Annotated in this window: 50 protein-coding genes (1 of these 50 running past the window's edge); 21 read left to right on the forward strand and 29 right to left on the reverse strand. The window is 65.9% G+C overall.

Annotation, left to right across the window (positions count from 1 at the left end; all coding sequences use genetic code 11):
• Window positions 1–216, forward strand: a 216-nt coding sequence (locus tag NZL82_RS09965; RefSeq protein WP_261269611.1) for a hypothetical protein, incomplete at its 5' end; no start/stop codon positions are given.
• A gap of 37 nt (window positions 217–253) precedes the next feature.
• On the forward strand, window positions 254–721 hold the full coding sequence (locus NZL82_RS09970; protein WP_261269612.1) for a helix-turn-helix domain-containing protein: 468 nt from the start codon (window positions 254–256) through the stop codon (window positions 719–721).
• 16 nt (window positions 722–737) lie between these two features.
• Here the strand turns inward: NZL82_RS09970 and ribB are convergent, their stop codons facing one another.
• From ribB to NZL82_RS10020, 10 genes are all read right to left on the reverse strand, one after another.
• On the reverse strand, window positions 738–1,841 hold the full coding sequence (ribB, locus tag NZL82_RS09975) for a 3,4-dihydroxy-2-butanone-4-phosphate synthase (RefSeq protein WP_261269810.1): 1,104 nt from the start codon (window positions 1,839–1,841) through the stop codon (window positions 738–740).
• Window positions 1,838–2,776, reverse strand: coding sequence for a fumarylacetoacetate hydrolase family protein (locus tag NZL82_RS09980; RefSeq protein WP_261269613.1), 939 nt, complete (start codon window positions 2,774–2,776; stop codon window positions 1,838–1,840). Before NZL82_RS09980 ends, ribB begins: the two co-directional genes overlap by 4 nt.
• 5 nt (window positions 2,777–2,781) lie before the next feature.
• Entirely contained in the window at window positions 2,782–3,576 is a 795-nt protein-coding gene (locus NZL82_RS09985; RefSeq protein ID WP_261269614.1) for a cyclase family protein, read from the reverse strand.
• Window positions 3,573–4,730, reverse strand: coding sequence for a S9 family peptidase (locus tag NZL82_RS09990; RefSeq protein ID WP_261269615.1), 1,158 nt, complete (start codon window positions 4,728–4,730; stop codon window positions 3,573–3,575). Before NZL82_RS09990 ends, NZL82_RS09985 begins: the two co-directional genes overlap by 4 nt.
• Window positions 4,731–4,735: 5 nt before the next feature.
• Window positions 4,736–5,638 carry a VOC family protein gene (locus NZL82_RS09995; RefSeq protein ID WP_261269616.1) on the reverse strand — a complete coding sequence of 301 codons (903 nt, stop codon included), beginning with the start codon at window positions 5,636–5,638 and terminating at the stop codon, window positions 4,736–4,738.
• A gap of 63 nt (window positions 5,639–5,701) precedes the next feature.
• Complete coding sequence (locus NZL82_RS10000) at window positions 5,702–8,017, reverse strand: TonB-dependent receptor (RefSeq protein ID WP_261269617.1); 2,316 nt, start codon at window positions 8,015–8,017, stop codon at window positions 5,702–5,704.
• Window positions 8,018–8,143: 126 nt separating this feature from the next.
• A complete protein-coding gene (locus tag NZL82_RS10005) occupies window positions 8,144–8,596 on the reverse strand; it encodes a nuclear transport factor 2 family protein (RefSeq protein ID WP_261269618.1) in 453 nt (150 codons plus the stop codon).
• Window positions 8,593–10,941: a glycoside hydrolase family 3 protein gene (locus NZL82_RS10010; RefSeq protein ID WP_261269619.1), complete on the reverse strand. Its 2,349-nt coding sequence runs from the start codon at window positions 10,939–10,941 to the stop codon at window positions 8,593–8,595. Before NZL82_RS10010 ends, NZL82_RS10005 begins: the two co-directional genes overlap by 4 nt.
• Window positions 10,938–11,504, reverse strand: coding sequence for an NADPH-dependent FMN reductase (locus NZL82_RS10015; RefSeq protein ID WP_261269620.1), 567 nt, complete (start codon window positions 11,502–11,504; stop codon window positions 10,938–10,940). The genes NZL82_RS10010 and NZL82_RS10015 overlap by 4 nt, the downstream gene beginning before the upstream one ends.
• A gap of 4 nt (window positions 11,505–11,508) precedes the next feature.
• On the reverse strand, window positions 11,509–12,612 hold the full coding sequence (locus tag NZL82_RS10020; RefSeq protein WP_261269621.1) for an LLM class flavin-dependent oxidoreductase: 1,104 nt from the start codon (window positions 12,610–12,612) through the stop codon (window positions 11,509–11,511).
• Between the two features lie 129 nt (window positions 12,613–12,741).
• Here NZL82_RS10020 and NZL82_RS10025 point away from each other — a divergent pair, with 129 nt between their 5' ends.
• The 3 genes from NZL82_RS10025 to NZL82_RS10035 all read left to right on the forward strand — a co-directional run bounded on the left by NZL82_RS10025 (window position 12,742) and on the right by NZL82_RS10035 (window position 15,828).
• A complete protein-coding gene (locus NZL82_RS10025) occupies window positions 12,742–13,410 on the forward strand; it encodes a TetR/AcrR family transcriptional regulator (RefSeq protein ID WP_261269622.1) in 669 nt (222 codons plus the stop codon).
• A 91-nt stretch (window positions 13,411–13,501) separates the two neighbouring features.
• Window positions 13,502–14,131 carry a gluconate 2-dehydrogenase subunit 3 family protein gene (locus tag NZL82_RS10030; RefSeq protein ID WP_261269623.1) on the forward strand — a complete coding sequence of 210 codons (630 nt, stop codon included), beginning with the start codon at window positions 13,502–13,504 and terminating at the stop codon, window positions 14,129–14,131.
• Window positions 14,131–15,828, forward strand: coding sequence for a GMC oxidoreductase (locus NZL82_RS10035; RefSeq protein ID WP_261269624.1), 1,698 nt, complete (start codon window positions 14,131–14,133; stop codon window positions 15,826–15,828). Before NZL82_RS10030 ends, NZL82_RS10035 begins: the two co-directional genes overlap by 1 nt.
• Before the next feature lie 70 nt (window positions 15,829–15,898).
• On the opposite strand, the gene NZL82_RS10040 is transcribed toward NZL82_RS10035, so the two are convergent.
• From NZL82_RS10040 to NZL82_RS10050, 3 genes are read right to left on the reverse strand one after another with little or no spacing between them, the layout of a single operon-like run.
• Complete coding sequence (locus NZL82_RS10040; protein WP_261269625.1) at window positions 15,899–16,273, reverse strand: DUF6379 domain-containing protein; 375 nt, start codon at window positions 16,271–16,273, stop codon at window positions 15,899–15,901.
• Between the two features lie 12 nt (window positions 16,274–16,285).
• Window positions 16,286–17,290, reverse strand: coding sequence for a sugar phosphate isomerase/epimerase (locus NZL82_RS10045; RefSeq protein ID WP_261269626.1), 1,005 nt, complete (start codon window positions 17,288–17,290; stop codon window positions 16,286–16,288).
• A gap of 31 nt (window positions 17,291–17,321) precedes the next feature.
• The gene (locus NZL82_RS10050) at window positions 17,322–18,548 is read right to left on the reverse strand and encodes an MFS transporter (protein WP_261269627.1); all 1,227 of its coding nucleotides are present in this window, start codon (window positions 18,546–18,548) and stop codon (window positions 17,322–17,324) included.
• 113 nt (window positions 18,549–18,661) lie between these two features.
• Between NZL82_RS10050 and NZL82_RS10055 the strand changes: the two genes are divergently transcribed.
• Window positions 18,662–20,074, forward strand: a complete 1,413-nt coding sequence (locus tag NZL82_RS10055; protein WP_261269628.1) for an MFS transporter — start codon at window positions 18,662–18,664, stop codon at window positions 20,072–20,074.
• A gap of 22 nt (window positions 20,075–20,096) precedes the next feature.
• Here NZL82_RS10055 and NZL82_RS10060 read toward each other — a convergent pair whose 3' ends face one another.
• The 11 genes from NZL82_RS10060 to NZL82_RS10110 form a co-directional block, all read right to left on the reverse strand.
• Window positions 20,097–21,020, reverse strand: a complete 924-nt coding sequence (locus NZL82_RS10060) for a sugar phosphate isomerase/epimerase (RefSeq protein WP_261269629.1) — start codon at window positions 21,018–21,020, stop codon at window positions 20,097–20,099.
• Complete coding sequence (locus tag NZL82_RS10065; protein ID WP_261269630.1) at window positions 21,020–21,997, reverse strand: sugar phosphate isomerase/epimerase; 978 nt, start codon at window positions 21,995–21,997, stop codon at window positions 21,020–21,022. Before NZL82_RS10065 ends, NZL82_RS10060 begins: the two co-directional genes overlap by 1 nt.
• Window positions 21,998–22,053: 56 nt before the next feature.
• A complete protein-coding gene (locus tag NZL82_RS10070; protein ID WP_261269631.1) occupies window positions 22,054–23,355 on the reverse strand; it encodes an MFS transporter in 1,302 nt (433 codons plus the stop codon).
• Between the two features lie 40 nt (window positions 23,356–23,395).
• On the reverse strand, window positions 23,396–24,169 hold the full coding sequence (locus NZL82_RS10075) for a TIM barrel protein (RefSeq protein WP_261269632.1): 774 nt from the start codon (window positions 24,167–24,169) through the stop codon (window positions 23,396–23,398).
• Between the two features lie 530 nt (window positions 24,170–24,699).
• Window positions 24,700–25,017, reverse strand: a complete 318-nt coding sequence (locus NZL82_RS10080; protein WP_261269633.1) for a hypothetical protein — start codon at window positions 25,015–25,017, stop codon at window positions 24,700–24,702.
• Window positions 25,018–25,030: 13 nt separating this feature from the next.
• On the reverse strand, window positions 25,031–25,837 hold the full coding sequence (locus tag NZL82_RS10085; RefSeq protein WP_261269634.1) for an alpha/beta hydrolase: 807 nt from the start codon (window positions 25,835–25,837) through the stop codon (window positions 25,031–25,033).
• Between the two features lie 2 nt (window positions 25,838–25,839).
• On the reverse strand, window positions 25,840–28,002 hold the full coding sequence (locus tag NZL82_RS10090; RefSeq protein ID WP_261269635.1) for a TonB-dependent siderophore receptor: 2,163 nt from the start codon (window positions 28,000–28,002) through the stop codon (window positions 25,840–25,842).
• Window positions 28,003–28,280: 278 nt separating this feature from the next.
• Window positions 28,281–29,627, reverse strand: coding sequence for an alkaline phosphatase PhoX (locus NZL82_RS10095; RefSeq protein ID WP_314732883.1), 1,347 nt, complete (start codon window positions 29,625–29,627; stop codon window positions 28,281–28,283).
• On the reverse strand, window positions 29,620–30,069 hold the full coding sequence (locus tag NZL82_RS10100) for a transcriptional repressor (RefSeq protein ID WP_261269636.1): 450 nt from the start codon (window positions 30,067–30,069) through the stop codon (window positions 29,620–29,622). The genes NZL82_RS10095 and NZL82_RS10100 overlap by 8 nt, the downstream gene beginning before the upstream one ends.
• Complete coding sequence (locus NZL82_RS10105) at window positions 30,066–31,169, reverse strand: GTP-binding protein (protein ID WP_261269637.1); 1,104 nt, start codon at window positions 31,167–31,169, stop codon at window positions 30,066–30,068. Before NZL82_RS10105 ends, NZL82_RS10100 begins: the two co-directional genes overlap by 4 nt.
• The gene (locus NZL82_RS10110) at window positions 31,166–31,597 is read right to left on the reverse strand and encodes a MerC domain-containing protein (protein WP_261269638.1); all 432 of its coding nucleotides are present in this window, start codon (window positions 31,595–31,597) and stop codon (window positions 31,166–31,168) included. The genes NZL82_RS10105 and NZL82_RS10110 overlap by 4 nt, the downstream gene beginning before the upstream one ends.
• 54 nt (window positions 31,598–31,651) lie before the next feature.
• Between NZL82_RS10110 and NZL82_RS10115 the strand changes: the two genes are divergently transcribed.
• The 4 genes from NZL82_RS10115 to NZL82_RS10130 all read left to right on the forward strand — a co-directional run bounded on the left by NZL82_RS10115 (window position 31,652) and on the right by NZL82_RS10130 (window position 35,763).
• Window positions 31,652–32,884, forward strand: a complete 1,233-nt coding sequence (locus NZL82_RS10115) for a GTP-binding protein (protein WP_261269639.1) — start codon at window positions 31,652–31,654, stop codon at window positions 32,882–32,884.
• Between the two features lie 100 nt (window positions 32,885–32,984).
• The gene (locus tag NZL82_RS10120) at window positions 32,985–33,671 is read left to right on the forward strand and encodes a superoxide dismutase (protein WP_261269640.1); all 687 of its coding nucleotides are present in this window, start codon (window positions 32,985–32,987) and stop codon (window positions 33,669–33,671) included.
• An 84-nt stretch (window positions 33,672–33,755) separates the two neighbouring features.
• On the forward strand, window positions 33,756–35,078 hold the full coding sequence (gene hemN / locus NZL82_RS10125; RefSeq protein WP_261269641.1) for an oxygen-independent coproporphyrinogen III oxidase: 1,323 nt from the start codon (window positions 33,756–33,758) through the stop codon (window positions 35,076–35,078).
• On the forward strand, window positions 35,068–35,763 hold the full coding sequence (locus tag NZL82_RS10130) for a Crp/Fnr family transcriptional regulator (protein WP_261269642.1): 696 nt from the start codon (window positions 35,068–35,070) through the stop codon (window positions 35,761–35,763). The genes hemN and NZL82_RS10130 overlap by 11 nt, the downstream gene beginning before the upstream one ends.
• On the opposite strand, the gene NZL82_RS10135 is transcribed toward NZL82_RS10130, so the two are convergent.
• Both NZL82_RS10135 and cydD read right to left on the reverse strand, forming a co-directional pair.
• Complete coding sequence (locus tag NZL82_RS10135) at window positions 35,760–37,361, reverse strand: amino acid ABC transporter ATP-binding/permease protein (protein WP_261269643.1); 1,602 nt, start codon at window positions 37,359–37,361, stop codon at window positions 35,760–35,762. The genes NZL82_RS10130 and NZL82_RS10135 overlap by 4 nt on opposite strands.
• Window positions 37,358–38,989, reverse strand: a complete 1,632-nt coding sequence (cydD, locus tag NZL82_RS10140; protein ID WP_261269644.1) for a thiol reductant ABC exporter subunit CydD — start codon at window positions 38,987–38,989, stop codon at window positions 37,358–37,360. Before cydD ends, NZL82_RS10135 begins: the two co-directional genes overlap by 4 nt.
• A gap of 123 nt (window positions 38,990–39,112) precedes the next feature.
• Here cydD and NZL82_RS10145 point away from each other — a divergent pair, with 123 nt between their 5' ends.
• The 3 genes from NZL82_RS10145 to cydX are packed head-to-tail and all read left to right on the forward strand — an operon-like array spanning window position 39,113 to window position 41,978.
• On the forward strand, window positions 39,113–40,681 hold the full coding sequence (locus NZL82_RS10145; RefSeq protein WP_261269645.1) for a cytochrome ubiquinol oxidase subunit I: 1,569 nt from the start codon (window positions 39,113–39,115) through the stop codon (window positions 40,679–40,681).
• 16 nt (window positions 40,682–40,697) lie between these two features.
• On the forward strand, window positions 40,698–41,837 hold the full coding sequence (gene cydB / locus NZL82_RS10150; RefSeq protein WP_261269646.1) for a cytochrome d ubiquinol oxidase subunit II: 1,140 nt from the start codon (window positions 40,698–40,700) through the stop codon (window positions 41,835–41,837).
• A 12-nt stretch (window positions 41,838–41,849) separates the two neighbouring features.
• Window positions 41,850–41,978 (forward strand): cytochrome bd-I oxidase subunit CydX, encoded by a 129-nt coding sequence (cydX, locus tag NZL82_RS10155; protein ID WP_261269647.1) that lies wholly within the window; start codon window positions 41,850–41,852, stop codon window positions 41,976–41,978.
• Window positions 41,979–42,071: 93 nt separating this feature from the next.
• Here the strand turns inward: cydX and NZL82_RS10160 are convergent, their stop codons facing one another.
• Window positions 42,072–42,782 carry a Crp/Fnr family transcriptional regulator gene (locus NZL82_RS10160; protein WP_261269648.1) on the reverse strand — a complete coding sequence of 237 codons (711 nt, stop codon included), beginning with the start codon at window positions 42,780–42,782 and terminating at the stop codon, window positions 42,072–42,074.
• A 164-nt stretch (window positions 42,783–42,946) separates the two neighbouring features.
• Here NZL82_RS10160 and NZL82_RS10165 point away from each other — a divergent pair, with 164 nt between their 5' ends.
• From NZL82_RS10165 to NZL82_RS10190, 6 genes are all read left to right on the forward strand, one after another.
• Window positions 42,947–43,657, forward strand: a complete 711-nt coding sequence (locus NZL82_RS10165; protein ID WP_261269649.1) for an OmpW family protein — start codon at window positions 42,947–42,949, stop codon at window positions 43,655–43,657.
• Between the two features lie 541 nt (window positions 43,658–44,198).
• Entirely contained in the window at window positions 44,199–46,655 is a 2,457-nt protein-coding gene (locus tag NZL82_RS10170; RefSeq protein ID WP_261269650.1) for a TonB-dependent receptor, read from the forward strand.
• Between the two features lie 11 nt (window positions 46,656–46,666).
• Complete coding sequence (locus NZL82_RS10175; RefSeq protein ID WP_261269651.1) at window positions 46,667–48,070, forward strand: MFS transporter; 1,404 nt, start codon at window positions 46,667–46,669, stop codon at window positions 48,068–48,070.
• A 13-nt stretch (window positions 48,071–48,083) separates the two neighbouring features.
• On the forward strand, window positions 48,084–49,019 hold the full coding sequence (locus NZL82_RS10180; RefSeq protein ID WP_261269652.1) for a TauD/TfdA family dioxygenase: 936 nt from the start codon (window positions 48,084–48,086) through the stop codon (window positions 49,017–49,019).
• A gap of 168 nt (window positions 49,020–49,187) precedes the next feature.
• Window positions 49,188–50,912, forward strand: a complete 1,725-nt coding sequence (gene poxB, locus NZL82_RS10185) for a ubiquinone-dependent pyruvate dehydrogenase (protein ID WP_261269653.1) — start codon at window positions 49,188–49,190, stop codon at window positions 50,910–50,912.
• Between the two features lie 44 nt (window positions 50,913–50,956).
• Window positions 50,957–51,451 (forward strand): FUSC family protein, encoded by a 495-nt coding sequence (locus NZL82_RS10190; protein WP_261269654.1) that lies wholly within the window; start codon window positions 50,957–50,959, stop codon window positions 51,449–51,451.
• On the opposite strand, the gene NZL82_RS10195 is transcribed toward NZL82_RS10190, so the two are convergent.
• Both NZL82_RS10195 and NZL82_RS10200 read right to left on the reverse strand, forming a co-directional pair.
• Window positions 51,396–52,355 (reverse strand): FecR family protein, encoded by a 960-nt coding sequence (locus NZL82_RS10195; RefSeq protein WP_261269655.1) that lies wholly within the window; start codon window positions 52,353–52,355, stop codon window positions 51,396–51,398. The two genes, NZL82_RS10190 and NZL82_RS10195, sit on opposite strands and share 56 nt — an antisense overlap.
• Entirely contained in the window at window positions 52,352–52,897 is a 546-nt protein-coding gene (locus NZL82_RS10200) for an RNA polymerase sigma factor (protein ID WP_261269656.1), read from the reverse strand. Before NZL82_RS10200 ends, NZL82_RS10195 begins: the two co-directional genes overlap by 4 nt.
• Window positions 52,898–53,066: 169 nt before the next feature.
• Between NZL82_RS10200 and NZL82_RS10205 the strand changes: the two genes are divergently transcribed.
• Together NZL82_RS10205 and ggt are read left to right on the forward strand one after the other, a co-directional pair.
• The gene (locus NZL82_RS10205) at window positions 53,067–56,468 is read left to right on the forward strand and encodes a TonB-dependent receptor (RefSeq protein ID WP_261269657.1); all 3,402 of its coding nucleotides are present in this window, start codon (window positions 53,067–53,069) and stop codon (window positions 56,466–56,468) included.
• Window positions 56,468–57,671, forward strand: partial view of a gamma-glutamyltransferase gene (gene ggt, locus NZL82_RS10210; RefSeq protein WP_261269658.1) — the 5' portion only. It continues 533 nt past the right edge of the window; 1,204 of the gene's 1,737 nt are visible here — the first part of the coding sequence; it begins with the start codon at window positions 56,468–56,470; its stop codon lies beyond the right edge, outside the window. Before NZL82_RS10205 ends, ggt begins: the two co-directional genes overlap by 1 nt.

The raw sequence follows: 57,671 nt of genomic DNA on the forward strand, positions 1-57,671 counted from the left end.
GGGCATGGCCGCCCTTGCCACACCAATGATCGAGGAGGCACAGCCGCTACAGATTACACCCAAGGCCGCCTGAAAATGCAGCCCAGTGGCCACACCCGATTTTACACCACATTGACGGACGCGACCCTCGATGGCATCGAACCTCTGCTGCTTGCCCGGCTGGAGTGTGGACCGTGGATTGTGGAACCCAACGCAGACCGGATGCAGTTCCCCTAGCCGACCGGGCGGTCAGCAATGGTGGGAGCTGGCGAACATGACGACGATCCGCGCCGGGATTGCGACCATGATGCGGGAGCTGGGTTGGTCCGCACCGGGACATGGCGCGGCGATCGATGCCGCACTGCTGACAATCCTGGTCGAGACACTGCGCGCCTTGGACGCGATGCAGGGCGGCGCGCGGTCTGTGCCGCGCCATCCTCACAGCCTCGTTGCCCGCCTCCGCGCGCGGATCGACGAGCGTTTTCGGCTGCGCGAACCGGTCGCGGACTATGCCGACGCACTGGGGACCAGCGAAAGCCGCCTGCGTGTCGCCTGTGCCCGGATCGCGGCTCTACCGCCCACCGCGATGCTGGACCAGCGCGCCATGCTCGATGCCAAGCGGGCGCTCCTCTACACCAATTTGTCGGTAGCGGAGGTGGGCTATTCGATCGGCTTTTCCGACCCGGCCTATTTCACGCGCTTCTTTACCTGCCATGCGGGCGTATCGCCAAATGGGCAATAGCTGATCCGCGATGCGATCAGATCGCGCGCTCACCCGCCACGCGCAACCCATAGCCCTCCAGCCCGACCAGCGTGTGGCGGCTGTTGGTCAACAGGATCATCTCCTCGACGCCCAATTCATTCAGGATCATCGCGCCCACACCATAGTCGCGCAGCTCCTCCATATCGGGCACCGCTGCACCGGCACGGGCATGGATCGCCAGCGTCAGGCCATCGGGGCGCGGGCGGTTGATGACCACGACGATCCCGCGTCCCTCCTGGCCAATCGCTTCCATCGACCGGCGAAGCAGACCGCTGCGCGCACCCGCCTCACCGAACAGGTCGACAAAGGGCGACAGAGCATGCATCCGCACCAGCGTCGGCCGCGTCGGATCGACCTTCCCCTTGACCAGCGCGACCTGCTCGCTGCCGGTCGCGCGATTCCAAAAGGTCATGGCCCGCCATTGTCCGCCCCATTCGCTGTCGAACACCGTTTCCGCGCGCTTTTCGACCAGATGATCGTGACGGCGACGATAGGCGATCAGGTCTCGGATCGTCCCGATCTTCAATCCATGGAATTGCGCGAAGGTAACGAGCCGGTCGAGCCGCGCCATCGTCCCGTCCTCGTCCATGATCTCGCAGATCACGCCGGAGGGATTGAGCCCGGCGAGCCGCGCGACATCGACCGCCGCCTCGGTATGCCCGGCGCGGACCAACACGCCGCCGTCGCGCGCCACCAGCGGGAAGACGTGACCCGGGCTCACGATCGCGTCCGCGCCCTGGGCCGCGTCGATCGCAACCGCGATGGTGCGGGCGCGGTCGGCGGCGGAAATGCCGGTGGTCACGCCATCGCGTGCTTCGATCGAGATGGTAAAGGCTGTCTCGTGCCGCGTCCCGTTGGTGCGCGTCATCAGGTCCAGCCCGAGCTGTTCGACCCGTGCACGCGCCATCGCGAGGCAGATCAGACCGCGCCCATGCCGCGCCATGAAGTTGATGGCATCGGGGGTGGCCATCTGGGCAGGGACGACCAGATCGCCCTCATTCTCGCGATCCTCATCGTCGACCAGGATGAACATGCGCCCGTTACGCGCTTCGTCGATGATCTCCTCGGGGGTGGAAAGAAAGGCGTGGCCGCCGGTCATGCGCGGACCACGCACTGGTCGATGGAGCCGAACAGCGGCCCCGCCCGCATCGTCACCCGATCGCCGAAGGACAGGAAAGGCGTACGCGGCGTACCGCCCTCGATCATCTCAATCGCCCGGCGCTCGGACAGGCAAGTGGAGCCGACCCGCGCATGATCGACATTCGACACGGTGCCCGAACCGATGATCGTCCCCGCGGGCAGGTCGCGGGTCCGTGCGGCGTGTGCGATCAGTTCGTGGAAGCCATAGGCCATTTCGTCACCCACCGGATTTCCGAACCACGCACCGTTGATCTCGACCGTCAGCGGCAGGCAGACGCGACCGTCGCGCCAGTCATCGCCAAGTGCCTCGGGCGTGACCGCAAACGGCGCGACCGAACAGGCGGGCTTCGCCTGGACCCAGCCGAAGCCGGTCTTCATCTCGATCGGGGCGATCGCGCGCAACGACCAATCGTTGAGCAGGAGGACCAATCGGACATGGCCAAGCGCCGCCTCCGGTGTGCACCCCATCGGCACATCGCCCGTCACCACCGCGAACTCACCCTCGAAATCAATGCCGTCGGCCTCGCTGGGGAGCGGCACGTCCTGCGTCGCCGCGAGGAAGCGGTGCGACATGCCCTGATACATCAGCGGCTTGTCGGTCTCGATCGGCGGCAGGTTGAATGCCTTCTGCATCAACGCGCCGTGCGTCGGGAAGGCCGAGCCGTCGAGCCACTGCCAGGCGCGCGGTAACGGAGCCAGTAACGCGGTCCCGTCCAGCGCCTCCCCCTCCGCATCGACCCGCCCGGCCAGTGCGCGCAGAGCGGGTTCGACGCGCGTCCAATCGTCCAGCGCCGCCTGCATCGATAGGCCCGTATGCAGACAGTGGCGGCCGTCGGTCGAGACCACGACCAACGCTCCGTCCCGGCTGCCATCGTCTCGGGTCGCAAGCCGCATCGCGATCAATCCTCGAAGATGGCGACGGCGCGGCACCAGCCCGCCGAGCCGCCCTTCACCTTCACCGGCAGGCAGGAGACGGTGAAACCGGTGGACGGAAGCTCGGCCAGCCGGGTCAGCTTTTCCATGTGGCAATAGCCGATCTCTCGCCCGGCCTTGTGCCCTTCCCAGACCAGCGAATAATCACCGGTCTGGGCAACGCGCGCGGCGGTGTGGCTGAACGGCGCGTCCCAGCTCCAGGCGTCGGTGCCGGTCACGCGCACACCGCGCTCGGTCAGATACATGGTTGCTTCATAGCCCATGCCGCACCCGCGTCCGAGAAAATCGGGCTGGCCCAGCGCCGCGCCTGCGCCGGTGTTGACCAGCACGATGTCGAGCGGTCGTAGCTCGTGGCCGATCCGTGCCAGTTCCGCTTCGACCTCGGCCGCCGTCACGACATGGCCATCGGGCAGGTGTCGGAAATCGAGTTTCACGCCCGGCTGGACGCACCATTCCAGCGGAACCTCGTCGATGGTGAGCGCACGCCTGCCGCCATCCGCCAGCGCCTCGTCCATCGTGGGATGGTAATGCCAGGGCGCATCGAGATGCGTGCCGTTATGCGTGCTGAGCGTCAGCATCTCGGACGCGGCAAAGCCCTCGCCACCCGCCATCGCCTCGGCGGTGATGCCGGGGAAGAACATCGCGGCCTCCGCCACCGTCTCGCGGTGCGTCTGGCGGGTGATGCTGGGCCGCATGAAGGGTGGATCAGTGATGACCTCGGGGTCGATCGCGATCGACAGGTCGACGATGCGGCGCGTCATGCCGTGTGCCCTCCCAATGTCTCGGCGAACCAGTCGGAAATCAGGTCGCGGCCATAGGCCATGTTGTCAGCTCCGACATGCTCGACACCGCCTTCACGCGCCGTGAAGACGACCTTCTCGCGGCGGGGCGAATTCACCAGCTGATCGTAAAGGTCGTCGGCATATTGCACGCTGATCTGGCGGTCGTTTGCGCCGTGGGTGACGAGGAACGGCACCTTGATCCGATCCATATGGCCGTTGAGGTTCATCGCCTCCGACTTGGCGAGAAAATCTTCCTGATCCTTGGCGCCAAACGCCCAGTGGACATGCGCCCAGTAATGCGGAACGGGGTTTTCGCCCTCGCGCGCCATGCGCCTGTCCTGCACCTCGCGCCAATTGTGGTTCGCCCCCCACACCGCGCCGCTGGCGAAGCGGGGCTCATAGGCGACCGCGCGGGGGGCGAAGTGTCCGCCCAGCGAAATGCCGGTCATGCCGATCCGCTTGGGATCGACATCGGGCTGCCGTTCCAGCCAATCGACCGCCGCGCTGGCCCAGTTTTCGCTATGTGGGTCGACCGGGAGGTCCTGAAGCCGCAATGCCTCGCCGGAGCCTGGCTGGTCGAGGCACAGGGTCGAAATGCCGCGCCGCGCCAGTTCCTGCGGTAGCCGCGTCCAGTAGAGCAATTCCTTGCAGCTATCGAGACCGTTGCAGAACACGACCACGGGCTTGCGGCCGTCACCGGACGCGCGGGTATAGAGCGCGGGCATGGTACCGACCGTCAACGGGATTTCCACACGCTGCCGGTTGAGTTGACCCAACACCGTAGAACGATCGAAGGCATTGCGCGCCCGTGCAAAGGTTTCGCGGCGGCCCGGATGGCCATGGCCCTGCATTCGCTCGGCGGTGATGAGGTACAGGCTGGCCCGCTCCAGCTTGTTGGAGGCGGAGAAGCCCCGCCCCTTCGCCTCATCTTCGGCCGCAAGCGCGATCAGCTTGTCGCCCATCGCGGCCCAGGCCTTCATGAACATCGGCGTGCCGGCGTCCGCGCCGCTGGCCGCCGCGTCCTTGATCGGCTGGCACATGTCGATGATCTCGCCGAGCTGCGCGCCCGACTCCATCGCGATCGCGACCGACAGATTCCAGATATAGTTGGGAAAGGGTTCGTAGAGCGCCATCGGGCCTACACCAAGACCGGCTGGAACAGCCCGGCATCGGGCTTGGGATGCGGCATGGTCTGCGGACCGCCGACACCGATGCCCCATTGGTCCATCGTGCCGGGGCCGGGGACATGCACCTGATGCTCGTGGGTCTCGAAATCGACATGCTCCAGCTCGGAGGTATATTCGACCGCGAAACCGTTGGGCGTCGTGAAATAGCTGAAGGTATTGTTGCCCGCCGTATGGCGACCCGGCCCCCAGCGAATGTCCGTCCCCGCCTGCTTCAGGCGCCGGATGCCCGCCATCATGTCGTCGACTGTCAGCATGTCATAGGCGACATGATTGAGGCAGGGCGGCCCCGGCAGGATCGCGAGACGATGATGGGCCGAGTTGCAGCGCAGGAAGCACATGAAATCGCCCAGCCAATCCGATACGCGGAAGCCCAGCACGTCGGTGAAGAAGGCCACCATCGCCCGGTGATCGGGCGAGTGGAGCACGATATGGCTGATCTTCTGCGGAATGCCTTCCCAGCGGCTGAGCACACGTGGTGTGCGGCGCTCGACATCCGACGAAATCTCGAAGGGCAGACCGTCGGGCGAGAAGAAGCGGAAGCCATAGCCACCGCCCATCGTCGTCAGGTCGCGCGGGGCGAAGATGATCCGGCAACCCGCGTCCACGACCTTGTCATGCAACGCATCGACATCGGCGCGGGTGTCGGCGGCCAGCGCGATGACGTCGATACGGTTAGCATCATCCTGCCGCAGGCGAACGACATAGGCCTCGTCATGCCCTTCGGCGGCGAAGTGATACAGGCCGTCCTGCTCGCCCGCCTCCACCAGTTTCCAGTCGTCGCGATAAAAGGCGCGCTCGGCATCAAGGTCGGCGACGCCGTAGCCGACGTAACGGATCTCGGTCACTCTTGCCATGTCATGCTCCAGGGGTGAGGCATTCCCCGGCGGTGGCCACCCGCCCCGCCGGGGAAAGGGTCGTCAGAAGCGGAATGAGCCCTGCACGCCGTAGGTGCGCGGCTGGCCGAAATTCCAGTTGTAGATGTTGATGCCGCCGCCGGTGAACCCGGCATAGGTCTTCACCCGATTGTCCTCCAGATTGCGGACATAGCCCTGGATGCTGAACCGGTTGTTCGGCATGTTGAGTTCCAGGCTGAGATCGGTGGTGGTGAACGCGTCCACTTCGTCGCCCTTGTAGTTGAAGGCGGTGAGGAAGTAGCGCGACTTGAACCGGCTGAAGCCGTTGGCGACCAGCTTGTAGCCGTCACCCAGCTCGATCGTCTTGGTATAGTTGATACCGATCGTCCATTTCGGGGCCTGCGGGGCGACATTGCCCGCCAGATCCAGCGTCAGGCGCGCGACAGTGGACGCCGGGTTGGCCAGCGTGGGCGCCGGAATGCCAGCGAACTGCTGCAACCGTGCATCGATATAGTTGACGATCAGGCTGACCCGGTCGTTCGGCGACAGGCGAACGGCGGTGTCGGTTTCGATACCCCAGACCCGGCTCTTGCCCGCGTTGAAGGTGCGCGCGCCGACCGTGGTGTCGATATACACCTGAACCTGCTGGTCCTTATAGTCGTAATAGAAGGCGCTGGCGTTGAATTCGAGCTGGTTGCCCATGAAGCGGTTCTTCGAGCCGATCTCATAGGCGGTCAGATTTTCCGCATTGAACGACCCGACCAGATCAAAGCCGCCGCTTTTGTATCCGGTGCTGACCTTCGCGTAGAGCAGGTTGTCGCGGGCGGGCTTGTATTCGACACCCGCCGTCCAGGTGATCTTGTCTTCCTTATAGGTCGGATAGCGGATCAACGCCCCCGCCCCGCTGCCGTCGGCGGGCGGCCGTGCCATGGTCGGCGAGCGATAGAAGCCGTAATTGATGTACTTCGCGTCCTTCTTGTCATCCGTATAGCGAATGCCGCCGGTGAAGCTCAGCGTGTCGGGCACGACCCAATAGGTCGCCTGGGCAAAGGCCGACTTGGAGTCCGAGGTGACGTAGGGGCGATAGAAGAAATTGGCGAAGGCACTTGCCGTAGTCAAATAAAGACCACGCGCGATGATCTGGTTTTCGTGGAAATAGAAGCCACCGACCTGCCAGACAAACTGGCCCTGCGTACCGCCGTTCAGACGGACCTCATGGCTCTGCGTGCGCGTGTCGTAGCGGTCGTTATAGAAAGTGAACAGCTCCGGCAGATAGCCGTTTTGCGGGATGACGGCCTGGTTGTCGACATGCCGGTAACCGCCGATGTAGCTGAGCGTCGCACCGCCGAAATCATAGGAGATGCGACCGCGCACCGCATATTGCTGGCTCTTGAAGCTGCCCATCCGGCCGAGGGGGAAGTTGGCGGGATCGAAGCCCTGCGGCACGTCCACGAACGACGGGACCTGACGCTGGGCCAGCGTGGGATAGGTCGTGGGCGAGGCCACGGACGCAGGCAGTTCCGTTACCCCGGGGGTCGTCCCGCTGACGGGCAGCCCATATTGCATCGGCCCGGTCTGGTCGATGTCGACATATTCGCCCGCGAGATAGACCTCGAGCGCACCGGGAGCGAACAATATGCTGCCGCGAACCGCATCGACATTGGCATCGTCGCCGCGCCCCGCCGGGCCGTTGTTGACATAGCCGTCATGCTGATTGTGCAGCCCGGCCACGCGGATCGCCAGCTTGTCACCGATCGGCACATTGACCGCGCCCGTCGCGTAGATCGCGTTGTAATTGCCATAGCCCGCCGTCGCCGAGCCCTCGAAGCTCTGGAGCACCGGCTTGGCCGCGACGATGTTGAGCGCACCCGCCGTCGAGTTGCGACCGAACAGCGTCCCCTGCGGCCCGCGCAGGACTTCGATCCGTTCCAGGTCGAAGAAGTTGGCGTTCAGGCCGACCGGGCGATTGATATACTCGCCGTCGATCGAAACGGTCAGCGCCGGATCGGCGCTTTCCGAAATATCCTGGCTGGATACGCCCCGGATCGCGATCTTCGTGAAGACCGAGTCCGGAGTGATGCCCAGATCCGGGGCGAGACGCTGAAGCCCGCTGACGTCGGTCACCTGCGCCTTGGTCAGGTCTGCACCACCGATCGCGCGGATGGCGATCGGCGTATCCTGCAACCGGGTTTCGACCTTGGTCGCGGTGACGATGATGTCTTCGGAATTCATCGTATCGTAGGACGCCGCCGTCGTCGTCTTGTTGGCCGACGTCTGGGGCGTGGCACCCGCCGGATCGGCGACCTGGGCAAAGGCCGGGTTGGCCACCCACATGGCGGTGGTGGTGAGCGCCGTGGTTGCGACGCGACGGAACCTCATCATACGATCCCCTCTCCTTTGATCGGAGGCGTACCCGCCTCTCGTTTAGAACTAGAATGATTGTTCTGTTTATTGTTCAAGTCAAGCGCTGATATACAGCCCCGCCCGATTATTTTGCGCGGTCGTTCAGAACATCGGATGCGGATTGCGCGAGGTCGTCGGCATGGGCTGGATGACGTCCCAATGCTCGACGATCTTGCCGTCCTTCAGGCGATAGATGTCCGCGACCGCGCCGCCGGCGGAGGCCGGATCGGTGCGGCCATGGAGGTGAATGACCGCCATGTCGCCGTCGACGATGATCCGTTTCACATCGAACCGGGCGCCCGGCGTCGCGAATTTGGGGGCGAGCGCGGCGACCGCCGCCTCCCGTCCATCGGCCAGCCCCGGATTATGCTGGATATAGTCGGGCACCACGTAGCGCTCGAACGCCCCCGCCACATCGCGGCGGGTATAGAAGCGATCGGCGAAGTCGGTGATGATCGCGCGGTTGCGCTCGGTCAGCGTCGCGCCTGATCCGGCGATCGCAGCGGGAGCCAGGAACGGCGCCGTCAGGACAAATGCATGGAACAACGCCTTCATAACGTCACCTCAACGGTGAAGGGCAGATCGTCGCTTGCCCGACCGACGGCCAACACCGCACGATCGACCGCAACGCGCCAACCATGATCCCCCCAGATGCGGAACAGACGGGGCTCCGGAGTCACCCGAACGGTCGCGGTTTCTCCCGCCGCCAGCGTGACCTTGGCGAATCCGACCAGCGCGAATTCGGGGGCGTGACGATAGAGCTGCACGACGTCGCTTCCGGCGCGATCGCCGACATTGCGCAATCGGACCAGAACATCACCCCCGTCGGCGTCGACACCCAACCATTCGAACCGCGTATAACCCTGCCCTGCCCCAAAGGCGTAGAGCGGCGTCGTTCCCCGCGCTTTCAGACCCCGATAGCCGATCAGCACACCATCGTCATAAGCTAGGTCCCCCTGCCCGTCCGGCTGGAGGGACAAGGCGGGATAGTCCGCCTCCCGCCGTGCCAATGTGACTGGCAGACGGCCTCCCGGTTCCACATCGCCCGCCAGGACCGCCGCGAGCGCGGGGCCGAACCCCTCGCCGGGATACCAAGCGGATATCAGCGCGGATGCCTGGTCGCTCCACGTCGCATCGAAAGCATGGCCGATATTGGCGATGATCGCGGTGTTTGGGTTCGCGGCGCAGATCGCGTCGATCAGCGTGCGCTGCTCCGGCGCGATCGCCGTATCAGGCCGATCCTTGCTCTCGACGCTGGAGTCGGACGTTTCGCCGATCATCAGGATCACCGCATCGGCGCCGGTCGCGGCTTCGACCGCGCGCGCCAGCATCGCCTCCGCACTGTCCGGGCCGCGAATACCGTACCAGAGGCCATGCACGCGGGCGCCGTCATAGTGGAATTCGACCTCCACCAGCACGCGTTGCCCGGCGGTGAGCATCAGCTCGGCGCTGTCGGCATCGCCCCGCTTGAGCGATCCCATGACGTCGGAGGCCGCCATCCGCTCGGGCTGGTCGATCAGCGGCTGGCCATCGACTTTCAATCTGACCGCGCCGGTCGCGCCCACATAAAAGCGGTGGGCGCCATCCGCAGAGGCCGTAAACCAACCGCTGGCGCGGATCGCAGCCGAACGGTCGAACACCCCCTGATCATGGACGCCGACGAACCAGACGAGCGAGTTGGTATCGCGCACTTCCTGCCCCATGGGCTGGCCGGACAGATCGCCATCGGCGAAATATTCGACCGTCATGCCCGGCCCCTCGCCCCGCACCGGCGCGACCGGCATGGCGGGCAGCCGCGGTTGCGGGTCGACGCCGGGTTCGTAGACGATGTCCGCGGTCCCGGCATATCGCGCCATGATCGCCTCCAGGGGGCGAGCCGCATCGGGCGAGAGCGCGATCTTGGCAAAGGTACCGCCCTGGTAGCAGGGCGCGGCAGCATTCGGGCCGATCACCGCGATCCGGCGATGCCTGCCCGGCGTCATCGGCAACAAATCCCCCTCGTTGCGCAGCAGCACCATACCGGCCGCCGCCGCCTCGACCAGCAAGGCATCGGCATCCTCCTCGGGCGCCGATTTCGGACCGGACCAGCGGCGGGCCGCTCGGGCCACCCGCTCGGCAGCATCGGCCACCCGCTCGGCCGCGACCTCGCCCGCCTCGACCGCCGCGACGGCCTTGGCACCGACGAAGCGTGCTGGCCCCGGCATCTCGAGGTCGAGCCCGCCGTTCAGGCTGCCCGCCGTCGAATGCGTTCCGAACCAGTCGCTGATGAACGGGCCCTCGAAACCCCATTCGCGCTTCACGATGGTCGAGATATGGCCGTGCTCGGCGCACCAGTCGCCATTGACCCGGTTATAGGCGGTCAGCATCGCCCCCGCCCCGGCTGCCGCGCAAAGCTCGAAGGGCAGCAGATAGATTTCGCGCAGAGTCCGCTCGTCCACCACCGCGTTCATGCGGTCGCGGTCGGTCTCGCTGTCGTTGCAGACCAGATGCTTGACGCAGGCGCCGACGCCGGTCGACTGAAGCCCCCGCGTCCATGCTGCTCCGGCCAGGCCGGTCAGCAGCGGGTCTTCGGAAAAATACTCGAATGCCCGCCCGGCGAGCGGGCTGCGCGCCATGTTGACGTTGGGCGCCAGGACGAGGTCGACACCCATGCGGATCGCCTCGCCACCGACCAGCGCCGCGACCCGCGCGATCAGCGCGACATCGAAGCTGGCGCCGAGTGCCGTTGCGCAGGGCGACAGACGCGCGACGTCGCGTTCGTCGACCTTGCCGCTCGCGATGCCCATCGGCCCATCGCTCATGTGCAGCGACGGGATACCCGCCTCCGGGATCGCGACCGATCGCCACATGGCCGCTCCGGCGGTCAGGCTGGCCTGCTGCGCGAGCGTCAGCGCGCTCATGCGACCGGCTCCAGCCGGAAGGCCATGATCTGCCGCGCCTGGGTCGCGATCTGCCCCGCCACGCCATCATCGACGATCGCGCCGTCCGCGCCGAACGGCTTCTGCGCGATCGAGTTGATCGCGATCCCCGCCGGGGTCGGCCAGCCGCGCATGGCATGGACGATCCCGCGCAGCGCCGCCAGCGTGACGCCGCCCGCCTGCCATCCCGCCGCCGAGACGATCAGCCCCACCGGCATGCCATCGAAATAGACCCGCTCGTCCCCGCGCAGATCCTCGAGCAGGTCGATGGCGTTCTTCACGACGCCCGATACGCCGCCATGATAGCCGGGCGTCCCGATAACCAGACCATCCGCTTCGCGCAGCGCGGCGACGAAGGCCTCCTGTTCGGCGGTACGCTCGGGACGCTCCGGGTTGAAGTGCGGCAGTGCCGCCAGCGCCGGACCGTCGAACATGGTGGTCTTCGCCCGCATGCGCTCGCACTCGGCCAAAACCGAGCGGACCAGCATCTCGCTCGACGAACGGGGTCGGAAGGTGCCGCCGATCCCCACGATATGCCGTGCCATCGGCTCAGGCCTTCTTGAACGCGGGCATGACCTTTTCGGACAGCAGCCGCAGCGTCTGGTCGCCCAGCCGCAGCCGTTCGTCGGTCAATGGACCGGTCGTCGTTCCGCACAGGATGTTGCCGATGCCCAGTTCCTCATAGGGCTTGAGATGTTCGATCACCGTCTCGGGCGAGCCGTACAGGCACCAGGTGCCGATCCAGTCCTCGGTCAGCGCGTTGGGCGTACGGTCGGTCTTCTTGTTGGCGTCGTTCGATTCGGCGCGGGCATTGAATTCGGCCTCGCGTTCGATCGCGTCCTGATAGGCGCGCAGGATGGTCATCATCTCGTCGCGCGCCTGTTCGTCGCTGTCGGCCAGATGAACCAGCTGATAGGTATGGGTCGTCCAGTCCAGCGCACGGGCGATCTTCTCCGCACTGTGCCCGGCCTCGTCCAGCAAGGCGCGATAGATGCCGAAATATTTGGCGACGTGCTTCATCGGCTCGGTCCCGCCGATCTGCGGCGGGGTGAAGGCCGGGATGAAGGCGGGCCAGGCGTTCTCCGCGGCGCGGCGGGCGCTCGACTCCTTCATCGCCACCGGCATCAACCGGGCATGGCCCTCGCTATAGGGCGCCGGTGCGATCCGTTGCAGCACCCGGCCCTGGTGCGGGCCGTTGTCGATCTCGACCGCCGGATCGTCCATCGTCTTGGCCCAAAGCTGTTCGGCCAGGGCAAGGTTCTTTTCCGAAATGGCGCCCGCATCGCGGTAATCGACGCCGAAGCCGATCATCTCCTCGGGCGTGGTGCCCGAGCCGACACCGACCAGCAGCTTGCCGTCGGTCAGCTGGTCGAGAATGTTGATCCGCTCGACGAAGCGCACCGGGTGATGCAGCGGCACCGACGTCACCGAAAAGCCGAAATGCATGTGCGGGAATTTCGCCGCCAGATAGGATGCGAACATATAGCTGTCGCTGGCGATCGGCATATAGCCGTTGAAATGGTGATCCGGCATGAAAAGCGCGTCGAAACCGAGCGCGGCGGCCCGCTCGGCATGGCAGGTCAGACCGTGGATCAGCGCGCGATCCTCGTCAGGCGCCATGGACCGTGCGTTGAGAAATACCGAGAAACGCATCAAACCTCTCCCTTTTTATCATGCCCGCCGTGGTCCGGCGCGTTGCCGCATTGATGCGGTTCGTCTAAAATAAAATTAGAACTGCAATTCTGATATGACGGTCCCCCACGGGCTGTCAATGGGGTGTTGATGGATATCGAGACGATCTTGGCGAAGGCGCGCGCGCCACAGCAGGGCCGCAGCAAGGCGAGTTTCGAGCGGATGCTGGCCACCGCCGAGGAATTGATGACGCAGCGCGGTTCGGACGAATTCACGCTGAACGAGGTCGCCAAGCACGGCAAAGTGTCGATCGGTTCGATCTATTGCCGCTTCGACAGCAAGGACGACCTTGTCCATGTCGTGCAGCTGCGGGTGCTGGAACGGGTGGACGCCGACATGCTGGCCGTGATCGCCGATCTGGCTGCGCGCGGCGGCGGCCTGATCGACATGGTGCACGATCTGGTCGAATCGGTGGCCGAAGTGCTGCGACGCTATGCCGACCTGATGCGCCCGCTGATGCTCCGCGCGAGCGCCGATCCGGTGATCGCCGCCATCGGCAAGCGCAGCTATGGCCGCACCAGCGAGGCGGTGATCGCCACATTGCTCAGCAATCGCGACTCGATCCGCCATCCCGATCCCGAGCATGCCGCCGATGCGGGTTTCCGTATCCTCTACGCCTCGATCGCGCGCTATCTGGGCTTCGGCTCGTCGATCGACGCGGCGGGCGAAGGCGACTGGACCGAATTGAAGGCGGATCTGGCCGACATGCTCGCCGCCTATCTTTCGACCAGCCCCAAGGCGCGCCCCACCCGCGCTTAGCGCTTGCACCGTCTTCCAAATCGCCTTACTAGAATGACAGTTCTAATTATAGCCGCTGGCAAAAGCGGCGTAGGCGAGGATGAGGCACGGCATGGCCGATACGGGCTTGGCTCGGCGCGAGCTATTGGGAGGGGCGGCGCTGTTCGCGATGGCGGTGGGCGTTCCCGTCGCCGCCGTCCGCTGGACCGACACTGCAGAGGTCGTCACCGACCGGCAACGTGCGCTTCTGCGCGACGTCGCCCAGCGTGTCCTGCCCCGAACCACCACCCCCGGCGCGGGCGAGATCGGCGCGCATGACTTCGTCATTCTCGCGCTTGCCCATGGGCTGGACGGCACCCGCGCTCCGGCCGCCGGAGCGGCCCTGCCCGCGACGATCACCCGCCATCAACGCCGCAATGGGACGCTCGACTATCTCGACTGGCTGGAATGGCAGCTCGACGCCGCGACGCATGGCGATTACCTGGCCGTCCCCCCGGCCGGGCGGGAGGCAGCGGTCGCGGCGATCGACAAGGCCGCCTTTGCCGATGCTGGACCCGACGCGGTCGAATCGCCCTGGCGCAAGCTGAAGGGCCTGATCCTCACCGCCTATTACACCTCCGAGGTCGGCGGCTCACGCGAGTTGCAATATGAGCTCGTTCCCGGTCGGTGGGACGCCGACATCCCCTATATCCCCGGAAACCGCGCCTGGTCGAGCGACTGGACCGCAGTGGAGTTCAGCTGATGGCGCAACAACCCGTTTTCGACGCCATCGTGGTGGGCTCGGGCATTACCGGCGGTCTGGCGGCCAAGGAACTGACCGAAGCCGGGCTGAAGGTCCTGATGATCGAGCGTGGGCCGATGATCGAACATGGCAGCGGCTACACGCGCGAGACGCTGGCACCCTGGGATCTGGAATTTCGCGGGGTCGGCGACGCCGAACTCTATGGCAAGGACTATGCCGTCCAGCGCAAGAACCGGCACTTTACCGAGTTCACGCAGGACCATTTCGTCAACGACCGCGAGAACCCCTACACCACCGAAGGCGAAACCGAATTCAACTGGTGGCGCAGCTACCAGCTGGGCGGGCGGTCGCTGACCTGGGGACGGCAATGCTATCGCTGGTCGGATTATGATTTCGACGCCAATCGCCGCGACGGGCATGGCACCGACTGGCCGATCCGCTACGCCGATCTAGCACCCTGGTACGACAAGGTTGAGGAGTTTATCGGCGTCGCGGGCATGGCGGAGGGCCTGCCCCAGCTTCCCGATGGACGCTTTCAGCCGCCCATGGCGCTGAATGCCGTCGAGCAACACACGCGCGAGGTGATCGGCCGCCAATGGCCCGGCCGGCGCCTGACGATCGGACGCAACGCCAATCTTACCGAGGCCAAGCCCGACCAGGGGCGCGCGGCGTGTCAGTATCGCTCGATATGCGCACGCGGCTGTTCCTATGGCGCCTATTTCTCGACGCAGAGTTCGACGCTGCCCGCCGCGCAAAAGACCGGCAATCTGACGCTCGTCACCGACGCGGTGGTCGAGGCGATCGAGCAGGACCCGGCGACCGGCCGCGCCACCGGCGTGCGCTTCATCAACACCAAAGACGGCACGCGACAGCGCGCTCACGCCCGGATCGTGTTCCTGAACGCCGGGTCGTTCAACAGCGTCGGCGTGCTGCTTCGTTCGGCGAACGAAGCCAATCCCCACGGCCTTGCCAATTCCAGCGGCGTGCTAGGCACCCACATCATGGACCATGCCCAGACGGTCGCCGGGATCGCGGTCATGCCGGGGTTCGAGCAGCATACCTATTTCGGCAATCGCCCGACCGGTGTGGTCATCCCGCGCTTCCGCAACCTGGATACGATCGACGGCAAAGGGCATACGCGCGGCTTCTCCTATCAGGGCGGCGCATTCCGCGCAGCCTGGACGGGTGGCAAGCGCGCGCCCGGCGTGGGCAAAGACTATAAGGACAGCCTGCGTGAGCCCGGCATGTGGCGCATGGTGCTGGTCGCCTTTGCCGACTCCATGCCGCGTCCCAGCAACCGCATCACACTCGACCCGACCGTCAAGGACGCCGCGGGCCTCCCCGCCCTGCGCATCAACTTCTCACACGGGGCGCAGGAACATGCCGCACTCGCCGATGCCAAGGCGGAAGCCGCCGCGATGCTGACCGCCGCCGGGGGCCATGTCATCATGGGTATGGACACGCCCAATCCAGGGGGCTCGGCCATTCACGAGATGGGCGGCGCGCGCATGGGGCATGATCCCCGGACAAGCGTGCTCAACAAGTGGAGCCAGGCGCATGACGTGCCCAACCTGTTCGTCACCGATGGCGCGCAGATGTCGTCCTCGGCCTGCCAGAATCCGTCGCTGACCTATATGGCGCTGACCGCGCGGGCCTGCGCGAACGCCGTGTCGATGCTGAAGGAAGGCGCGATCTAAACGACACATAAGAAAAGGGGCGGCCTTCCGATCGGAAGGCCGCCCCTTTATTATTCACCGAAGCCGCCGATCAGCGCAGCATCAGCGTCTTGCTATCCTTGGTCGTCGGCACGAACGGCAGATAGGAGATGCGCATCGTCTCGGCCAGTTCGATCCGGTGCTCGCCCGGCGCCAGCCCCCCTGCCCGCTTCACGCCCACCAGCGCCTTCTCGCCGAAATTCCAGCGGTCGCTATATTCGGTTTCCATCTCGTCCAGCGTCCAAGTGCGCCCACGCAGCGACACGGTGATGTCCTCGCGCCGGACTGGTTCGCCATCGACGCTGACCGCCACATTCTCGATCATCGACAGGCCCAGGCCCCGATAATAGGGCAACCGCGCCTCAATGGTGAAACCGGTGTCGGTCGCCTTCAGGCTGTCTTCCACGATCATCTTGTTGTCGAACATCGGTCAAGTCCTTCAGGCGGCGATGGTGGTGTTGGCGGGCACGTCGATGAGTTGCTTCAGCATGTCCTGATGGCGGCGGACCTGTTCGACCGAGTCGACCTCATGCGCGTCCTCAATCCAGCGATTGCCCTCATATTCCGAGCAGATATAGCCGTCGTAATTCCCCTGCTTCAGGACTTGGACGATCTCGTCATAGGGGATGCTGGGTTCGACCAGATTCTCATCCATCTGGTAGAATTTGCCGTGCACATTGTGGATGCGGTGCATGTAATCGAGCATCCGCTTCGGCTCGAACGCGGCATTGTGGCGCAGCGTCTCGGCCATCGCGATCGCCGGGCCGACCCCGCCCATCTCGCGCACGTTCAGGATGACATATTCGCTGAGAACCCGGTCCTCATAGGCCTTGATGATATAGTCGGCGATGTTCTGGGGCACGCCGTTGCGGATGAAGCGCTCCTTCCACACCGGCGGAAACTGGAACAGGAACATGCCCATGTCGGGCAGGAAGCCCAGCGCATCGCTGCCCGACTTTTCAAAGGCTTCGGCATGGCGGACGATCCAGGGATGGTCGAAGTGCAGCGGGGCATGCACCTCGATCAGGATCTTGATCCCCTTTTCCTCGGCATAAGGCGCGGCGGCGACCAGCACCTCAGGTGCAATCGCCACCAGCGCGCGGACATATTTCACGCCGAGCCTTGCGGCGAATTCGATATCATTGCGCACGCTCGCAACCTGCTCGGCGAACGGCATTTCGCGGCCCTTGTAGCGTTTATAGTCGAGCATGAAGTCATGGCAGACCGGCACCGCGTCATATTTATTGATCAGGTGATGCCACTCGGCGATCTTCTCGTCCGCGACGCCAGCTTCGGGCCAGCCCCAGAAGGTCTGTTCGCCGATGACCTCGATCCCGTCGGCGCCGAAGCCGACAGTGGTGCGGATGCAGTCCTCCAGCGACATTTTGCCGAGGAAGGTTTCGTTCTGATAGCTGTAGAGGCTGACGCCCCGCTTGATCGTCATGTCATATCGTCCTGAATGGTAGGAATGGGGATCAGACAGCGGCGGCAATGGCCGGCGTACCGCCGCCACGACGGGCTGACGCGATAAGGAAGGCCGTGACCGCGCCGACGACCCCGGCGGCACCCATGATCAGGAATGCCGCCTGCATCGTCCCCGCCTGGGTTCGGAACATCGAGACCAGGAACGGGCTGGAGAACTGGCCGAAGAAGAAACACGCGGTCCACACGCCCATGCCGCGACCGCGATGCTCGAAGGGCAGCTTGGACTGCGCCCATGCGATTAGGGTCGGCACCGCCATGCCCGCACCGGTCTGCTGCACCACCAGGCCCGCAATCATCCAGCGCCAGTCCGGCGCCAGACCGATCGTCGCCAACCCACCGCCGATCAACGACAGGAAGATGCCGAGTTGCACCACCGGGCGTGCCCGACCCGTCACCCAAAAGATCGCAGAGCCCAGCATCACGAACAGGCTGGGAATGAAGGTCAGCTTGCTGAGGTCCTGCGACGACTGGATACCGACTTCGCGGAACGCCATGCCGCCATTGATGATGAAGACATAGTAGAGGGCAGAGGCGAACAGGGTCACGCCGCCGATCATGGCGACCGACGCCATCGGGAACGGCGTACGCGCGGGCGCCTGACCGATGCCCAGCATCTTGCGCGCCGTCGCATCGCTCTGCGGCTCGTAGAGAAACTTCACCGCCGCGATGAAGATCGGGAAGGCGACCAGATAGATCAGGAAGATGCCGTTCCAGCGCAGGCCGGTCAGGAAGCCCGAAGCCAAAATAACCCCGCTGGCCAGGAACGGCCCAGCCAGCCCCTGCATGGTCAGCCAGTTGCGCCGCCCCTTCTCGTCCCAATAATCCCCGATCAGCGTGTTGAGCGTGGTCAGGATCACCGCCTCCGACACGCCCAGCAACAGCCGCGAGGCGTAGATGCCGTTCAGACTGTCGAGGAAAAAGGGTGCCGCGCCGAACAGCGCGTAGAGCAGGGTCGCGGCCAGCATCAATTTGCGCCGTCCGAAGCGATCGACGAGAATTCCTGCGAACAGCGCGACCACAGCAATCGTCAGGCCTGGCGCCGATACCATGGCGGGCACCTTCCACGACGCGGACGGGTCGGCCGAGAAATGGTCGATGATGGACGGCACCGCCGGAAACAGCGACGCGATGGCCAGAATCGGCAAAAAGCCGGCGGTGATGACGGTGATACCCTGACCTATACCGGGTCGGCGTGCCTCGGGGTCTTCCGGCGTCATGACCATCGGCTTCTCTCCCAATCGATTCGCCGCTCTTACGGCTTAATTAGAACTTGCATTCTGATACGTGGTATCGCCATGACGTGCCACTCTGTCAAGCAAGGATCATCACGGTGGCGACACGCGCGGTTTCGGATCGGTTGAGCGAGCGACAAAGGACGCTGGCGTTCGCGACGGTGCTGCTCGCCTTCGTCATGGACGTGGCGGATTCGACGATCGTCAACACCGCACTGCCCGCAATCCAGCAGGGATTGGGGGCGTCGGACCGCGCGATGCAATGGGTCGTGTCGGGCTATTTCCTGACCTTCGCCGTGCTGCTGGTCGTGGGCGGTCGGTTGGGTGATCTGTTCGGCTATGCGCGGATGTTCGCAATCGGGGTGGCGGGTTTTTCCATCGCGTCGCTGGGGTGCGGACTGGCGCAGGATGCGACGACGCTTGCCGTCGCGCGGCTGTCGCAGGGAGCGGCCGCCGCGATCATGGCACCGCAGGGCGTGGCGCTGATCCAGCTTTTATATTCACCCAGCGAACGGATCGGCCGACTGGCCGCCTTTGGCGTGGTCGGCGGGCTGGCAGCGATCGGCGGCCCGGTGCTTGGCGGCTTGTTGATTGAGCTCAACCCGTTCGATCTGGGCTGGCGCAGTGTCTTCCTGATCAATCTGCCCTTCGGCGCACTGGCGCTGATTGCCGGGCTGACGTTGCTGCCACCGGGACGCTCGGGCCATGCGCTGCGTGTCGACGGGCCGGGATCGCTGTTGCTGTTCCTCGCGCTCGGCACGCTGCTGCTCCCCCTGATCGAGGGGCGGAGCGCCGGGTGGCCGTGGTGGACGGCGGCATTGGTCCTGACGAGTGCTGGCCTATGGTGGTGGTTCTGGCGTTATGAAGGCGCACGCCGGTCCCGACTGGGGTCGGCGCTGATCGAACCGTCGCTGTTCCATGACCGCAGTTTTCGGGTCGGACTGGCCTCAACGGGAGCCTTCGCGATCGCCTCGGGCGGCTTCCTGCTGACCTTCAGCCTGACGCTGCAACAGGGGCTGGGCTACAGCCCGGTCGATGTCGCGCTGCTCCACATACCCTTTGGCATGGGGGTCATGGCGGGCATCAGTCAGATCGGGCGCAAGGCCCTGCCCGTCCATGGACGTCGTGTGCCGATAACGGGAGCGATCCTGATGGCGCTCGCCTGTTCGGCGACCGGGGTCGCCGTGCACATCGCCCTTCCGAGCGTGGTCATCGGCGCGTTGCTGCTATTTGCGGGTGTCGGCATGGGGACACTCAGCGGTCCACTGGGGCCGATCACCCTGTCACGCGTCGATCGCAACCATGCGGGTGTCGCGGGAGCCATGCACAAGACGATGCAACAGATCGGCGGCGCCATGGGCACGGCCCTGATCGCCACCATCTATTTCTCGATGACGGGCGATCATCGGCCGCCCGTAACCGCCTTCCTGATCGCGACATTGGTGGTGGCGGCGGATCTGCTGGCCATCGCTTTGCTGCTGACCCGCCTGCCGGAGCGACTATTCGATTGAGGGGGGCAGTTGCGCCCTCCCCTCAGTCGTAGATGGGCCGCAATTCCTTATCGATGTGGTATCGTGTCAGGGCCATCGACGCGAGAAGGTCCGGCGACCCGTCATATTCGACCGACATCCAGCCCTTGAACTGATATTTCTTCAACAGGTGATACAGGCCCTTCAGGTCCAACTCACCCAGGCCGGGCTCCCAGAACCAGCGTGTGCCGTCATCGGTGATCTCCGGGTCCTGAGCATAGCGGACTTCATCGGGCTGGCGGACCGAGGCCGTATCCTTCAGGTGGAAGGTGCTGATCCGGTCGTGATAATCCTCGTAGAAGGTCAGCAGATCCTCGCCCATGATCGCGACCTGCGCCGTGTCGATGCAATAGTGAACCAGCTCAGGATCGGTGCTTTCGATGAACTCGCGGTGGTTCGGCAGATTGATCGCGCAGAAGAACTCGTTGTGAAGACCGATCTTGACGCCGTGGTCGGTCGCATAGCGCCCGATCTCGTTGATCGTCCGGGCACATTGCTGAACCTGTTCGCGCGACAGCGGACCCGACCCGTAATAGTTGTTGGTCGGACAGGTGTTCATATAGGTGCCGCCGAACTTCACGATCGTGTCCACGGCCTCCCGTCCCGAGCGCACCGCTTCCTCGAAATGATCGGCGGCATGCGAGGCATGGGCGCCGTGGAACATCCCGATCACATCGACGCCGCGATCCTTCGCGAACGCGGTGAATGCCTCGGGCGAGCCGAACAGGGGCAGGATGTCGGCGAGGTCCCAGGGCGCGATCTCGATACCGTCAAAGCCGAGCGCCGACTGGTATTTCAGGATCGTGTCCCAGTCGGAATAATAGGCGGAGTTCGTATTGTTCTCGTAATAGAAATCGCGGAAGTTCTCGATCTGCCGATAGGGGATCGCCTTCCAATGGCTCATATTGGCGTAGCGGATATTGGGCATCACAGGGCACTCCGTCCGGCCTGGTTCGGCAGTTGGTTGAGGAAGGCACGAGTGCGCAGAAGAGCGCGGAACGGATCGCGTGTCTGGCGGGCGCTGCAGACGACCGGTCCGTCATAGCCCAGATCATCCAGTAGCTGGACGATACGCGACAGATCGACCGATCCGGTTCCGGGATCGCGGAACACCTGTGTGGCCCGCCCGGCCGGGAATTCGGGGTTCGGGCTCTTCCATGTCTCGTCCGTATCGAGGAAATCGGTATCGGTGAGGTGCACGCAGCCGATCCGGCCGATATGCGCGCTGATGAACGCGGCGGGCGAAACGCCCGCGATCGTCAAGGTCGCGGTATCGACGTCGAGCGTGACGCTTTCGGGCAGGGCGTCGAGCAGCGGAAGGATGCGCTCGCCCCGGAAAAGGCTCCAATATTCGTTACGCAGCACCAGGGTGACGCCCACCTCCTGCGCCTTGGCGGCAAGGCCCTGAAGCAGTTCGGTCACGCGCGCGACGATGTCATCCATCTTCGCGTCCAGATCGGGGTGATAATGCGCCATCCGCCCGTAAAAGGCGGACGGGCTGATCGCAAAATAATCGGCACCGAGGTCGGCGGCATGGGAAAGCGCCTCGCCCGCGAAATGGCCGCTGGCCCCGAAGAAGAAGCCCATATTGTCATTGCGCATGAACAGATTGGGATCGAAGGTAACGCCGACGACCCGGTCGATGCCGCTTTGGCGCAACACGTCCCGGTAATTGGCGGCGCTTTGATATTTTGTGTTGATGCAATAGCGGTTCATCGGAACGCCGCTGCGGCCGCCAAATTGCCAGACCGGCTCATAGGGGATCTCGATCGCGCGAAACCCGCTCGCACTGATCAGCGGATACAGCTCCTCCCAGAAATATTTGCCTTCATACCGGTTTCGGTTGGGTTCCTGATAATGGCGATTGATCAGATCCAGGCTTATGCCGATCGTATCTTTGTTCATGTCGGTTTCCATCGTTTTCACGGATGCGTCGCCGCGCGACACCCGGATTGGTATGACTAACGCTTGGCCGGTCCCGTCCGGGGCCAGCAGAGAACGACGAGCGTCTGGACGGCGAGCACCGCCACCGCGCCGCCGCTATAGGTCCAGCGGATGGCCTCCCGCGCGGCGTCGCTGACATGGCCGGGGGCATAGTCGAATGCGCCCAGCACATAGGCGAAGCCAGCCGTGCCCAGCGCCATGCCGAGCTTCGTCGAAAGACTGATGCCTGCGGATAACAGCCCCTCGCGACGGGCGCCGAACTTCGCCTCGTGGTAATTTACGGTTTCCGCGATCATCGCATAGGTCGAGGTGATCGTGATCGAGGTCGCCAGGCAGCCCGCGACGTAGAAGCCCAGAAATACCGGCACATTGTCCTGAACGAAGGGCAACGCTCCGAACAGCACTGCCGCGATGGCGAGCGCGCCGGCCGTGCCGTTCCGCAGGCCGGTGCGCGTCAGGATCGCGGGCGCGAAGAAGGCGGACAGGAGCAGCATACCCGCGACGGCGGGCAGCATGACCGAGATCATCCATGGCCGCTTCATGACGTCGATGGCGAAATAGGCGGTGGCGGCCATCATCATGCCGAAGCGCGCGAAATAGAGCAGGCAATGGAAGAAGACGACCAGCCAGGCACGGTTGCGCAACATCTCGCCGACCGCGGAAAGAATGGCGAAGCCCGGCGGGGCATCATCCTCGTACCGCTCCTTGCAGTTGCGGAAGAGCGCCAGCGTGCAGATCAGCCCGACGATCGCGAACAGCACGGCAACGAGCGTGAACCCTCGCTGCTGGTTTCCTCCGCCCAGCAAACCGACCAATGGCATGACCGCCGCCGTTCCCAGCACGACGCCGGTCGCGGTGCCGATCGAACGCAGGCCCGACAGCCGCAGCCGCTCCTTGCCGTCCAGCGTCATCATCGGCATCAACGCGGTATAGGGGATCGCCTGAAGCGACATGACGATACCCAGCGCCTTGAAGGTGACGAAGGCGTAGACGAGTTGCGCGCCCTGGCTCCATGCAGGCATCGAGAAGACGGCAACGGTCAACAGCGCATAGGGAATGGCCGTGCACAGGAAATAGACGCGGGTACGCCCCCAGCGGGTGCGGGTCTTATCGACCCCGATGCCGACCAGCACATCGACCACGGCGTCCAATATCCGCGCGACCAGAAATACCGTGCCGACCGACGCCGCGGGCAAGCCCACGACATTGGTGTAATAGAACAGCAGGAAACCGCTGGCCATATTATAGGCCAGACTGGTTCCCATGTCGCCAAAGCCGTAACTCAGGCGCTCGACAAAGCCCAATTCGCTTTTTTGCATGACGATGACCCGTTCAGGACTGGGAAGCAGCGGATGCGGGTCAGTCGGCCAGCGCTTCTTGCGAAACGGCCAGCGATTGCACCATGGGCAGCGTCGGAAAATATTCGAGACCGATGGCGCCGGTATAGCCAAGATCACGCAAGGTCTGCGTGACCTCCTTCCAGTCGACAGCGCCGGTCCCCGGCTCGTTGCGGTCGGGCATATCGGCGACCTGCACATGGGCGACCAGATCAATACGCCCGGTGAGTACCGTGCGCATGTCCTCACCCATCACGGCACTGTGCCAGACATCGTACAGGAGACGCAGGTTCGGGCTGCCCACCGCCTCGACCAGGTCGAGGCCGAGCGTGGTGCTGACCAGATACATGGTCGCGAAAAGCCGGGTGTTGAGCGGCTCGAGCAGGAGCATGACGCCCGCCTCCTCCGCCGCATCGGCCGCGGCGCGCAAGGCGGCCACGGCATTGTCGAAATGCTCTTGCTCGCTCATGCCCTCCACCCGGAAACCCGAGGCGACGATCAGGGCGGGCTTGCCGAGCTTGGCGGTGGCGGCGATGGTTTCGCGAACGGCGGTGACCATCTCCTCACGCTCAGCGGGATCGACGATCGAGCGGCGCGGATCGACGCACAGGCTGGTCAGCCGCATTCCCGTGTCCGAGAGCGCCACCGCGAGCGCGTCGATGGGCTTGTCACGCCAAAGGTGAAATTCGGCCAATTCCAACCCGGCCGCCTTGGCCGCGCGAAGACGCGCATCCAGCGCTCCAGCTTCGGCGAACTGCCATTCAATGCATGACGATAGCGAATAGACCGCAGACATAGGACCCTCTCCCATTCTACGGCCCCGTGGTGCGTTTGCACTCGTATGCCTGGCGAGTGAATCCCCGCTATTTTGTTTCCCGATTAGTCCCTCATTTGCCCAGCCAATGCAAGCCGAATGCGGCTCATTCAAAGGAAATCCAGCGAATAAGCCTCAGGCCGCCCATTATGGCTCCCTGCGCAGGCCCTCCTGGCTGCTCGCAACGACACTCGACCCAACTTTCTGGTCAAATCGCGGCTTAGGTGTTCAGTCCTGTCATTTGCTGGATCGGATTGACGATGAACAGTTTCGTCCTGACGTCCAAATTTTACGATATCTTCGTAAGTTGTAAGGACGCCCAGCGGCTTGACGCTGAAATAAAAATGCAGGCGACGAAGGAGGCGGCGAGATAATCCATAGCTGATCGTGCGGCCATTTAAGTGGAAGCGTTTGACGGTCAGTATTGCACGACCCACCGTGACACGCTTTGAAAAACATTACGGCGACACGCCAGGCTATGGGTGGCGGGAGGGTTGAATCTCGACGCCGCATCACTGTCGAGACGCGCAGCCGCGCTGGGCCTCGATGGATCGTTTGGGGCCCGGCATCTCGCTGTGCATCCCGATGGGCGCAGGCCTTCCTGAAAAGCCTTTATCGAGGCGGTGCACTGGCTCGACCTGGACCAGGCAGACATCGCCCGGATGCTTCAAGGTGCGCGTGACGCATTCGCCCATGCCCGGATGCTGGCCGATGTCGCCTTCTCCTGATCCCGCGCTCAACGGCATTGCCCCGGCGAGCCGCCAAGGGATGCGCCAACCAGGGGCGATGGCATAGAGGCGCGATGCTACGCCGATCGCGGCAAACACCACGCGCCATCGGAGATCATCGTTCCGGCTCCCCAAAGGCGAAGCGGATCGCCGGGGCCATGGCCGCCAGCATCGTCGTTCCGTGCGACTGCCCCGGCAGCGGGAGGAAACGTGCCCGGCCGACCCCTCCGCCGCGATCAAGCGACCGGGCCAGTTCGGCGGGGGATGCAGCGGCAGCCTCCCCTTCCGCGATCAGGATGCGGGGTCCGTCCGTCGCCGTGGCGGCTTCGCGTGCGATCAGCCCATCGCCGAACCAGAGCGACGGACTGACCGCGACCACCGTATCGAACATCGCCGGGCGGGTCAGGGCGGCATGCAAGCCGACCAGACCGCCGAAGCTGTGGCCGAGCAGTGTCTCCCGAGACAGATCAACCCGCCAGCGCTGGCGGACGAGCGGCTGAACCTGACGTTCGATGAGGTCGAGAAAGGCCTCCGCTCCACCGGTCGCGAGTCCGCTGGCGGGCGTGGTCGCGGGGATCGTCCAGCCGGGCGTCGCGGGCGTATAGTCGCGGACGCGGCGCTCCAGCGGCCCGGCCGCGATCCCGACGACGATGCCATCCGAAACGCCGCTCCGTGCACCTGCCCGCGCCAGCCGGCGCGCGGTGAGCGCCGCGATCGCAAAATTATCCTCACCGTCCAGCACGTAGAGCACAGGATAGCCGCCGGGCGGCGGAGGCGCCTCCGGCCAGGCGATGAAGATGCGATACGCCTCTCCGCTTTTGGCGTGGACGACCCGCTCGACGCTGTGCGACAGCGTATAGGGCGTCTCCGCCGCCACCGGCGCGGCGGGTCCGGCCAGTGCGAGCAAGAGGGTTGCCAGCATGCTCACCACCGGTATTGCAGCCGGAGATTCAGCGTCCGCCCCGACCCGTAATAACAGGCGGAAGGCGACGAACACAGCGCGACATAGCGATGATTGGTCAGGTTGCGCGCATTGACCGACAGGATGATGCCGCTGGCAAAGGCCTTGCGCAGGAACAGATCGTACAGGGTATAGCTGGGCACACGATAGGCATTGGCCGTGTCGCCATAGGAAACGCCGACATAGCGTACGCCGCCGCCAAGCCCGACCCCGCCCAGCGGCCCGCCCTCGGCAAAGCGATAGTCGGCAAATAGCGACCCCATCCAATCAGGCACCTGCGCCAGCCGATTGCCCTGTTGCCCGGCCGCGCCACGCGTGATCTCGCTATCCATATAGGTGCCGGTCGCGATCATGCTGAGCCCGCCGACCAGCGTCGCCTTGCCTTCCAATTCGACTCCCCGAATGCGGCCCTGTCCGGTCTGGACCTGGCAGGTTCCGCCCGCGCAGACATGGCTTTCGTCCGGGTCGGGACTGGCGAGATTGTTCTGGGTCAACTGATACGCCGCCGCGGTCAGCAGCGCGTTGCTGCCACGCGGCTGGAACTTGACGCCCGCCTCATATTGCTCGCCGGTCGTCGGCTTGAACGGCGTGCCGTCAAAATACTGGCCGGTCGTCGGCTGGAACGAGGTGGAATAGCTGGCATAGGGCGCAAGGCCGCTCGGCGAGACCCAGGTCGCGCCCGCCCGCCACGTCATCTTGTCGGCCTTGGTCAGCGTCACCGGATCGGTGCTGCCGGTCGCCAGCTCGTTGACCTGATGGTTCTTCGCCCAGTCATAGCGCGCGCCCAGCGTGACATGAAGCTGGCCGAGCGTGATCTGATCCTGGCCATAGGCGCCGACCTGCTCCACCCGCGCGTTCAGATAGACCTGCGGCTTCAGCGTCTGGAAGATCCGCCCCACGCCTTGCGACACGGGATTGAAGATGTCGGGCATCGGTGGAACGTCCGTCGACAGATCGCGCCGGTGCCGCCATTCGGTATCGAGCAGATCGAGGCCGACCAGTACCCGGTGCGCCAGGGGACCCGTGTCGATACGGCCTTCGATCTTGGTATCAAGGCCATAGCCATCCGAATGGCCGACGCCTTGCACCGCGCGCCGGTTGATCGTCTGACCATTGGCCAGTGTGCCGCCACGCAGTACGGTTCCCTGAAACAGCGTCTCGACATGGGTGTAGCGACCATTCTGCCGCAGTTCGAGCCGATCGGAAAAGGCATGGCGCATTTCGTATCCGACCAGATACTGGTCGCGATCGAAGGTGTTGAACTGGGGTTCGCCGAGAAAGGCGTCGAGCCGGATATGGCGCCCCCCCGCCCCCGGCTGCCGCGATCCGACATCGGGCAGGAACTGGAAGGTCGATCCGCCCTCGTCACGCTGATATTGCGCCATAAGCGTGATGCTGGTCGCCGCGTCGGGTGCCCAGCTCAGGCTGGGGGCGATATAATAACGCCCGGTCTTGATCGCATCGATCTGTGCATCGCCATAGCGCGCCAGGCCGACGAGCCGCGCGCTGATCGTGCCGTCGCGTGTGAGTGGCCCGGATATGTCGGCCGCGCCCTGATATTGCCATTTGCCGAGATCGGTGAACCCGGCCCCCTGCACCATGATCTCGCCGCGCGGACGCGCGGTCGGGCGCTTCGTGACCAGATTGACGATACCGCCCGGCGCCACCTGCCCGAACAGCACCGCCGAAGGGCCCTTCAGGACCTCGATCTGCTGAAGCGCGAACGGGTCGAACGCGGTCCGCGTCCATTGCCCGCCGGACGGTAGGCGAATGCCGTCGAGGAACAGATTGTCACTGAAGCTGCCGGCCGCGAAGCCGCGTACCGAAAAGCTGTCGGCACGGCTGTCGATACCGTCCTGCTCGGCCTGGACGCCCGCGGTGTAAGCCAGCGCCTCGGTGACGCTATGGACCGCACGGACGTCGAGTTCCTCGCGGGTGATGACCGAGATGGATTGCGGCACCTCGATCAAACGCGTCGAGGTTTTGGTTCCCGACGTCGCCTGAGTCTGTCCGGTAGCCGTCACGACGATCTCGCTGTTGCGCAGTGCGTCGCCGGTTTTTTCCTGCGCCACCGCCGGCGATGCCGCCGAAGACAGCAGCAACCCGACACCCCAATAAATCTTCATAGGTCTCCCGCCCCTGGTATCCGCTGCCCTTGAGGCCCGTCGCGGACAATGCGGGATCGCCCTTAGCTACGATAGATAATGCGAGTCAATCGCATTTGGTAAGGGATTAAGATGCTTGTGGAATTCTCGGGAGGTAAATCGCTTCGGGATGGGGCCCAGCGCCGTATCTGCATCGGGGCCCCAGCTATCCTCCACGGATCGGCAATGCCGTCAGCCGTTACGTTCCTCGGCAGCGACAGCGATGGACCAAGGCACGCCCCCGAAAAGCGGCGAAAAGCTCAAGCCAGCACGCTTGCGGGCATGGTAATCGCTAGGGTCCGTGCCGGGCTGTAAAGGTTGACGTAGAGGGTGCGGCCATCGGGTGAGAAACAGGCCCCCGCCAACTCGGTCTGTGCGTGCAGAAAGCCCAATATATAGGTCTGCCCCGCGGGCGTGACGCCGATGAGCCGGTTGGTGACGGTCTCGGTATATTGGTCCTCGCACATGATCAGATGGCCGTTCGGCGCGACCGTCAGATTGTCTCCGAAGTCGAGCATCGGCTTGCCGGTCGACTCGACGAAGATCTGGACCATGCCGCCCGTCGCCTGATGCCCTTCGTCGCGGGCGGGGCGATAGCGCATGATCTGGCCCAGCCCGGCCGCCCCGCCCGACGTACAGCAGAAATAGAGTTCGCCACGGCCCATATGGATGCCCTCGCCACGGGCGAACAACAATGCTCCAGCGGCCGCGCCGCGCGCGCGCAGATCGTCCTGCGGGCTGTCGACATGGTCGAGATCGATCCAGCGGGTCGGCAGCCATTCGCCCGGCGCCACGCCGATACCCGTCCAGTTCCGGCTGTCGCGCCGCGCCGGATCGCGCGCCGCAAGCGCCTGGAGCCGTCCGCCCGCCACCAGCCGGCCGGGGCGGGCGGGCAGAAACCGATAGAGCAGGCTGTCGTCGCGATCCTCGGTCAGATAGACGATGCCGGTGCGCGGATCGACCGCCGCCGCCTCGTGGTTGAAACGACCCATGGCGCGCAACGGCACCGGATCGACGCGCCCGCGCGCCGCCGCCGGCACCTCGAAGACCCAGCCATGATCCTGCGAGACGCCACCGCCCGCACGGGTCACATCCTCTTCGCAGGTCAGCCAGCTTCCCCATGGCGTCGTTCCACCAGCACAATTGCGGATCGTTCCCGCCAGGCTCAGATGCTGTGACAGGACCCGTCCGCTGGCATCGTCGATGACCAGCGTGGTCGTACCACCCGGCAGGGCGAGCCCATCGGGGTGGCGGTCGAACGCCGCTCCCAAGGCACCGGCACGCGCACCCTTTGCGGCATCCTCGGGCAAAAGCTCGTGGTTGCGGACCAGGGCATGGCGTTTGCCGGGCAGCGGGATGCAGCCCATGCCGTCGGCGTGATCGGGTACGACCAGCCCATCGTCCATCCTGTCACCCAGCGCCGAGACGATGCGGTAGGAAAAGCCGCTTGGCAGGTCGAGCAGTCCGGCGGGATCGGGCAGCAGCGGGCCGTATCCGACCCGGCCCGTGTCGGGGACGGCGGCATTCGCGATACGGGCAAGGCCCGCAAAGGCGGTGGCGGTCAGGCCGAGCGTGGCGGAGCGGCGGGTCGGGGTGAGATCAAGCATGACCATATCCTGTCGCAGCCATGTTTCGCGCGGATGACGCAGAGGCATGGCCGGCGCAGGCATCGCACAAGCCGGCGGCTTCGAGCGGTGCGGCGGCCAGTACGAAACCGCGCTGCACCGCTTGCGCTTGGATGGACCGCATCGCGCCATGCTCGATCAATTGCACATGGTGGCAAGACAGGCAGACGAAGCACAGATCGATCGGCCGCGAACACACGACATAGGCGCGCAGCATCTCGACCCGCAGCACGCGCCGCTGGCGGACCAGTCGCGCGAGCGTGCGATAAACCTGCGCCGGGACGATCGGATTGACCCGCTCGCTGGCCCGCGCGGCAATGTCATAGGCGCTGAGCGGTCGGCCCCCTTCCGCCAATATGCCATGGACCAGCGCCTCGATCTCGCCACAACGCCGCCGGGGCGCGACCTTGCCGTCATGGGTCATACGCGGTCGCTCGCCGCGACGCTCTCCACCAGCCCCTGCAACTGCACCTCGTTCAGCCCCAGCGTCATCAGGGCAAGGGTTCCGCGAAGCTCCTCCGGGTCGATCCCCCGCGTGATGAACACCATGCGCGTGCGTCGGTCGTCGGATGGCCATCGTTCCAGCTCGACCGGCGGGTGGAATATGTGCTGCACGCCGTGCACCACCACCGGCGCATCGAACCCCGCCAGGTTGACGATTCCCTTCACGCGCAGCAGGTCCGCGCCCTTGAACATGGTGAGCAGCCCCAGCCAGCGGTCGAAGGCGACCGGGTCGAGCGGCGTGTCGAAGGTCAGACAGGTGGCGCGGATGCCGTCGTCATGGCGATTGACGTCGTGGTGATGATGGTCGTGATGGTGGTGGTGGTGCCCGTCCTGATAGGCTTCGTCGGCCAGCCAGCGGCGGACATCCTCGCTCTTGGCGGCGGGATCGTACAGCCCCACGCCGAACAATAGAGCGGCGTCGACGATGCCGTTGGTGACGGGGATGACCGGTGCGGCGGGGTTGAGCGTGGCCAGGCGATCGCGCAGCCTGTCCTGCGCGCCCATCCCGACCAGATCGGTCTTGGTCAGCAAGAGCCGATCGGCAACCGCGGCCTGCTTCACCGCCTCGGCCTGGCTGTCCAGCGTCGCCATCCCAGTCGCCGCATCGACCGTCGCGATGACCGCGTCGAGCCGATAGAGCGATGCCAGCCGGGGGTCGGTCATCAGCGTGTGCAGGATCGGTGCCGGATCGGCCAGCCCCGTCGTCTCGATCACCACCCGGTCGAACCATGGCTGACCACTGCGTGCGAAGCGCCATGGTGCGTCCCGCAAGGTGCGCGCCAGATCGCCCCTGATCGTGCAGCACAGGCAGCCGCCGATCATTTCGACGACCATATCCTCGTTCGACCGCGCGACGAGATCATGATCCAGCCCGACCGCGCCGAACTCGTTGATGACGACCAGCGCCCGCGCCATGTCCGCCGAACGGACCAGATGATTGAGGACCGTCGTCTTGCCGCTGCCGAGAAAGCCGGTCAGTACCGAGACCGGAATGCGCGCGTCCGCCACCACGCCGCTCACGCCCGGTCCTCCGCCGGGCAGGCGGCGGGTGCGCCCTTCCCATGTGACATGGCTCGCCAATTCCCGACATGCGCCACCGCGAGCAGCACTGCGCCCAGGCTGCTGACCCCGCGCTCGGTCGTCTCGACCGAGACGGCAAAGGCTCCGATACCGAGCAGCGCCAGCCCGACGACCGCGAGGCGCAGGGGCCAGCGGCTGTCATGCCGCCGCCGCCCCAGCGCCATCGCCAGCATGCTGGTCGGCAGCGCCAGCGCGAAGGCGACGGCATGGAAGCTTTCGGGCACCGTCAGCATCGTCGCCAGCACCGGCAGCGCGACCAGCAGGACCGGCAGCAACAGGCAGTGGATCAGGCACAGCACCGACGCGGTCACCGCGAAACCGTCGAGCCAATATTGCCGACCAAAAGCGATCTTGAAGACACTGGACACCGAATAGCTCTTTCCATTAAGTTATGTTGTAACGTATCACATGGGAATATCGTCATGGCAACCCTTCCGTCTCAGGATCGTCTCCCCGTCACGGTGCTGTCGGGTTTTCTCGGCGCGGGAAAGACGACGCTGCTCAACCATATCCTGGCCAATCGCGAGGGGCGCCGCGTCGCCGTGATCGTCAACGATATGTCGGAAGTGAATATCGACGCCGATCTGGTGCGTGGCGGCGAGGCGGCACTATCGCGATCGGAAGAGGCGCTGGTCGAGATGACCAATGGCTGCATCTGCTGCACGCTGCGCGACGACCTGCTGGCGGAGGTGCGCGCGCTCGCCGAGGCGGGGCGGTTCGACTATCTGGTGATCGAGTCGACCGGCATTTCCGAACCGCTGCCCGTCGCCACCACCTTCTCCTTCCGCGACGAGGAGGGCGTGTCGCTGGGCGATGTGGCGCTGCTCGACACGATGGTGACGGTGGTCGATGCCATCAACCTGCTGGCCGATTATTCCAGCCAGGATTTCCTCGCCGATCGCGGCGAGACGATGGGTGAGGAGGACACGCGCAGTCTGGTCGGCCTGCTGGTCGAACAGATCGAGTTCGCCGATGTGGTGGTGATCAACAAGGCGTCGTCGGTGTCGCCCGAACAGTTCGCGACCGTCAGGAAGCTGGTCGCCAGCCTCAACGCCGATGCCGTCATCGTGCCCGCCGACCATGGCCGGGTCGATCTGGACCTCGTTCTCGCCACCGGCCTGTTCGACGAGGAGAAAGCGTCGCGCCACCCGCTCTGGGCCAAGGAGCTTTACGGCTATGAGCACCACCAGCCCGAGACGGAGGAATATGGCATAGAGAGCTTCGTCTATCGCGCCCGGCAGCCCTTCGATCCGGCGAAGTTCCGCGCCTTCCTGACCGATGGCGGCCTGGATCACATAGTGCGCGCCAAGGGGCATTTCTGGCTGGCGACGCGGCCAGACTGGGTCGGCGAACTGGCGGTGGCGGGCAGCCAGACGATGAGCTCCCGCCTCGGCCGCTGGTGGGCGTCGATCCCGAAGAACCAGTGGCCGGATGACGGCCGGTTCGAGGAATTCGTCGCCAGCCACTGGGACCCCATCTGGGGCGATCGGCGACAGGAACTGGTGTTCATCGGCATCGGCATGGACGAGGCACGCATCCGGCAGCGGCTCGACGCCTGCCTCCTCGCCGCCCCCGCCTTCACGCCGAACCTGTGGGCGACGCTGCACGACCCCTTCCCCGCATGGGGCACGCCGCAGTTGCAGGCCGCCGAATGACAGGCGCCGCGATCAGCGGACGGCTTCGCCGCGTTCGTGGATAACGGCGACTTGTGCCGGACCGCACATCACACCAGCCCCTCTGAACCGGAGAGCAACGATGACATACTGGATTGCCTGTCTCGCCGCGCTTGCGACGCCCGCCACCGCGCAGGAACAGAAGGCCACGACGCCGTTCGTCCTTGCGCCGCTTCCCTATCCGGCCACCGCGCTTGAGCCGGTGATCGACGCCGAAACGATGACGCTGCACCATGACCGGCATCATCAGGCCTATATCGATTCGCTCAACAAGGCGATCGCCGCCGATCCGGCACTGGCGGGGCGGTCGCTGGAGCAGTTGCTCGCCGTCGCCGGGGCGGAACCGGCGGCGGTGCGCAACAATGCGGGCGGCCATTGGAACCACAGCTTCTTCTGGAAGACGATGGCGCGTCCGGGCACCGGCGGCCAGCCTTCGCCCGAACTCGCGCGGGCGATCGATGCCGCCTTCGGGTCAATGGACGCGATGAAGGCGGCGTTTAAAACGGCAGGCACGGGGCGCTTCGGCTCGGGCTGGGTCTGGCTGATCCTGGGACCGGACAGCAGGCTCGCCATCGCCTCGACACCCAATCAGGACAATCCGCTGATGGACGTGGCCGAAACCCACGGCACGCCGCTGCTCGGCAACGATGTGTGGGAACATGCCTATTATCTGAAGCATCGCAACCGCCGCGCCGACTATCTGGATGCATGGTGGCAGGTCGTGGACTGGAAGACGGTATCGGAGCGCTTCGCCGCCGCACGGCGCTAGCGCATCCCGCAGCCCGACCCCCTGCCATCGCCGGTTTGACAGCGGTCAAAGGCATCGACCCGGCCGCGGGGCACAAGGTCGGGCATGTGGCCCTATCATCCCGAACTGCTCGCGCGGCCCGTACCGCGCTACACCAGCTATCCCACCGCCGCCGAATTCCGGGATGCGGTGGGCCATGGCGACATGGCCGCCGCGCTGGACGAAGTGGAGGGCGATACGTCGATCTCGCTCTACCTGCACATCCCCTATTGCCGGGCGATCTGCTGGTATTGCGGATGCAACACCGGGGCGGCGAACCGAACCGCACGACTCGACGCCTATCTGGCGCGGTTGCATGAGGAGATCGATCTGGTCGCCGCGCGGCTGGGCGGACGGGGGCGGATCGGGCGGATCGCCTTTGGCGGGGGCAGCCCCAATGCGATTCCGCCCGCCGCCTTTGCCGCGCTGGTCGCGCATCTTCGTGCCGCATTCGCCTCCGAGCGGATGACCCTGTCGCTGGAAATCGATCCCCGCGGGTTCGACTCCGACTGGGCGGCGGTCGTCGCGGATGCCGGCGTCACGCGCGCCAGCCTGGGCGTGCAGACCTTCGATCCCGCGCTTCAGGCCGCGATCGGCCGGGTTCAGCCGCATGACGAGATTATCCGGACAGTCGGCCTGCTGCGCGCCGCCGGGGTTGGCTCGATCAATTTCGACCTGATGTACGGCCTGCCCGGTCAGGACGAAGCGGCGTTGGCGGCGACGCTGGAGCAGAGCATCGCGCTCGCCCCGGAACGGCTGGCGGTTTTCGGCTATGCGCATGTCCCGCACCTCATCCCGCGCCAGCGACGGATCGATGCACGCGCGCTGCCCGGTGCGGCGGAGCGCTTCGCACAGGCGGCGCTGGCGCATGAGCGGCTGACCTCGGCGGGCTATCGCGCGGTCGGCTTCGACCATTTCGCGCTTGCCGACGACACCCTGGCCCGCTCCGCCGACAGCGGAACGCTGCGCCGCAATTTCCAGGGCTTCACCGAGGATCAGGCCGAGACCCTGATCGGGCTGGGCGCCAGCGCGATCAGCGAGTTTCCCGATCGCCTGCTGCAAAATGCCAAGAATGCCGGGGAGTGGCATCAGGCGATCGGCGCGGGTCGCTTCGCCACCGCCCGAGGAGTGGCGCGCGACCCGGTGGAGCAACGACGCGCCAGGGCGATCGCGGCGGTGCTGTGCCACGGCCGCGCCGAACTCGCCGATCTGCCCGAACGGGAGGCGATCCGCCTGCGCCTCCACCGCTTCGAGCAAGCCGGACTGATCGACTGGCAGGGAACGCGCCTGCGGCTGAACGGCGATGCCCTGCCCTATGCGCGCAGTATAGCCGCCGCCTTCGACGCATGGCGAACGGAGGACGATATGCGCTTCAGCCATGCCGTCTGACCCGCCGCCGCGCTGTGCGGCCTGTGCCGCCCATGGCGTGGCCCTGTGCGGGGCACTGGATCGTCGGCAGATCGTGGCGCTGAATCATATCGGTCGTCGCCGTCGGCTGGCCGCCGGGCAGGCGCTGGGCTGGGCGGGCGACCCCGCCGCCACTTGCGCCAATCTCGTCTCCGGCGTGCTCAAGGTGTTGCGCGGCGAACCGGACGGGCGTGTGCAGATCGTCGGCCTGCTCTATCCCGGCGACTTTGCCGGCATCCTCTTTGCCGAACGATCGCCCGACACGATCGTGGCGCTGAACGATGCCGATCTGTGCGTCTATCCGCGCGGGGCCCTGGAGGCGTTGCTGATCGACCAGCCCGCCATTGGACGGCTCCTGCTGAGACGCTCATGGGCGAAACTTACCGAAGCGCGCCGGTGGATGGCCATTCTGGCTTGCGGCCGGGCGGAAGCGCGCGTGGCCGCGCTGCTGATCGACATGGCGCAGCGGTGCGAGGCGGATGCGCAAGGCCTGTTCCGATCGCCGCTGTCGCGCGGCGCGATGGCCGAGGCGCTGGGCCTGGCGATCGAGACGGTGAGCCGCCACATGACCGAATTTGACCAACAGGGGCTGATCGCCACATCCGGGCCGCATCGGCTACGCCTGATCGACCCGGTACGCCTCGCCGCCATTGCGGGATGCTCCTAGGCGGCGGACCGGCGCTGCGTGCTTTCCGCCGACCATTGCCACTCGCACAGCGCGGTCAGCACCGGGCGGTGGCTGACCAGGATCATCCCCTGCCCGGTCCGCGCGAGCCGTGCGTCGAGACGGCGCGCGACCTGGGCGGCGACCTCCGCATCCAGCCCTTCGCCAGGCTCGTCGAGCAGCAGCCAGGGCGCATCCGCCAGAAAGACACGCGCCAGTGACAGACGCCGCCTCTCGCCACCCGACAGGCGCGTGCCATCGTCGCCCAGCCAGCTATCGAGCCCGTACGGCAAAGCCCGCACCACGCCGTCGATCGCCGCATCCTCCAGCGCCTGCCACATCCGATCCTCGTCCGCATCGGGATCGGCAAGCAGCAGGTTCTCGCGAACCGTACCGGTGAGGAGCGCGGCATCCTGCGGCGCCCAGGCGAAGGTCGCGCGCAGCGTCTCGGGCGCGAGGGTCGCCCCATCCCGTCCGTCGACCGTGATCCGCCCGGGCTCCAGCGGACGAAGCCCCAGCATCCCCTCGATCAGCGTCGTCTTGCCGCATCCCGAACGTCCCGTCAGCGCGATGCGCGTACCGGGTGCGAAGCGGTCGCCATCGATGGTCAGCACCGCGTCACCCGGCAAAGCGCCGACCGGCCGCTCCGCCTCCACCGCGCTGAATATCCCATCGAGCCGCGCCTCCGCCTCGCGCAGCCGTCCGCCTTCGGTCAGCGATCGCAGTAGCGGCGCGATCGCATCGACCGTCATTGCCGCCGCCAGCGCCGCGAGTGACGCGGTCGGCGCGCCCGCCCCCGCCGACAGCGCCAGCGCCGATGCGGCCGCGACGGCGATGCCGATAGCGTGCAGCGCCTCGAACCGCGCCGCGACCCCGGCCTGCCGGACCTGCGCCTCGGCCAGCCGGTCGCCCGCCGCCGCGATCCGGGTCGCCGCCCAATCCTCCAGCGCGAAGCAGCGCAGCTCCGCTGCCGCACCGCCGAGCATGGCGACCTCTTCGCGCAAGACGCCGGCGGCGCGCTGCACCGCCCGCCCCCGCTCCTCGAACTGACGCGCCCAGTACCGCCCCACCAGCAGCGCGCCCGCCACGCACGCCAGCGTCGAGACCATCGCGGGCCAGCCTCCCAGCGAGGTCAGCGCCGCACCGGATAGCAGAGCGGCGGCGACACCCCAGGGCCCCGACAGCCGCACGAACCGCCATTCCACCGCATCGACATCGCCGATCAGTCGCGCGGTCGCCTCGCCCCGGCCAAGCGCCAACGCCATGGCGGGCGGCGCAGCGGTGACGGCGCGGTAGAGCGCCGGGCGCAGCCGCGCCAGCGCGCCGAAGGCTGCGCCATGCCCCGCCAGCCGCTCACCATAACGCGCGCCCGTCCGCACGATCGCCAGCAAACGGATCGCGGCGGAGGGCAGCATATAGTTGAACGCCTGCGCCGCGACGATCCCCGCCCCACCCGCCAGCGCCGCCGCGGTCAGGAACCAGCCCGACAGCGCGAGAAGCAGCACCGACGCGGCGGCGACCAGGGCGGCGCATGCCCCAGCCTGTCGCAAGCGGCGGCGTTCGTTGCGACGTTCGGCGGCGATCAGGCTATGAAGGGTCATGCGGCAGGTCCCAGGCGGACGACCCGCGTCGCGATGGCAGCGAGCGCGGTGCTATGGGTGGCGATCAGCGTCGTACGCCCATGGGCGGCACACGCGATGGTCGCGATCAGATCGGCTTCGGCCGCCGCGTCGAGATGCGCGGTCGGCTCGTCGAGCAGCAGGAACGGCGCGGGGCGGAGCAAGGCGCGGGCCAACGCGATGCGCCGCCGCTCGCCGCCGGACAGGCCGCTGCCCCGCGCGTCGAGCGGCGCGTCCAGTCCGCCCGGCCGACGCGCCAGCATCGGGCCAAGCCCCGCCGCCGCGACCGCCCTGTGGATCGCCATTTCGTCGGCCTGTGGATGCGCCAGCACCAGATTTTCGCGGATCGTGCCCGCGATCAGCAGGGGATGCTGCCCCGCCCAGCTCGCCTGTCCGGCCAGAGAGACAAAGGCCTTACCGCCCGCCTCGATCGTCCCAACCGACAAGGGCGCGAGCCCCAGCAGCAGATGCAGGACGCTGGTCTTGCCGCTGCCCGATGGGCCCAGCAGCACCACCGTCTCGCCTGCATCGATATGCAATGACAGATGCGACACGGCGGGTGCGTCGCTGCCCGGATAATGGATCGTCACGTCGCGCAAGGCGAGCGGGGCCATCACCGCTCCCGCCGTCGCGACAACCGGATCGGGCAGCGGGATCAGCGCATCGGCCGCCGTCTCCGCCGCCTGCTTGTCATGATAGGCGGCAGCGAGCCGACGCATCGGCGCATAGAATTCGGGTGCCAGCGCCAGCACAAAGAATGCACTGCCCAGGGTCAGCGTCTCCGGCGCAGCAAAGGGCAGCAGGCCGAGCAGCGAAAAGCCGCAATAGACCGCGACCAGCGCGACCGACAGCGCCGCGAAAAACTCCAGCGCGGCGGAGGACAGAAAGGCCACGCGCAGCACCCGCATGGTGCGCTCCGCAAGTTCCTGCGCGGCCGCGCCGATGGCGTCGGTCTCGCGGGTTTCGGCGCGAAAGGCGAGCACCACCGGCAGGGCGCGCACGCGGTCGGCGAACCGCGCCGACAGGCGATGCAGCGCGACGAACTGGCGGCGCGATTCCTCCGCCGCCGCGCCGCCCGCCAGGATCATCGTCGCGAGGAAGGGCAACAGGGTTGCGGCAAGGATGAGCGCCGCGACCCAACTGGCGCAGGCGGTCGCGGCGATCACCAGTATCGGTGCGGCGGCGGCGGCCTTTCGCGCGGGCAGGAAGCGCGCGACATAGCCGTCCAGCGCCTCGACCGCATCCACGGCGCGCGTCGCCAGCATCCCGCTGTCCAAAGCTTCCCCGGCCGTCCGGTGCAGCACGGCGTCGACGACGCGCCGCCGTTGCGCCCGCTTGACGCCCCCCGCCCGCACCGCCCCCTGCCGCATGGCCATGGTGGCGAACGCGCCGCGCAACCCGCCGCCCGCGACCGCCAGCAATAGCCAGGGCAGCAGCATCGCCTGTGTCGAGACTGCCGTCACCCCGCCCGCGATCCCCACCGCAAAGCCGATCGCCGCGCCCGTATCGAGCAGCAACAGGCCCGCTGCACCGTCACGGCGTCCGGCCGCTTGCTTCAGCCATCGGGTGCGCGCCTTGGCCGCGATGGGATCATGAGTGACCGTCGTCATGCCGGGACCGTCGCAGCGACGGCCGCCACCGTCTTTGACCGCCGTCAATGTCGGAACCCGGACCGACGCCTAGCGACTCGCGCGACAAGGGGCCGGGGATGGCTCCTTTTATGGAGGAGTCACATGGACCCCGGAGTCATCGACCTGTCACGGCTGCAATTCGCGGCCACCGCCCTGTATCATTTCCTGTTCGTGCCGTTGACGCTCGGCCTGTCGATGATGCTGGTCATCATGGAATCGGTCTATGTCATGACCAATCGCCCGGAATGGCGGGTCACGACGCGGTTCTGGGGCAAGATCTTCGGCATCAACTTCGTGCTGGGCGTCGCCACCGGCCTGACCATGGAATTCCAGTTCGGCACCAACTGGTCCTATTTCTCGCACTATGTCGGCGACATCTTCGGCGCGCCACTGGCGATCGAAGGACTGATGGCCTTCTTTCTGGAGGCCACGTTCGTCGGGCTGATGTTCTTCGGCTGGGACCGCTTGTCGAAGCTGGGCCATCTGATCGTCACCTTCATGGTCGCGCTCGGCACCAACCTGTCGGCACTGTGGATCCTGATCGCCAATGGCTGGATGCAGAATCCGGTCGGCGCGACCTTCAACCCCGATACGATGCGGATGGAAGTCGCGGATTTCGGCGCGGTGCTGTTCAACCCGGTCGCCCAGGCCAAGTTCGTCCATACGGTCAGCGCGGGCTATGTCTGCGCCTCGGTCGTGGTGCTGGGCGTGTCGGCCTTCTGGCTGCTCAAGGGCCGCTTCCTGCCCGTCGCGCGCCGGTCGATGACGGTAGCGGCGGCGTTCGGCCTCGCCTCCTCGCTGTCGGTCGTCGTGCTGGGCGACGAGAGCGGCTATGCACTGACCGACAACCAGAAGATGAAGCTCGCCGCGATCGAGGCGGTCTGGCATACCGAGCCCGGCCCCTCCGGCCTGACCCTGTTCGGCTATCCCGACACGGTGGCACGCGAGACGCGCTACAAGGTCGAGATTCCGTGGCTACTCGGTTTGATCGCGACGCGCAGCCTGGACGGCACGGTGACGGGCATGTCCGAACTGGTGCTGAAAGCGCAGGAGCGCATCGCCTCGGGCGTGATCGCCTATGACGCGGTGCAACGGCTGAAGGCCGACCCGCAGGACATGGTCCAGCGGGCACGGTTCGAGGCGCACAAGCGCGACCTGGGCTATGCCTTGCTGCTCAAGCGGCAAATGGCCGATCCGCGCAGCGCGACGCCGAAGCAGATCGAGGCGGCGGCCTGGGACACGGTGCCCGATGTCGGCCTGCTCTTCTGGAGCTTCCGCATCATGGCGGCGATCGGCTTCGCAATGATCGGGTTGTTCGCGACCGCCTTCATCCTGTGTTCGCTTCGGATGCATATGGATGCGCGCTGGTTCCTGAAGCTGGCGGTGGCGGCAATCCCGCTGCCCTGGGTCGCGATCGAGCTGGGATGGCTCGTCGCCGAACTGGGGCGACAGCCTTGGGCGATCGAGGGCGTGCTTCCGACCTTCCTGGCGACCAGTTCGCTGTCGCGCGGGGCACTCTGGACGACGCTTGCGGGTTTCACCCTGCTCTATGGCATGCTGGCGGTGATCGAGGTGCGCTTGATCCTCGCCGCCATCGCCCATGGCCCCGAGGAACGCGACGACCAGCCGGCACTGGGGGCGATCCCCGCCGCCATTCCCGTCACCGCCTGAAGAAAGGGACTGGGACATGTTCGATTATGAAATGTTACGCCTCATCTGGTGGGCGCTGCTCGGCGTGCTGCTGATCGGTTTCGCGCTGACCGACGGGTTCGATCTTGGCGTTGCCGCCCTCCTGCCCTTCGTCGCGAGGGACGATACCGAGCGGCGAATGGTCATCAACTCGGTCGGGCCGACCTGGGAGGGCAACCAGGTGTGGTTCATCCTAGGGGGCGGCGCGATCTTCGCCGCCTGGCCCTTCGTCTATGCGGTCAGCTTTTCGGGCTTTTATCTGGCGATGTTCCTCGTTCTGGCCGCGCTGATCCTGCGGCCGGTGGGGTTCAAATACCGTTCGAAAAAGCCCGACCCGGCATGGCGCGCTCGTTGGGACTGGGCGCTGTTCGTCGGCGGTCTGGTGCCCGCGCTGGTATTCGGCGTCGCGGTCGGCAATGTGCTGCTGGGTGCGCCCTTCCGTCTCGATGGCGATCTGCGCGCCTTCTACGACGGCACGCTAATCGGCCTGTTCACCCCCTTCGCGCTGCTGTGCGGCCTGTTGTCGGTGGCGATGCTGGTGTTGCACGGCGCGGCATGGCTGTCGATCAAGGTCGAGCATGGGCCGGTGCACGACCGGGCGCGAACCTTCGGAACGGTGGCGGCGATCGCGGCGATCCTGCTCTTCGCGGCCGGGTTCGCCTTCGTCGCCTGGGGCGATATCGGGTACCGGGTCATCGGCGCGGTCGATCCGCAGGGGCCGTCCAACCCGCTGCGCATGACGGCGGAACCAGCGGGCGGCGCATGGCTGACCAACTATACAACCTATCCCTGGATGATGGTGCTGCCCCTGATCGGCTTTGCCGGTGCGGTGCTGGCGCTGATCGGCATCCGTGGCGGGCGTGAGGCGCTGGCCTTCGCCGGCTCCTCGCTGGCGGCGACGGGGATCATCGCCACGGTGGGCTGTTCGATGTTTCCCTTCATCCTGCCATCCAGCATCGATGCCCATAGCAGCCTGACGGTGTGGAACGCATCCTCCACGCACAAGACGCTGGGCATCATGCTGATCGTCACCATCGTCTTCCTGCCGATCGTGCTCGCCTACACCGCCTGGGCATACCGGGTGATGTTCGGGCGCGTGACCAGCGACGCGGTGCGCACCAGTCCCGATTTCTACTGAAAGGCTCCTGCCATGTGGTATTTTTCCTGGGTCCTCGGCCTCGGCCTCGCGCTCGGCTTCGGTGTGCTGAACGGCATGTGGCATGAATTCCACCTGCCGCAGGAGGAGGACCTGCCGCCGACGCGCGGACCGATGGAATAGATAGATATATCGGGGTCATGGCATCGCTTCCGGGCGCGGCCATGATCCTACCCCCTATATTGTCCTGCCGACGTACGGGGCCGGTGCGAAAGCTCAGGCCGCCTCGGCCCGCGCGGCCAGCGATGCGCCATCCATGATCGTGATCGCGCGACCGCCTGGCAAAGCGATGACACCCGCCTCCTTCAATCGGGTCAATTGGCGGCTGACCGTTTCGATCGTCATGCCCAAAACATCGGCGATTTGACCGCGCGTCAGGGGAAGGTCGAAGCGGACCGGCGTGTCGGGACATGCGTTGCACGCCTTCTCCCCCAGGCGGCCCGCGACATCGACGAGAAAACCGGCCAGCTTCTCGCTCGCCGACTGCCGCGCCAGCACCAGCATCCGCCCGCGCGCCTCGTTCAACGACGCGAAGGTGCGCTGGAGAAGCAGATGCTCCATGCGCGGATGCTCTTCCAGGACATTCTGGAACGCCGCGCGGGGAAACACGCACAGTTCGGCGTCGCTCAACGCCACGGTCGTGAAATCCGCCACCCCGGCATAGGGCTGACCGAAGAAATCCGCCTGATACAGCAGGCCGACGATCTGCTCGCGACCGTCCGCCGTCCCGGCCACCAGTTTCAGCACGCCCGACAGGACGTTGCCGCACACCACCGCCTCGTCGCCGCTCCAGACCACGGTCTGCCCCCGTGCGACATGGCGACGTTGGCCGAGCTCGTTCAGCACCTTCAACTCGCGATCGTCGAGGCTGCCGCACAGTGCATGATCGCGGACGGCACAATCCGCGCAAATCTTGGTCTGGATCATGGGACCCAGTGTAGCAGGGACGGATGAATGTGTCGCCCGTCCGCCCGTCAACGCTTTGAAATTTGACCGCGATCAACTTCGGGCTTGTCCGTGGTCAAGTCGGCTCGGGATCTGCGGGTTTACGTCCTCCCTCACACCCTGTCGTGACAAAGGAGGTTCGGGGAATGACGATCGTAAAGAACGCGGCATTGGCGCTGGGGGCGATGTCCGCCGCCACCGTCGCGGTTCCCGCCATGGCGCAGACCGCCGAGCCGCCCAATGCCGCGCCCCGCATCGGCATCGCGGCCGGTGACGTGCTGGTGCGCGCGCGCGCAATCACGGTCGTACCGAACGAGGATTCGGGCGGCATCACCCCCGCCTTTCCACAGGAACGGCTGTCTGTCGGCAACGCGGTCATGCCCGAATTGGACGTAACCTATATGGCGACCGACCATATCGGCTTCGAACTGATCGCCTCGACGACCAAACATACCGCCAAGGGGACGAGCGGCACGACCGGCGGCATCGGCAAGCTGGCGACGACCTGGGTCCTGCCGCCGACGCTGACCGCGCAATATCACTTCGCACCGACCAGCCATGTGCGTCCCTATCTCGGCGCGGGCATCAACTACACGATCTTCTGGAACAAGAAGGCATCCGACGGGCTGCAGGCCGCCGTCGGCACGACCCGCGTCCACATGAAGGACAGCTTCGGCTGGGCGGCGCAAGCCGGGGTCGACATGGACATCACGCCGAAGGTCTTCCTGAACCTCGACGTCAAATATATCGACATCGACACGCGCGTTCAGCTCGACACCGCCGCAGCCGGCACCCAGAAGGTCAAGCTCGGCCTCGACCCGCTGGTGTTCGGCGTCGGCCTGGGCATCCGTCTCTAGGTCACTCCGGGGGCATACGGTGGTGGACACCATCACGTCCTTATGCCCCCCGGAAGTCGGGCGCTTGGCTATCGGCTCCGACATGGCTGGTCCGCACGCCCCCGACGCACGCCAAGCGGTGGATCGTGGCGGCCAAGCGGTTCAAAAGCGTACCATCGCATGCCCGCCATGCCGGCGTCGCTAGGGGTGACACAGCCATCCCCCTAGACCGGAAAAATGATCTGCTGGCGAAACGCCGGTGCGGATAGCTTGCCTAACCGCTGCGCAACATATGCTTTTCCCCTAATTCCCATCTTATCGATAGGATTATCCCTGCGCCGATGGCCCGGTGCATGAGGGAGACTGGGATGAGCCCGATCCGATTCCACGATCCGCCCGCCGGGGCGAAGCATCCGACATACTGACCGCTAACGACCGCGCCGCCGGGTAACGCCCGGCCTTTTCGAGCGACGGTTCCGCCCCATGTCGGCCGCGATTGGCGCGTCCGCACGGGAAGAAACGCGCCCGCGATCGATCGCCAAAACCATAAGAAAGCCAATCCATGAAAAGGGGATTTCCGGCGAAGATGGCGCTCGCCCATCGCCGCCGCTACCTGCTGCTCGCCGCCACCGCGCTGCTGCCCTCGGGTGCCGCCGCGCAGGTCGTTCTCGCCAGCAACGATGTATCGGCAAAGGCGGAGGCGACTGCGCCAAGCACCGATGCCCGAGCGGCCGACGCCGTGGATGATTCCGCCGGTGAGATTCTCGTCACCGCACGGCGGCGCGAAGAGCGGGCGCAGGACGTGCCGATCGCGCTCAGCGTGGTCGGCGCAGAGCAGCTCGGGATCCGTGGCGACTATCGGCTGGATCAGGTGCAGCAACTGGTGCCGTCGCTCCAGGTCTTCAGTTTCAACCCGCGTAATACCAACATCAACATCCGCGGGCTCGGCTCCAATGTCGCACTGACCAATGACGGTCTGGAGAATGGCGTCGGCGTCTATATCGACAATGTCTATTATGGGCGCGTCGGACAGAGCCAGTTCGACCTCGTCGATCTCGATCGGGTCGAGGTGCTGCGCGGACCGCAGGGCACGCTGTTCGGCAAGAACACCACCGCAGGCGCGATCAACATCTCCAGCCGCCTGCCGCAGTTCCAATGGCACGCCGACGGACAGGCCGATATCGGCAATTACGATTATCGACAGGTGCGCGGCTCCGTCACCGGCCCGTTGATCGACGGCCTGGCTGCCTTTCGCCTGAGCGCCGCCTATACGCGCCGCGACGGCTTTCTCTACGACACGACGACGCGGCGCCGCGTCCATGATTATGAGAATGCCACGGTGCGCGGCCAGTTGCTGCTGACGCCCGCCCCCGCCCTGACCGTCCGCGTCATCGGCGACTGGGGCCAGCAGGACCAGTCCTGCTGTATCAACGTGCCGGTCCGGACCTTCACGGCCTATGACAATGGCGCCCCCATCGCGAACAATTTCCTGCAGAGGCTGGCGCGTTTCCCGAATTATACGCCGCTGCCGATCGATCCCTTCGCCCGCCGGACCGACGCCAATTCGCCGTTCCAGGCGAATATGGACACATGGGGCGTGTCGGGTCAGGTCGATTATGATCTTGGCGGCGCGGCGCTGACCTCGATCACGGCGGTGCGGCAATGGAACTGGTTCCCGCGCAATGACGGCGACCTGACCGCGCTGTCGATCAACACGCAGGGCCATATCCTCAATTTCCAGCGGCAGTTCAGCCAGGAATTGCGGCTCGCCTCCACCGGCTCCCGCACGGTCGACTGGCTGCTGGGCGTCTACTATTTCCAGCAGGTGGTGCGCGGCTATGGCCGCACCGAATTCGGGCCGGATGCCGCACTCGCGCTCTTCCCATCGGACAATCAGACGGTCGCGAGCATCGCCACCAACGGCCTGCTCTCCGGCGCCCGGTCCGATCCGCATACCAAGAGCGGGGCATTCTTCGGCCAGGCGACTTGGCATATCAGCCCCGCGCTCAGCCTGACCGGCGGTCTCCGCTACACCCATGAAGAGAAATGGGGCAGCTACGCCAACGACCTTCTCTTCGCGCAGCCGACCACCGGGCTGACCGCAGCACAGATCGCGCGCGTCGCCGCGATCCGCAACGCGTTGACCCCGGTTCAGGCCTTTTCGGTCGACACCGACGACGACAGCGTCTCGGGGCTCGCCACGCTGGGGTGGAAGCCGGTGGAGGACGTGCTGGTCTATGCCACCTATTCGCGCGGCGCGAAGTCGCAGGGCCTGAACCTCACCAATCTCCCCGCCGGGATCGACCCGGTCGTCCGGCCCGAAACGGTCGACAATTTCGAGGTCGGGTTGAAATCGCAATTCCTCGACCGGCGCGTGACGCTCAACCTCGCTGCCTACCAGACCAACGTGCATGATTATCAGACGACGATCGTCCAGCAGGTGATCGGCACCAACACCTATATCAACTATATCGCCAACATCCCCAAGGTCCGCTCGCGCGGGTTGGAGGGCGATCTGGCGGTCCGTCCCGCAGATTGGCTGAACCTGACCGGCTCGGTCGCCTATACCGACGCGACCTATCGCGACTATCCCAACGGCCCGACACCGGTGGAGGCGCTCAACCCGACCGCCGCCAGTCCCGGCGGGTCGCCGGTGCGCGATTTCACGGGCGAGCGTCTGGCGGGCGTGCCCAAATGGGCGGCCTCGGTCGGCGCCGACGTGACCCGCACGATCGGCGGCCGTGCGGAGGCCTATCTGCACGGCGACTGGTCGTACCGCTCCTCCTACTACACCGTCGCCAGCAACAGCCGATACGGGCTCGTCCCCGGCTATGGCTTGGTCAATGCGCGCGCCGGCATCCGGCTGGGCGAGGATGGTCGCTACGACCTGTCGGTCTGGGCGCGCAACCTGTTCGACAAAGACTATTTCCAGACTTTGAACGTCGTCAATTACGGGCTCGTCTCCGCCATTCTGGGCGATCCGGGCACCTATGGCGCGACGCTCAAGGTCCGTTTCTGACGGAGACGGCGATGGCCAGCATTCCCTTCGATGACGTACGCGCCCCGCGCGACCAAAGCTCCGTCGAACGGAGCGACGGCGCGGCGGCGCACCGACTGATCGGCTTTGGATCACTCGCCATTCCGCTGGCGGGTGCTGGCCTTCCGCTCGCGCTGTTCGTGCCGCAGCTCTATGCCAGCCATTTCGGGCTGTCGCTGGCGACGATCGGCTTCATCTTCTTCCTCGGCCGCTTCTGGGACGTGGCGGCGGATCCGATCGTCGGTACGCTATCGGATCGCACCCGCAGCCGCTTCGGGCGACGAAAGCCGTGGATCGCGGCGGGCGGCCTGCTGTTCGGAATCGGCTCGGCGCTGCTGTTCTTCCCGCCCGCAACCGTCGCACCGCTTTATCTGGGTGCGGCCCTCTTCGTCTTCTACGCGGGCTGGACGATGATCGAAATTCCCTTCTCCGCCTGGGCAGGGGAGTTGTCGGACGCATATCATGAGCGCACGCGCATCGTGACCTACAAACAGACCATGTCCGCCATCGGTCTGTTGCTGGTTCTGATCCTGCCGACGTTGATCGAGCAATGGCGCCCGGCGGACGGCGTGCTGAAGCTGCACGCCACAGGCCTTTTCGTCCTGGGGACCCTGGCGGTTGCTCTGCCACTTGGCCTGAACGCGATAGCCGAGCCGCCGGTCGCCGCCCTGTCCTCCCATCGCCCCGGCTTCTGGCGGACAGCGACGGTCGTCTTCCGAGACCGATTGCTGCTGCGCGTGCTCGCCTCCGACCTGGCGGTGACCGCCGGCCAGTCGATCCGCGCAGGCCTGATCGCCTTCTTCTGCGTCAGCTATATGGGGCTGCCGCAATGGGCGAGCGGGCTCTATCTGCTGCAATTCGTCTTCGGCGTTGCCGCCGGGCCGCTCTGGCTGGCGATCGGGCGACGGCTGGGCAAGCGCGAGACGGCGATTGCCGGCGAACTGGTGCAAGCGGCGATCAACATCTCCTTGCTCGCGGTCTTTCCGGACATGCTGTGGCTGTTGATCGCGCTGGCGGTGGCGCAGGGGCTGACCCAGGGGTCGGGCAACCTGATGCTGCGCGCGATGGTCGCCGATGTCGCCGACGCCCATGAACTGGCGACGGGGCACAACCGCACCGGCCTGTTCTTCTCGGTGTTCAGCCTGGCGACCAAGGCGGGTCCCGCAATCGGCATCGGCGTGGCGCTCCCCCTACTCGCCTGGCTGGGCTTCCAACCCAAGGGGCATAGCGCGCCCGCCGCGCTGGAAGCCCTCAAATACGTCTTCGCGCTCGGCCCTGCCGTCGCGCACATCATCTCGGCGGCGCTGATCTGGCATTTTCCGCTCGACCAGACCCGCCACGCCGCGATCCGCCGCGCACTCGATGCGCGTGCGGCCACCGTTCCCGTCGAAGCCTGAAGGAGTGTGTGACATGACCGTGATCCAGCACCAATTCTACAATGCCGCCGACACCCAGAACCCGCTCGACATCGTACCCGTCGCAGGGCGGATCGGGGCCGAAATCCGCGGCGTCGCGCTATCCGGCGATCTCGACGACCCGACCGTCGACGCGATCAAACAGGCGCTCGGCCGCCACAAGGTGATCTTCTTCCGTGGCCAGACGCATCTCGACGACGAGACGCACGAAGCCTTCGCCGCACGGCTGGGCGAGCCGCTGGCGCATCCCACCGTCCCGGTGGCGGAAGGGTCGCGCTTCCTGCTCGAACTCAACTCGCGAGAGGGCGAGGCGGCATCGCAATGGCATACCGACATCACCTTCCTCCCCGCCTTCCCCGCCGCATCGATCCTGCGCGCGCTGGTGATCCCACCGGCGGGCGGCGACACGCTATGGGCCAATGCCGTCGCCGCCTATGACGGGCTGCCCCCCGCGCTCAAGGCGCTGGTCGACGATCTGCGCGCGGTGCACACCAACGCCTATGACTATGCCACCGCCAGCCCGGAGGCATCGTCGGAGGCGATCCGCCGCCACCGCGAGATCTTCGCCTCCACCGTCTATGAGACGGAGCATCCGGTGGTGCACATCCATCCGGTGACCGGCGAGAAGGCGCTGCTGCTGGGCAATTTCGTCAAGAGCTTCGTCGGCCTCAACCGCGACGATTCTAACCGCGTGTTCCAGATTCTGCAGGATCAGGTCACCAAGCCCGAGAACACGGTGCGATGGCGCTGGCAGCCTGGCGACGTGGCGATCTGGGACAATCGCGCGACGCAGCACCGGGCGATCGCCGACTTCGGCAAACAGCGGCGCCACCTGCGCCGCGCGACGATCGCGGGATCGGTCCCGGTAGGCCTGAACGGCGGCTCCAGTCGTGCGCTGAAGCCCGAACCCCTGCTCCAGGCGGCGGAGTGAAGACCGCTGCCGATGTCTCCCAAGCAGAGACATCGGCAACTTTTTCCATCAGTTGCATGCATAAACTGCAATCGACGGGCTGCACTTCGAACGCAACTTGCCGCAGCCGAAACGTTATCTCCTGCTGAGAGGGCCGCTCGGCCCGCCACGGCAAGGGAATAGCGGACTATGGCCAGGACGATCGCCGATATGTTGAACGACACGCTGGTCGAGGCCGGCGTGTCGCGTATCTGGGGTGTGACGGGCGACAGCCTCAACGGCTTCAACGACAGCATGCGCCGGTCGGGCAAGATCGCCTGGATGCACGTCCGCAACGAGGAAGCGGGCGCCTTCGCCGCCGGGGCCGAGGCGGCGGTGACGGGCGAACTGGCGGTGTGCGCGGGCAGTTGCGGGCCGGGCAATCTGCACCTCATCAACGGGCTGTACGATTGTCACCGCAATCATGTGCCGGTGCTGGCGATCGCGGCGCATATCCCGTCGAGTGAGATCGGGCTGCGCTATTTTCAGGAAACGCGCCCGACCGAGTTGTTCCGCGAATGCAGCCATTTCTGCGAAATGGTGCAGGACGCGCGCCAGATGCCCGAGCTTCTGCACCGGGCGATCCGCACCGCCATTGGACAGCGCGGGGTCGCGGTGCTGGTCATCCCCGGCGACGTCGCGTTGCAGCCCGCGCCCGAGACGCGCGCGGTGGCGTTCGCGCCGCCCGCAACACCCCGGCTGGTGCCTCAGCAGCAGGATTTGGCCAGCATCGCCGCGCTGCTCGACCAATCCCGAGCGGTCACGCTGCTATGCGGTTCGGGCACCGCAGGCGCACATGATGAGGTCGTGGCGCTGGCCGAAGCGCTCCAGGCGCCGATCGTCCATGCCTATCGTGGCAAGGAATGGATCGAATATGACAACCCTTATGACGTCGGCATGACCGGGCTGATCGGCTTTTCGTCGGGCTATCACGCGATGATGGAGTGCGACACGCTGCTGATGCTGGGCACCGACTTCCCCTATCGCAATTTCTATCCCGACAAGGCGAAAGTGGTGCAGGTCGATCGCGACCCGAGCGCGCTGGGGCGGCGCGTGCCGCTGGACATGGCGGTGGTCGCCGATGTGAAGGAAGTGGCCAGCGGCCTGCTACCCCTGATCCGGACAGGACGCGACGGCGCCTTCCTCGACAAGGCGCGGGCGCATTATCGCGATGCCCGCGAGGGGCTGGACGACCTCGCCACCCCGCGCACCGGGGAAAAGCCGCTTCATCCGCAATATGTCGCGACGTTGGTCGATCGGATCGCGGCGGAGGACGCGGTGTTCACCGCCGATGTCGGCACGCCCGCCGTCTGGGCCGCGCGCTATCTGACGATGAACGGTCGGCGGCGGATCGTCGGATCGTTCAACCACGGATCGATGGCCAATGCCCTGCCCCAGGCGCTGGGCGCACAGGGCGCGTTTCCGGGGCGGCAAATCATATCGCTGTCGGGCGATGGCGGGCTGTCCATGTTGATGGGCGACATGCTGACCGCGGTGCAGATGGCGCTGCCGATCAAGATCGTCGTCTTCAACAACTCGACGCTGGGCTTTGTCGAACTGGAGCAGAAGGCATCGGGCTATGTCGACACCAATGTCTCGCTCGACAATCCGGACTTCGCCGCCGTGGCGCGCGAAATGGGCTATTTCGGCGTCCGCGTCACGCGATCCGATGCGCTGGAACAGGCGTTGCGCGACGCCTTCGCGCATAACGGCCCGGCGCTGGTCGATGTGGTGACCGAGGGGTTCGAACTGATCATGCCACCCAAGATCCAGGCGGAACAGGCCAAGGGCTTCAGCCTCTATGCGGCACGCGCCGTGCTCAGCGGGCGCGGCGACGAGGTGATCGAACTGGCCAAGGCCAATATCTTTCGGTGATCGCCTCGCTGCACCCGACATGGTCGGCCGGAAGGCTGGGCGCGGTGGCATTCGTTGCGCGCTGCACCGGATCGGCGATGCTCGCTGCGTTGGTGGCGGACGCGGTGGGGCTGGACCATCCGATCTGGGCGGTCGTGTCGGCATTGGTAGTGTCACAGGACAGCGCGGCCGATACGCGTCGCTCGTTTCTGTGGCGGGTTGCGGCGACCGCGATCGGACTGGTGGTGGCGATCGGGGTGGGCAGCGTGGTGCCGGGCGATGCGGCCCACCCCACGCTGCGACTGGTCGTGGCGATCACGGCATGCGCCGCGATCGCCCGCCACTGGCCCGCGCTGCGTGTCTGCATGTGGACCTCTGCGATCGTGCTGATGACGACGCAACCGGGCCGAACCGTCGCCCAGACCGGGCTGGAACGGGGCAGCGAAGTACTGCTGGGCGCGGCGATCGCGGTGCTGGTTCACGCGGTCCTCGAAGGGATACTCGTCAGGCTGGCGCGCCGCCCGACCTGGGCGAGTCAGCGTCGCTCCGGATCGGTCTGACGGTCACCGCATGGGGATTGTCGATCAGGTCGCGGATCGCGGCCGGGTTGCCCTGATCCACGATACCAAAAACGGGTATGCGCGCCGCGCGCCGGTCGGTCAGCGTCAATTCGTCGGAGGCGCGCACGGCGTAACGGTTGACCATGTCGATGACATCCTCGAGCGGTTCGCCGTGAAAGACGAGTTGGCCGCGCGTCCACGCAACCGCATCGGCCGTACCGACGGATTCGGCCTGGCTGATGAAGCCCATTCGCGTCCCACCCTGAACCGCGGTGCCGAACGCCACCCGTTCCCCCTTACGCGCCAGCTTGGCGACGGGCGTGCCCTGGCCGGGCGTGTCGACCGCCACGGTGACGCGCACCGTGCCCTGGGTGACCGAGACGTCGGCGTCACGGCGACCGACCGCGACATCGAACGCGGTGCCGACCGCCGTGACGGCACCGAACGGCGTCTGCACGACGAACGGACGGCGCTGGTCATGCGCAACCTCGAACAGGGCTTCGCCCCCCTCCAGCATCAGCCGTCGCCGATCGGGCGTGAAGCTGACCGTCAGCGTGGTACGCGCCGCAAGCGTGACGGTGGAACCGTCCTTGAGCCGGATCACCTTTCGCTCCGCCCGTCCGGCGGCATAGCGCGTCACCGACGCGGCGGCATCGTCGCCGGACACCCAAAATGGCGTGCTCGCGGCCATCATCAGCGCCAGCGCCGCCGCGATCGTCCAGCGGGTCGCCACGGACCGGCTTGCCCGCGGCTGTTCCGTCACCGGACGCGGCTGTTCGCCCAGCCAGTCCCAAAAGGCTTCCGCCTCGCGCCGGTCGGCGGGATGGAGATCGTCCGCCCGCCCCCCGAGCAGCGCGTCGAACACCGCCTCCCGGCGTTGCCCCAGATCGTGACGATCGGTCATGGCGCCACCTCCCGCAGATAGGCCAGCCTGTCGTAAAGATGGCTGACGGCATGGGTGAGATGCTTCTGCACCATGCGTGGGCTGATCCCGAGCGAACGGGCGATGTCCCCGGTGCTCATCTCGTCGAAGCGGCGCATGACGAAGATCGTCCGCGCCCTCGGGCTCAGTTCAGCCAGCGCCGCGTCCAGCGCCTGTTGCAGATCGACGACGCGACGGCGTTCCTCCTGTCGCGGCGCGATAGAGGGATGGAGTTCCTCGGTCAGAGGCAGGACGGCCGGACCACGCCGCCCGCGATCGGCGATGAGGTTGGCGGCGATGCGGAAGAGATAGGCCTGCGGCTCGTTGAGGGAACGCTGGCGTGCCGTCGCGATCAGCCGCGCGCACGCTTCCTGAACCAAATCCTCGGCCTCGTGCGGATCGCCGATGCGACGCGCGACGAAGGCACGCAGCGCGGCGCGATAGGCGCCGAGTGAATCACCCTCTATGTCCGCGGTCCGCTCGCCATCGGTCGCGGCGGCCTTGTTGTTCGAATCCTGCTGCACGCGCTCCCCGCCCCCCTCACCACTATGACGCAGATCGGGGGCGTCCGCGAACCTCCATGAGAAAAATCGTAAAAAAATGTCGCAGCGAGGGTTCGCATCAGGCCTGTCATTGCGTCGATAGAGGCAGACGCAGCGAAAAGCTGCGACATCTTCCGGGGGGAAATCAAAGATGACGAGGGCTTACCGACTGCTGCTGTCCGTGTGTGCGACGGCGATGATCGTGCCGACGGCGGCGGCGGCGAAGGAACAGCGGACGGTCGCGATCGATGTGCCTGCGGGTCGGCTCGACGAGGCGCTGCTGAGTGTCGCACGCCAGGCGGGATTGCAACTGGTCTTCACCGACCCCGCCGTCGCGGATCGCCGCGCCCCCCGGATCAACGGGCGCTATACGCCCGGCGCGGCGCTCGACCTCCTGCTCGCGCGCAGCGGCTTCGGCTGGCGCTATACCGGGCCGCGAACGGTCCGCGTCATGCCGGTCGACACCGCCTCGCTCACCATGGTCAGCATGGGCCAGGTTTCGCTGCCTTCCGCACAAAATGTCGGGCAGGAACGCCTCGCCCCCTCCAACGCCGCAGTCGAAGCGACGGTCGACGCCGATCCTGTCGGGGCGCCGCCGACATCGGACATCGTCGTCGTCGGATCGCAGATCAAAGGGGCGAAGACCACCGCCGCCCTGCCCGTGACGATCATCGACCCGCGGCAGATCGCCGCCACGGCCGCGGTCAGCGGCGACGAACTGTTCCGTTCGATCCCGCAGCTCGGCGACGTCACCTTCAACAGCTCCTATCTGCCGAACAGCTCGAACGCGGCGCGCGGCGATGTCGGTTCGGTCAACCTGCGCAATCTGGGCGTCGGCAACACGCTGGTGCTGCTCAACGGTCGCCGCGTCGTGAACCACCCGACCAGCCGCGCGGACGAAAATCTGGTGCCGGTGCTCACCTACAACACCAACGCCATCCCCGTCTTCGGGCTGGAGCGGCTGGAGGTGCTGCGCGACGGTGCCGCCGCCATCTATGGCTCGGATGCGGTAGCGGGCGTGGTCAACACCGTGTTGCGCACCGATTTCACCGGCATTCAGATTGAGGGCCAGACCGGCTATCCCGAACATACCAGCCAGACCGAGAATAATCTGACCCTGCTCGCCGGGACCGATATCGGCAAGGGGCGCGGCAATATCACCCTGTTCGCCAGCTATACCGACCGTACCGCGTTGCGCGGTTCGGAACAGGATTACACCGCCTCCGACGACATCAGGCCGCTGTTCGTGGGCACCCGGTTCGACGGGGCGACCTCGCTCGACGGCCGGTCTTCGATCACGCCCTGGGGCTCGTTCCAGACCGTCGGCAACGTCCCGGTGCGCCAGGGTACGACGGCCCTGACCAACGCATCGGGCCAGTTCCACGTCCAGCCGCTGACCAATAGCGGTTGCCAGACCAACGCTGCCACCGGCCTTCGCAACGGGCTGTGCATCGACGACGGCACCAATACCGCCGCCGCAGACCGCAACCTGCGCTTCGACTCCCGCGCGGCTTATGACAGCTATATCATCCCCTCGGTCGAGCGGCTGAACCTGTTCGCCAACGGCCATTACGAACTGACGCCGGGCCTCGAACTGTTAGGCGAGGCTGGCTATTACAAGGCGACCACCGACAGTATCCAGTCGTCGTCCGGCACGCTCAGCTCGCTGCCGATCATCGTGCCCGCCACCAACTATTATAATCCGTTCGGTCCGACCGTGCTGAACGGCGCAGCCAATCCCAATCGCCTGCCCGGCATCAACACGCCGGCCAGCGGCCTCGCGGTCACGCTGTCGAGCTACAATATCGCCGATGCCGGTCCCAACCTCGTCCATGTCGAGAATGACCAGTATCGCGTCCTCGCCGGGCTGCGCTGGAACTGGCTGGGTTTCCAATGGGAAAGCGCCGCGCTTTATTCGGAAGCGCAGGTGCGGGACACGTCGGACGGGATCAGTTCGACCCTGCTCCAGCGCCAGCTCGCGCTGTCGACACCGGACGTCTATAACCCGTTCAACGGCAGCGACCTGTCAAACCCTTCGGGTCGCGACACGACGCTAAGCAACGCCGCCGCACTCCAGGCGATCCGCATCAAGACGACGCGATTCAGCAAGGCGACGCTGGCGCTTGCGGACGTCAAGCTGTCGAACGCCAGCCTGCTGAGCCTGCCCGGCGGCAATCTCGGCCTGGCGCTGGGTGCCGAAATCCGCCGCGAGACGCAGCTCGACGATCGCGACCCGCGCGTCGACGGTACGACGACCTTCACCGACAGCGTCAGCGGCCTGACTTATGGGTCGGACCTGGTCGGCACCAGCCCGTCGCCCGACACCAGCGGCCGCCGCACCGTCGCCGCCGCCTATGCCGAACTGGCGGTGCCGGTCATCGACCCGTCGATGCATGTCCCGCTGGTCCGCAACCTCGAATTCCAGCTTGCGGGGCGGTTCGAACATTATAGCGACGTCGGCTCGGTCGCGAAGCCGAAGATCGCCGGTGCCTGGGACGTGGTCCGCGGCATCCGCCTGCGCGGCTCCTATGCGGAGGGGTTCAAGGCCCCCAATCTCGAACAGATCAACGCCCGCGTCGTCACCCGCTCAAACAGTCGCGTGGATTATGTGCGGTGCGAAGCGCAATTGCGGACCGGCGCGATCAGCTCCTTCGCCAATTGCAGCCAATCGTTCGCGATCAGCGCGCAGCGTTCGGGCAATCCCGATCTGAAGCCCGAAACGTCGAACACATGGAGCGCAGGCGTCGTACTGGAGCCGCATTTCCTCGACACCGTGATCGGCCGGATCACCCTGACCGCCGATTATTGGAACGTGAAGCAGAAGGGCATTGTCGGCATCTTCGGCGAAGGCAATGCATTGATCGCCGACTATCTGGCGCGTGTCGGCGGCACCACCAACCCCAATGTCGTCCGTCAGGCACCCACCGCCGACGACATCGCGCTGTTCGCCGGATCGGGGCTCCAGCCCGCGGGCCGCGTGCTCTATGTCAATGATCGCTACGTCAACCTGTTGCCGCAACAGGCGTCGGGCCTGGACCTCGGCTTCAACTGGCGGCTGCCCGATTTCGGCGCGGGGGAACTGACGCTGTCCGCCAATGCCGCCTATCTCCGCCGCTTCTTCCTCGAACCCTCCGATCCGATCCAGGCGCTGATCGACGCGCGCGCCGCCAGCACGATCAACGCCGGAACCAGGATCGCCGACGCGGGTGATCTCGTCCGCCAGAACGGTAAGCCGCGCTGGCGCGCGACCGGGACAGTGACGTGGCGCTATCGCAATTTCCAGATCGGGGGCTTTACCCAATATACCGGCGATGTGGACGATACCGGCCTGATCGATTCGACAGGCGCGGCATGGCTGATCCAGGATCAGATGACCTATAACCTCTATGGCCAGGTCAGCGTGGGCAACAAGCGCGAGGGGCAGTATCGCATGCGGATCGGCGTCAGGAACCTTACCAACGAAAAGCCGCCACTATCGTCGAACGGCTTCCTCGGTTCGCTGTACAATCCCTATGGCCGCTACTGGTACGCCAATATCCAGGCGTCCTTCTGATGCGAATCCATCGTCTGGCGCTGATCGCGCTGCTCTTCCCGTCGCTGCTGGCCGCGCAGGAGGAGGAACCACAGGCTCGCTCGCCCTCCGGCGGCGACATCGTCGCCTATGACCAGATCCACAAGCCGGTCGTCGGGCGGGGCGGGATGGTCGTCAGCCAGAACAAGCTGGCCGCCGACATCGGCGCGGACATTCTGCGCAAGGGCGGCAACGCGGTCGACGCCGCCGTCGCGGTCGGCTTTGCGCTGGCGGTGACACTGCCGCGCGCGGGCAATGTCGGCGGTGGCGGCTATATGCTCGTCCACATGGCGGCGAAGGACGGCAAGCCCGCGCAGGACATTGCCATCGACTATTATGGCCAGGCCTCGCGCCACACGACCGACGACCTGCTGCTCGGTACGGACGGCAAGGTCGATCCCGCCAAGGTCATGTCGATGAAGGGCGTGGCCATCCCCGGCACCGTCGCGGGGCTGTGGGAGGCGCATCGCCGCTTCGGTTCGCTGCCCTGGGGAACGCTGATCGCCCCCGCCATCGCCATGGCGGAGAAGGGCGTCACCCTGTCCGACGACGAAGCCCAGGCGCAGGCCGCGCAGCGCAAGCTGATGGCCGACGATCCCGCGGCGACGGCCATGTTCTTCAAGCCGGACGGCAGCGCCTATGCGCCGGGCGAGACCTTCCACCAGCCGGACCTCGCCGCCACGCTCAGGACGATCGCCGCCAAGGGTCGCGACGGCTTCTATACCGGCCCGCTGGCCGAACGGATCGCGGCGGGTATCCGCGCCGGTGGCGGCATCATCGATGCGGGCGACCTCGCAGGCTATCGCGCGATCGTCTCCGCGCCGATCTGGTCGAGCTATCGTGGCAAGCGCATCGCCTATATGCCGCCGACCGCCTCGGGCGTCAGCGTCGCCGAGGCGATGAACATCCTCGAAACCTTTCCGGTCGCGCAAGCGAAATGGGGCAGCGTCGCCAACCTGCACCTTCTGTCCGAGACGATGAAGATCGTGTCCGCCGACCGTCGGCTGGTGGGCGGCGGCCCCGATTGGCGCACGCCCGCGCTCGGCCTCGCCAGCAAGGGCTATGCCGCCGAGCGGGCCAAGCTGATCCGCCCGGACAAGTCGCTGGGCAAGGACGATGTCCCCGACGGCAACCCCTATCCCTATGAAAGCCGTGACACGACGCATTTCTCGGTCGCGGACGCGG

Origin of the sequence: Sphingomonas sp. LC-1, from assembly GCF_025371035.1 — a bacterium.
Lineage (GTDB): Bacteria > Pseudomonadota > Alphaproteobacteria > Sphingomonadales > Sphingomonadaceae > Sphingomonas > Sphingomonas sanguinis_E.

Bases quoted from the DNA above. Each gene is read 5' to 3' on its own strand.
- NZL82_RS10170 (WP_261269650.1), top strand. From the start codon at position 44,199: ATGAAAAGGGGATTTCCGGCGAAGATGGCGCTCGCCCATCGCCGCCGC.
- NZL82_RS10115 (WP_261269639.1), top strand. From the start codon at position 31,652: ATGGCAACCCTTCCGTCTCAGGATCGTCTCCCCGTCACGGTGCTGTCG.
- NZL82_RS09995 (WP_261269616.1), bottom strand. From the start codon at position 5,638: ATGGCAAGAGTGACCGAGATCCGTTACGTCGGCTACGGCGTCGCCGAC.
- ribB (WP_261269810.1), bottom strand. From the start codon at position 1,841: ATGACCGGCGGCCACGCCTTTCTTTCCACCCCCGAGGAGATCATCGAC.
- NZL82_RS10065 (WP_261269630.1), bottom strand. From the start codon at position 21,997: ATGAACAAAGATACGATCGGCATAAGCCTGGATCTGATCAATCGCCAT.
- NZL82_RS10020 (WP_261269621.1), bottom strand. From the start codon at position 12,612: ATGCGTTTCTCGGTATTTCTCAACGCACGGTCCATGGCGCCTGACGAG.
- NZL82_RS10100 (WP_261269636.1), bottom strand. From the start codon at position 30,069: ATGACCCATGACGGCAAGGTCGCGCCCCGGCGGCGTTGTGGCGAGATC.
- NZL82_RS10030 (WP_261269623.1), top strand. From the start codon at position 13,502: ATGGCCGATACGGGCTTGGCTCGGCGCGAGCTATTGGGAGGGGCGGCG.
- cydD (WP_261269644.1), bottom strand. From the start codon at position 38,989: ATGACGACGGTCACTCATGATCCCATCGCGGCCAAGGCGCGCACCCGA.
- hemN (WP_261269641.1), top strand. From the start codon at position 33,756: ATGTGGCCCTATCATCCCGAACTGCTCGCGCGGCCCGTACCGCGCTAC.
- NZL82_RS10075 (WP_261269632.1), bottom strand. From the start codon at position 24,169: ATGTCTGCGGTCTATTCGCTATCGTCATGCATTGAATGGCAGTTCGCC.
- NZL82_RS09985 (WP_261269614.1), bottom strand. From the start codon at position 3,576: ATGACGCGCCGCATCGTCGACCTGTCGATCGCGATCGACCCCGAGGTC.
- NZL82_RS10005 (WP_261269618.1), bottom strand. From the start codon at position 8,596: ATGAAGGCGTTGTTCCATGCATTTGTCCTGACGGCGCCGTTCCTGGCT.
- NZL82_RS10010 (WP_261269619.1), bottom strand. From the start codon at position 10,941: ATGAGCGCGCTGACGCTCGCGCAGCAGGCCAGCCTGACCGCCGGAGCG.
- NZL82_RS10180 (WP_261269652.1), top strand. From the start codon at position 48,084: ATGACCGTGATCCAGCACCAATTCTACAATGCCGCCGACACCCAGAAC.
- poxB (WP_261269653.1), top strand. From the start codon at position 49,188: ATGGCCAGGACGATCGCCGATATGTTGAACGACACGCTGGTCGAGGCC.
- NZL82_RS10040 (WP_261269625.1), bottom strand. From the start codon at position 16,273: ATGTTCGACAACAAGATGATCGTGGAAGACAGCCTGAAGGCGACCGAC.
- NZL82_RS10060 (WP_261269629.1), bottom strand. From the start codon at position 21,020: ATGCCCAATATCCGCTACGCCAATATGAGCCATTGGAAGGCGATCCCC.
- NZL82_RS10050 (WP_261269627.1), bottom strand. From the start codon at position 18,548: ATGACGCCGGAAGACCCCGAGGCACGCCGACCCGGTATAGGTCAGGGT.
- NZL82_RS10035 (WP_261269624.1), top strand. From the start codon at position 14,131: ATGGCGCAACAACCCGTTTTCGACGCCATCGTGGTGGGCTCGGGCATT.
- NZL82_RS10025 (WP_261269622.1), top strand. From the start codon at position 12,742: ATGGATATCGAGACGATCTTGGCGAAGGCGCGCGCGCCACAGCAGGGC.
- NZL82_RS10205 (WP_261269657.1), top strand. From the start codon at position 53,067: ATGACGAGGGCTTACCGACTGCTGCTGTCCGTGTGTGCGACGGCGATG.
- NZL82_RS10130 (WP_261269642.1), top strand. From the start codon at position 35,068: ATGCCGTCTGACCCGCCGCCGCGCTGTGCGGCCTGTGCCGCCCATGGC.
- NZL82_RS09980 (WP_261269613.1), bottom strand. From the start codon at position 2,776: ATGCGGCTTGCGACCCGAGACGATGGCAGCCGGGACGGAGCGTTGGTC.
- NZL82_RS10045 (WP_261269626.1), bottom strand. From the start codon at position 17,290: ATGACGATCAAGCGGGGCGTCAGCCTCTACAGCTATCAGAACGAAACC.
- NZL82_RS10195 (WP_261269655.1), bottom strand. From the start codon at position 52,355: ATGACCGATCGTCACGATCTGGGGCAACGCCGGGAGGCGGTGTTCGAC.
- NZL82_RS10000 (WP_261269617.1), bottom strand. From the start codon at position 8,017: ATGAGGTTCCGTCGCGTCGCAACCACGGCGCTCACCACCACCGCCATG.
- NZL82_RS10095 (WP_314732883.1), bottom strand. From the start codon at position 29,627: ATGCTTGATCTCACCCCGACCCGCCGCTCCGCCACGCTCGGCCTGACC.
- NZL82_RS10165 (WP_261269649.1), top strand. From the start codon at position 42,947: ATGACGATCGTAAAGAACGCGGCATTGGCGCTGGGGGCGATGTCCGCC.
- NZL82_RS10085 (WP_261269634.1), bottom strand. From the start codon at position 25,837: ATGCTGGCAACCCTCTTGCTCGCACTGGCCGGACCCGCCGCGCCGGTG.
- NZL82_RS10135 (WP_261269643.1), bottom strand. From the start codon at position 37,361: ATGACCCTTCATAGCCTGATCGCCGCCGAACGTCGCAACGAACGCCGC.
- cydB (WP_261269646.1), top strand. From the start codon at position 40,698: ATGTTCGATTATGAAATGTTACGCCTCATCTGGTGGGCGCTGCTCGGC.
- NZL82_RS09990 (WP_261269615.1), bottom strand. From the start codon at position 4,730: ATGGCGCTCTACGAACCCTTTCCCAACTATATCTGGAATCTGTCGGTC.
- NZL82_RS10070 (WP_261269631.1), bottom strand. From the start codon at position 23,355: ATGCAAAAAAGCGAATTGGGCTTTGTCGAGCGCCTGAGTTACGGCTTT.
- NZL82_RS10175 (WP_261269651.1), top strand. From the start codon at position 46,667: ATGGCCAGCATTCCCTTCGATGACGTACGCGCCCCGCGCGACCAAAGC.
- NZL82_RS10160 (WP_261269648.1), bottom strand. From the start codon at position 42,782: ATGATCCAGACCAAGATTTGCGCGGATTGTGCCGTCCGCGATCATGCA.
- NZL82_RS10015 (WP_261269620.1), bottom strand. From the start codon at position 11,504: ATGGCACGGCATATCGTGGGGATCGGCGGCACCTTCCGACCCCGTTCG.
- NZL82_RS10145 (WP_261269645.1), top strand. From the start codon at position 39,113: ATGGACCCCGGAGTCATCGACCTGTCACGGCTGCAATTCGCGGCCACC.
- NZL82_RS09970 (WP_261269612.1), top strand. From the start codon at position 254: ATGACGACGATCCGCGCCGGGATTGCGACCATGATGCGGGAGCTGGGT.
- NZL82_RS10090 (WP_261269635.1), bottom strand. From the start codon at position 28,002: ATGAAGATTTATTGGGGTGTCGGGTTGCTGCTGTCTTCGGCGGCATCG.
- NZL82_RS10120 (WP_261269640.1), top strand. From the start codon at position 32,985: ATGACATACTGGATTGCCTGTCTCGCCGCGCTTGCGACGCCCGCCACC.
- cydX (WP_261269647.1), top strand. From the start codon at position 41,850: ATGTGGTATTTTTCCTGGGTCCTCGGCCTCGGCCTCGCGCTCGGCTTC.